Below are 43308 nucleotides of genomic sequence, written 5' to 3' on the forward strand. Positions count from 1 at the left end.
CTACACACTTGCCACAGCAAAAAACACGCACCTTTTTCGTGCAGCCCTTTCTTACACTGCCCTTTCCTGGATCAGAATCCACGGCGATACCACCACCGCCCATAGGCTCGGATCACGTTCAACCAGGTCCAATGCCCGCGTCGCAGACACCTCGCCAAGGCTCCCTGCGGCCAGCCAGGCAGCGACTTTGTCGCGGTTGTCCTCAGCCATTCCCTCGGCAGCCTCGATCAAATCCAGGCCGGCGTCGACCCACAATAGGGCACCCTTGGCAAAGAACGGCTCAAGCTCCTTCCAGGAAATTTCGGCGGTTTCTCCGAGCAGCTTGGCATAGAGGGTGCTAGGTTCTTGCGTCATGGGTGTTCACCTTGGGGAAAAATCGGCGCAATCATAGCGTCACGCCTCAAGCAGAAAAACCCAGTTGCAAATGAGTCATCGAGAGAAAGTGTCAGGAACGCCAAGGATTGCCCGAAACTCTGGCATCACCCCGCCGCAATTCTGTCTTTTTCTTTCATTTAAGCGACACACCCGGCTTTTGCCCCCAGCAGCCAGCTTTTCAACCGATCAACCGGCGCTCTACACTGTACCGGTACAGTTGCCAGGGCACTGCCGGGGGGGATATCCGAGATATCTGATCCGGTTCTGCAGCTCACAAGGCCGCTAGAACTATAAAAAAGACAACAGCAAGAGTGGAGCACTATGAATAAGGCTACTAAGCAGATTTCCAAACTGTTTGCCGCTATGGTCCTGGCTGGGGTTGCCGGCCATTCGTTCGCAGCCGACACCATCAAGATCGGCATCGCCGGGCCTAAGACCGGCCCCGTGACGCAATACGGCGACATGCAATTCATGGGTGCCAAGCAAGCCATCGCCGACATCAACGCCAAGGGCGGCGTCGACGGCAAAATGCTTGAAGCCAAGGAATACGACGACGCTTGCGATCCAAAACAAGCCGTCGCCGTCGCCAACAAAGTGGTCAACGACGGCGTCAAGTTCGTGGTCGGTCACCTGTGCTCCAGCTCCACTCAGCCAGCCTCCGACATCTATGAAGATGAAGGCGTGATCATGATTACCCCGGCGGCTACCAGCCCGGAAATCACCGCCCGTGGCTACAAGCTGATCTTCCGCACCATCGGCCTGGACAGCGCGCAAGGCCCAGCGGCCGGCAACTACATCGCCGACCACGTGAAGCCGAAAATCGTTGCCGTCCTGCACGACAAACAGCAATACGGTGAAGGCATCGCCACTGCCGTCAAACAGACCCTCGAGAAAAAAGGCACCAAGGTTGCCGTCTTCGAAGGCCTGAACGCCGGCGACAAAGACTTCTCCTCGATCATCCAGAAACTCAAGCAAGCCAACGTCGACTTCGTCTACTACGGCGGCTACCACCCTGAGCTGGGCCTGATCCTGCGCCAAGCCAAGGAAAAAGGCCTGAACGCCAAGTTCATGGGCCCAGAAGGTGTCGGTAACGACTCCATCTCGCAAATCGCCCAGGGCGCTTCCGAAGGCCTGCTGGTAACCCTGCCGAAATCCTTCGACACCGACCCGGCCAACAAAGCCATCGTTGAAGAGTTCGCCAAGAACAAGCAGGACCCAACCGGTCCATTCGTGTTCCCAGCCTACTCGGCTGTTGAAGTGATCGCTGCCGGCATCACCGCTGCGAAGAGCGAAGACACCGGCAAAGTGGCAGCCGCCATCCACGCGGGCACCTTCAAGACCCCTACTGGCGACCTGAGCTTCGACGCCAAGGGCGACCTGAAGGACTTCAAATTCGTGGTCTACGAATGGCACTTCGGTAAACCAAAAACCGAAGTTTCCCCTCAGTAAGCCAGGCGTTACTGGTCCAACAAGCCCACTGTGAGAGCAGTGGGCTTTGTTTTACGAGGTTTATGGGCCTGACACCCGCGATCCGGGCGCTGGCTCACCTGAAAATCTTAAAACCGTCACCAGCGGTTCGCTGGCAAACGCTTTGTGCAAATGTGCTCACAGAACACAGCACGGGGCCGGAACATGACTCCACCAGTGAAATGCGTATCGGGTTTTTAGGAGCGCTGTAATGCCTGAGATCTATCATTTTTTCCAACAGCTGGTTAATGGCCTGACCATTGGCAGCACCTATGCCTTGATAGCCATTGGCTACACAATGGTTTACGGCATCATTGGAATGATCAACTTCGCCCATGGCGAGGTGTACATGATTGGTTCCTACGTGGCCTTCATCGCCCTTGCCGGGCTGGCCATGATGGGTATCCACTCCCTGCCGCTGTTGATGACCGCTGCGTTCCTTGCGTCGATCGTCGTAACCAGTGCCTATGGCTACAGTATCGAGCGCGTTGCCTACCGCCCCTTGCGTGGCAGCAACCGTTTGATCCCGCTGATTTCCGCCATCGGCATGTCGATTTTCCTGCAGAACACCGTATTGCTGTCCCAGGACTCCAAGGATAAATCCATCCCCAACCTGATTCCGGGGAGCTTCTCCTTCGGCCCGGGCGGTGCGGAAGAAGTCCTGATTTCCTACATGCAGATCCTGGTCTTCGTCGTCACCCTGGTGGCCATGCTGGGCCTGACCCTGTTCATCTCCCGCTCCCGTCTGGGGCGCGCCTGCCGGGCCTGTGCCGAAGACATAAAGATGGCCAACCTGCTGGGCATCAACACCAACAACATCATCGCCCTGACCTTCGTGATCGGCGCTGCGCTGGCAGCCGTTGCGGCGGTGCTGCTGAGCATGCAGTACGGCGTGATCAACCCCAACGCCGGTTTCCTGGTGGGCCTCAAGGCCTTTACCGCAGCGGTATTGGGCGGCATCGGCAGCATTCCGGGCGCCATGCTCGGTGGCCTGGTGCTGGGTGTGGCCGAAGCCTTTGGTGCCGATATCTTCGGCGACCAGTACAAGGACGTCGTGGCGTTCGGCCTGTTGGTTCTGGTGCTGTTGTTCCGTCCGACCGGCATCCTGGGCCGTCCGGAGGTTGAGAAAGTATGAGCAGATATCTTAAATCGGCGTTTTTCAGCGCCTTGCTGGTCTGGGCCGTGGCGTTCCCGGTACTGGGCCTCAAGCTGAGCATTGTCGGCATCAACCTGGAAGTGCATGGCACCGGTCCCGTGACCCTGACCATCATCGCCCTGTGCTCGGTGTTGATGTTCCTGCGCGTGCTGTTCACCCAGCAGGTCGGTGCACTGTTCAAGTCCAACCGTGGCCCACTGGTGTCGCCCAAGGTCAGCCAATTCCTGACGCTGCCACGCACCCAGCGCTACATCATCATCGGCCTGATCGTCGCCGCGTTGATCTGGCCATTCTTCGGCTCGCGCGGTGCGGTTGATATCGCCACCCTGATCCTGATCTACGTGTTGCTGGGCCTGGGCCTGAACATCGTGGTGGGCCTGGCCGGTCTGCTTGACCTCGGTTATGTCGGCTTCTACGCCGTGGGTGCCTACACCTACGCACTGCTGTCGCACTACCTGGGTTGGAGCTTCTGGATCTGTCTGCCGCTGGCAGGCATGGCGGCGGCCACGTTCGGCTTCCTGCTGGGCTTCCCGGTACTGCGCCTGCGCGGTGACTACCTGGCGATCGTGACCCTGGGCTTCGGTGAAATCATCCGGCTGTTCCTGCGTAACCTCACCGATATCACCGGTGGGCCGAACGGCATCAGCAGCATTCCCAAGCCGACGTTTTTCGGGCTGTCGTTCGACCGTACCGCCGCCGAGGGCATGCAGACGTTCCACGAATATTTCGGGATCGACTACAACCCGGTGAGCAAAGTGGTGTTCCTGTACCTGGTGGCGCTGCTGCTAGCACTGGCGGCACTGTTCGTGATCAACCGCCTGCTGCGCATGCCGATCGGCCGCGCCTGGGAAGCACTGCGCGAAGATGAAATCGCCTGCCGCGCCCTGGGCCTGAACCCGACCATCATCAAGCTCTCCGCCTTTACCCTGGGTGCTGCGTTCGCCGGTTTCGCCGGCAGCTTCTTCGCCGCTCGGCAAGGTCTGGTCACGCCGGAGTCGTTCACCTTTATCGAGTCGGCGATCATCCTCGCCATCGTGGTACTGGGTGGCATGGGCTCGCAACTGGGCGTGATCCTGGCCGCGATCGTGATGATCCTGCTGCCGGAAATGATGCGTGAGTTCAGCGAATACCGCATGTTGATGTTCGGCGCCATGATGGTGCTGATGATGATCTGGCGTCCTCAAGGCCTGCTGCCCATGCAACGTCCACACATGGAGCTGCGCAAATGAGCCGCGAGATCCTGAAAGTCGAAAACTTGAGCATGCGCTTCGGCGGCTTGCTGGCGGTCAATGGCGTGGCCCTGACCGTGAAAGAGAAACAAGTGGTCGCGTTGATCGGCCCGAACGGCGCCGGCAAGACAACGGTGTTCAACTGCCTCACCGGTTTCTACAAGCCGAGCGGTGGCAGCATCCTGCTCGACGGCCAGCCGATCCAGGGCCTGGCCGGTCACGAGATCGCCCGTAAGGGCGTGGTGCGGACCTTCCAGAACGTGCGCTTGTTCAAGGACATGACGGCGGTCGAGAACCTGCTGATCGCCCAGCACCGTCACTTGAACACCAACTTCTTCGCCGGCCTGTTCAAGACCCCCGCGTTCCGCAAAAGCGAGCGCGAGGCCATGGAGTACGCCGAGTACTGGCTGGACAAGGTCAACCTGACCGAGTTTGCCAACCGCCCGGCCGGCACCCTGGCCTACGGTCAGCAACGCCGCTTGGAAATCGCCCGTTGCATGATGACCCGCCCACGGATCCTCATGCTCGACGAACCAGCGGCCGGCCTGAACCCCAAGGAAACCGAAGACCTCAAGGCGCTGATCGGCGTGTTGCGTGAGGAAAACAACGCCACGGTGTTGTTGATCGAACACGACATGAAACTGGTCATGAGCATTTCCGACCACATCGTGGTGATCAACCAGGGCACGCCGCTGGCCGACGGGACGCCGGAGCAGATCCGCGACAATCCTGAAGTGATCAAAGCCTATTTGGGGGAAGCGTAAAATGCTGCAATTCGAAAACGTTTCCACTTTCTACGGCAAGATCCAGGCCCTGCACAGCGTCAACGTGGAAGTGCGCCAAGGTGAAATCGTCACGCTGATCGGTGCCAACGGCGCCGGCAAATCGACCTTGCTGATGACCCTGTGCGGTTCGCCCCAGGCCCACAGCGGCAGCATCCGCTACATGGGTGAAGAACTGGTGGGCCAGCAGTCGTCGCAGATCATGCGCAAGAGCATTGCGGTGGTGCCGGAAGGCCGTCGGGTGTTCTCGCGCCTGACCGTGGAAGAGAACCTGGCCATGGGCGGGTTCTTTACCGACAAGGGCGACTACCAGGAGCAGATGGACAAGGTGCTGCACCTGTTCCCACGCCTCAAGGAACGCTTCAGCCAGCGCGGTGGCACCATGTCCGGCGGCGAGCAGCAAATGCTCGCCATCGGCCGTGCGCTGATGAGCAAGCCCAAGCTGCTGCTGCTGGACGAACCTTCACTGGGCCTGGCGCCGATCATCATCCAGCAGATCTTCGACATCATCGAACAACTGCGCAAGGACGGTGTGACGGTGTTCCTGGTGGAGCAGAACGCCAACCAGGCGCTGAAAATCGCTGACCGTGCCTATGTGCTGGAAAACGGTCGGGTGGTGATGCAGGGTACGGGCGAGCAGTTGCTGACGGATCCGAAAGTGCGTGAGGCGTACCTGGGCGGCTGATAAAGCCGATCGGAAAAAACCATGAGAGGAGCCGGGAAACCCGCTCCTCTTTTTTTTGCGGAAAAACAAAAGATTTTCCCTACAGGCTTGTAACGATTTTCTCCGTACCGTCTCTAGAGGTGTACGCAGGCACCCATGCCTGCCACCTCAACCCACTGCTGGAGATACACCATGACTACCAAACTGTCCGCCGCTACCCTCGTACTGGCACTCGGTTCGGCCTTGAGCCTGTCCGCGCTGACCACCACCGCACACGCAGCCGACGACATGCAGAAATGCTTCGGTGTCGCCGAAGCGGGCAAAAACGATTGCGCCGCAGGCGCCGGCACTTCCTGCGCCGGCACCTCGAAAACCAAAGACCAGGCCAACGCCTGGAAACTGGTCCCAGCCGGCACCTGCCTCAAGACCCCAAGCTCCACCTCGCCGACCGGCTTCGGCCAGGAAGCAGCCTTTACCGCCAAGTCCTGATCCCTCGCGAAACCTGAGTACTGATGATGACTCTTTCATCCCTGCAAGCCGTCTCCCAGGCTCAGGCGCCCGGCCTCCCACGCAGGGCCGGGCTAGGGCTCAAGCACGAGCACTTCGTTGAAGTGCTCGAAACCGCACCCGATATCGGTTTTTTTGAAGTGCATGCCGAAAACTACATGGTGGCCGGCGGCCCGTTTCATCACTACCTGGGGCTGATCCGCGAGCAGTACCCGCTGTCATTGCACGGCGTAGGCCTGTCCATCGGGGGCGAAGGACCGCTGAACCGTGAGCACTTGACGCGGTTGGCCACGCTGATCGAGCGCTATCAACCCCACTCCTTTTCCGAACACCTGGCGTGGTCCAGCCACGGCCCGGTGTTCCTCAATGACCTGTTGCCCCTGGCCTACGACAGCGCCACCCTGCAACGGGTGTGCGAACACGTGGACCAGGTACAGAGCACCCTCAAGCGGCCGATGCTGCTGGAGAACCCGTCGACCTACCTGCAGTTCCAACGCTCAACCCTGGACGAGACCGATTTCATAAGCGAGATCATTCGCCGTACCGGGTGCGGCCTGTTGCTGGATGTGAACAACGTCTACGTGTCGTGCATCAACCACCAGCTCAACCCACTCGCCTACATCGATGCCCTGCCGTTGCACGCCGTGGGTGAAGTTCATCTGGCCGGTTTCGCCGAAGACGCTGACAGCCTGGGCGACCGCCTGTTGATCGATGACCACGGTTCGCCCATCGATAACGCCGTGTGGCAGCTCTACGAACAAGTACTGGCACGCATCGGCCCGATGGCGACGCTGATCGAACGGGACAATCAGTTGCCGGCGTTCAGCGTGCTGCTGACGGAAGCTGAACAGGCCGACTGGCATCTTTCACAGGTGATCCCATGAGCCTTCATGACGACTTCACCGCGGCCTTGCTGGCGCCGGAACAGGCGTGTCCGGATGGTTTGTTCAGCAGTAACGGTGCCGATCCAGCCAGTCGCTTCGCGGTATACCGCAACAATGTGCACAGCGCGTTGATCAACGCATTGGTGACGGCATACCCGGTGACGCTGCAACTGGTGGGCGATGAATTCTTTCGCGCAATGGCGAGCGTCTACGTCCAGGGGCACGCGCCGACCAGCCCATTGATCAGTGAGTACGGCAGCACGCTCGCCGATTTCATCCAGGGCTTCGAACCGGCGGCCAGCGTGCCCTACCTGGCAGATATTGCCCGCCTGGAACGCTTGCGGGTTTGCGCGTATCACGCGAGCGACAGCCCCCCCTTGGATCAACAGGCCGTGCTGCTGGCATTGCAAGATCAAGCAGACCTGGGAGCGCTGCGCCTGCAACTGCACCCGTCCGTGGGCACCCTGGACTCCGCGTATGCGGTCGTGACGGTGTGGGCGGCGCACCAGACCGAGGGCGGCCTGGCGACCCTGGACCCGTGGAACGCCCAGAGTGCGCTGGTATTGCGCCACGGCCTGGAGGTCAAGGTTTTCGCCATCAATCGAAGTTCAGTGGCGTTTATCAACAGCCTGGCCCAAGGCCTGACCTTAGAAAAAGCCGTGGAACACGCGCTCGATGCGTCACCCGACTTCGATCTGCACCGATGCCTCACGCTGCTGATCAGCCACAGCGCCATCACTCATTTGCATCTAAAACACAAGGTATCGCCATGAACACTCACCCTTCATACCTGATCAAACGGGTCATCCAACTCTTCGAACAAATTCCCTACAGCCTGATTGCCTTTGTCGCGCGCTTTTCCATTGCCGCGGTGTTCTGGAAATCCGGGCAAACCAAAGTCGAAGGCTTTGCCATTGATTTGATCAGCGGTACTTTCCAGCTCGGCACACCGAAACTGGCGGCTTCGACACTGCCGCTGTTTCGCAGTGAATACCATGTGCCGCTGCTTTCGCCTGAAGTGGCGGCACCTATGGCTGCGTTTGCCGAGCACTTTTTCCCGGTGCTGATCCTCGTCGGGTTCGCCACGCGCTTTTCGGCCTTGGCCCTGATCGGCATGACCCTGGTGATTCAGCTGTTTGTCTACCCGGACGCCTACCCGACTCATGGCACCTGGATTGCGCTGCTGTTACTGCTGATGGCCAAAGGGCCGGGGCGCGTATCCATCGATCACCTGATCGCCCGTCGCTACGCTTAAAGCCGATCCAACGCCTCGCCACTGCGCTTGAACCAATCCACCAGGTAGTCGGCCAACACCTGGGTGCGACGCGGCAGGCCGCCCTGATAGGGGTGCACCAGGTACATCGGCATGCTCCGCGTCTGATAATCGCGCAGGAGCCAACGCAATCGGCCGTCAGCCAATTCCGCCGGCAGTACATAGGATGGCAGGCGCGCGATACCCGCGCCCACCAGCGCGGCCTTTTTCAACAGGTTGTAGTGATTGGAGGCAAAGGTGCCACTGACCCGCACCCGCAACAATTCGTGCTGCTGGTGGTACAACCACTCCTCGCGACCGCTGTAGTGACTGTTGAGCAGGCAGATATGCGCGGCCAGGTCAGCCGGCGTCTCGGGTTCGCCATAGTGCTCGAGGTAGGCCGGGCTGGCGCAGGTCATCTCATGCCAGGCCAGCAACGGCTTGGCCACCAGGCGCTCGTTTTCAATCGCGCCTGAGCGTACGCCCAGGTCAAAGCCGTCCCGGGCCAGATCACGGTAGCGGTTGTTGAGCTCCAGCTCGATCTGCACCTGCGGATACTGTTTGGAAAACTCCAGTAACAAGCCATCGAAAAAGGTTTCGCCCAGCGACACCGGAACCGTCATACGCACAGGCCCGGCCAGGTCATCCTTAAGCCGAGCCAGTGCCTGGCGGGCGCGATCCACTTGCACCACCAATGCCTGGGCCTGGGGCAGCAATGCCGCACCCGCAGCAGTCAGGCTGAGTTTGCGCGTGGTGCGGTGCAGCAATACCACGGAAAACTGCGCCTCCAACTGGCTGATCCGCTTGGACAGCTGCCCTTTGCTGCAGCCCAGTTGCTCGGCGGCCAGGGTGAAACTACCGGCTTCTATCAGTACGGCAAAGGCCGCCAGATCATCCATCTCGCTCACGGATTGTTTCCATTTGAAAACCAAAGGTTGCCTATTAGCACGTTTATCCATCGAAAAAGCCACTCTAGACTGACCCTTCACTTAACCCCTGGAGGAACAGCACCATGAAAATCCTATTGATTGGCGCCAGCGGCACGATTGGCTCGGCGGTCAAGACCGAACTCTCTCAGCGTCACGAAGTGATCAGCATCGGCCGCAGCGGCGGCGACTTCCGGGTGGATATCAGCGACAGCGCCTCAATCCGTACACTGTTCGAACAGACCGGCAAGTTCGATGCCCTGATCTGCGCAGCCGGCAGCGTGAACTTCGTGCCGCTGGGCGACATGCGCGAAAGCGACTTCGAGCTGGGCCTGCGTGACAAGCTGATGGGCCAAGTCAACCTGCTGCTGATCGGGCGTGAATATGCCAACGACGGCGCCTCGTTTACCTTCACCAGCGGCATTCTCAACCGCGACCCGATCCGCACAGGCGCTTCGGCTTCGTTGGTCAATGGCGCCATTGACGCCTTCGTAAAAGCCGCCGCAATCGAATTGCCGCGCGGCCTGCGCGTCAACTCCGTCAGCCCGACCGTACTGTTGGAAGCCATGGGCAGCTATGCGCCGTACTTTCGTGGCTACAAACCGGCGCCCGGAGCCGAGGTGGCATTGGCCTACGCGAAAAGTGTCGAAGGCTTGCAGACGGGTCAGACCTTTATCGTTGGTTAAATCGGATGCCTGTCGGAATTGACTGAAGCTGGCGACCGGGGTTGTGATGCAACGCAGGTCTGCGTAACGTGGCGGCACTTGTCTGGAGACCCGATAATGCGTGCCGCCCATAGCCTTGCCCTGTTTGCCTTGCTTCCCCTGTTCGCCGCCTGCCAGATGTTCGACAGCGAGCCGGCAAAGCCCTCTCTCGCGGGACTGACCCGTATGCAGGGCGAACTCACGGCGGTCGGCGGCAAACTGTTGTTCCAGCCGTGCAACGACAAACGCAACTACGTGGTCAACGACACCAGCGGCACCAGCGTCCTGCAGGAGGCGGCCTCCTTGGCCGGCCAGCAAGGTGCGCTGTTCGCTGACCTGCGTGGCCAGTTCTCCGGCGTTGCCAGCGGCACCCAGGGCAGCGTGGACCTGCAACAGCTCTACCGCATGGAGCGCTCGACCTCGGCCTGCAACGACCCGGACTTCAAACGCACGATCCTGCGCGCCAATGGCCACAACCCGGCCTGGTCGATGAACGTCACCGCCAAGGGCATGGTGCTGCAGCGCGAAGGCCAGCCGCCACTGGCGGTGCCTTATGTGGAAGAGCAAATCGGCGAAGGCCGCTTCAACCTCATGACCGAAGCCAACAACCAGAAAGTCGAACTGTGGGTAGCCCCGCAGCGTTGCGTCGACCCGGTCAGCGGCAGCCTGCAGCACATGAGCGCCGAGTTGCGCGTCAACGGCCAGGTGCAACGGGGTTGCGCAGCGTTTGGCGGTTCGCGCGACGACTGACTGGGCCCCTGTGCTTTTTTAACCTGACGGGAAACGGCCTTTGGGGCTTATAATCGCCGGTTTGCAAAACAGCCGGCCTCATTGCCCGCCGCCCACCGGATCCTGTCATGTTACGAATCACCGAACTCAAGCTGCCCATCGACCATCCTGAAGAGGACCTGCGGCCTGCCATCGTGCAACGCCTGGGCATCGCCAGCGATGACCTGCTCGACTTCACCCTGTTCAAGCGCAGCTACGACGCCCGCAAGAAGTCGTCGGAGTTGTGCTTCATCTACACCATCGACTTGAACGTGAAAGGCGAAGCCGCCCTGCTGCTCAAGTTCGCCGATGACCGCAACGTCAACACCGCACCGGACGTCAGCTACAAAGTCGTGGGCCATGCGCCGCAAGGCCTGACAGAACGCCCTATCGTCGTCGGCTTCGGCCCCTGCGGGATCTTCGCCGGGCTGTTGCTGGCGCAGATGGGCTTCAAGCCGATCATCCTCGAGCGCGGCAAGGAAGTGCGCCAGCGCACCAAGGACACCTGGGGCCTGTGGCGCAAAAGTGTGCTCAACCCCGAGTCCAACGTGCAGTTCGGTGAAGGCGGCGCCGGGACCTTTTCCGACGGCAAGCTGTACAGCCAGATCAAGGACCCGAAATTCCACGGTCGCAAAGTCCTGCACGAGTTCGTCAAGGCCGGCGCGCCGGAAGAAATCCTTTACGTCAGCAAACCACACATCGGCACGTTCCGCCTGACCGGCGTGGTAGAAAACATGCGCGAGCAAATCATCGCCCTCGGCGGTGAAGTGCGCTTCGAACAGCGGGTGACCGACGTACTGATCGAAGACGGCCAATTGAACGGCGTGGTCGTCGATGGCGACGAGCAAATCCTCTCCAAGCACGTGATCCTGGCCCTGGGCCACAGCGCCCGCGACACCTTCCGCATGCTCCATGGTCGTGGCGTGTACATGGAAGCCAAGCCGTTCTCGGTGGGCTTCCGCATTGAACACCCGCAATCGCTGATCGACGCCGCACGCCTGGGTAAGTATGCCGGGCACCCGAAGCTCGGCGCTGCCGACTACAAGCTGGTGCACCACGCCAAGAACGGCCGCTCGGTCTACAGTTTTTGCATGTGCCCAGGCGGTACCGTGGTGGCAGCCACGTCAGAGCCGAACCGCGTCGTGACCAATGGCATGAGCCAGTACTCGCGTAACGAGCGCAATGCCAACTCCGGCATCGTGGTCGGCATCACGCCTGAGGTGGATTATCCGGGTGGCCCGCTGGCAGGTATCGAATTGCAGGAGCGCCTGGAGTCCCACGCCTACATTCTCGGCGGCAGCACCTATGAGGCTCCCGCGCAGTTGGTCGGTGATTTCATCGCCGGCAAGCCGTCCACGGCGATAGGCAGTGTGGAACCGTCCTACAAACCTGGCGTGTCCCTGGGTGACCTCGCCCTGGCCTTGCCGGACTTCGCCATCGAGGCGATCCGCGAAGCGTTGCCTGCGTTCGAGAAGCAGATCAAGGGCTACTCGCTGCACGATGCGGTGTTGACCGGTATCGAGACGCGTACCTCATCGCCGCTGCGGATTACCCGCAACGAATCGATGCAGAGCTTGAACGTGAAAGGCCTGTTCCCGGCCGGTGAAGGTGCGGGTTATGCCGGTGGGATTCTGTCGGCGGGTGTGGATGGGATTCGGATTGCCGAGGCATTGGCCCGGGATATGTTGGGCATCGAAGCCTAAAACACCGCGATCCAAATGTGGGAGGGGGCAAGCCCCCTCCCACATTTTGCTTTGTGCCGGGTCAGATATTTGCGCGCAAGATCGTGTCGGGCAACGGCTCACCCCGCTCAACACTGGCCGCAACAGCCGCAATCAAACCGTCCAATTCATACCCCTGCCCCGCCAGCCACGCCGGGTCGTAGTAGGTCGTGGCGTAGCGCTCGCCCCCATCACACAAGATCGCCACGATCGAACCCGACTCCCCTGCCGCTTTCATTTGCTGCGCCGCCACCAGCGCGCCAATCAGGTTGGTCCCACTGGAACCGCCGACCCGTCGCCCCAGCCGCTCGGCCAGGTAATGCATGGCCGCCAGCGACAACGCATCCGGCACCTTGACCATCGCATCAATCACCTTGGGCAAAAACGACGCCTCGACCCGTGGCCGGCCAATGCCTTCGATGCGCGAACCGCAGTCCAGGCGCAAGCTCGCATCGCCACTCTGATAAAAATCAAAAAACACCGATCGCTCGGCATCGGCGCACAGCACGCGGGTGCAATGCTGGCGGTAGCGCACGTAGCGACCGAGGGTCGCGGTGGTGCCGCCGGTGCCGGGGCTGGAGATCAACCAGCTCGGTTCCGGATGCTGCTCGAAGCGCATCTGCTGGAAGATCGACTCGGCGATATTGTTGTTCGCTCGCCAGTCGGTGGCGCGCTCGGCGTAGGTGAACTGGTCCATGAAATGCCCGCCGCTTTCCTGGGCCAGGCGTTCGGACTCAGCGTAGATCTGCGTCGGATCCTGCACCAGGTGGCTCTTGCCGCCATAGAAGGCAATCTGCGCGATTTTTTCCTGGGAGGTGGTGGCCGGCATCACCGCAATAAACGGCAAACCCAGCAGGCGCGCAAAGTAGGCTTCGGAAATCGCCGTCGACCCGCTGGACGCCTCAATCACCGGCGCCCCCGGCTTGAGCCAGCCATTGCACAGCGCATACAGGAACAGCGAGCGCGCGAGTCGATGCTTGAGGCTGCCGGTGGGGTGGCTGGACTCGTCCTTGAAATACAACTCGATACCCGGCAATCCCGGCAACGGCAAGGGGATCAGGTGCGTGTCGGCGCTGCGCTGGAAGTCGGCTTCAATGATGCGAATGGCTTCGCGGGCCCAGGGACGGTGGTCGCTCATGGAGGTTTTCTCTAAGGATTTCGGCTTCGATTCTAGGGGGTTTCCTACACGCCACACAGGTACAGTAACGGCACGTTTGGACACACAATTGCTAGGCTTAAGCACAACCTCATCCCAGCGCGCCGCTTATAACAAATAAGAATATAACTTTTGTTTTAACAACTAACGGTACGGGTTAGGGTACCCACCTATTGAATCTGGATTGGAGAGCATCCCTTGGCTCTGCGTAGCACTTTCACCCGTTTCTTCCAGCTGGAAGCCGCCAGTGGCCTGTTATTGATCGCGGCTGCGGCGCTGGCGCTGATTATTAACAACTCGCCTTTGTCACATCTGTACAACGCGTATCTCGATGTACCGGTGGTGGCACAGATTGGCGCGTTGAAAATCGCCAAGCCAGCCCTGCTATGGATCAACGATGGCCTGATGGCCTTGTTTTTCCTGTTGATCGGCCTGGAGGTCAAGCGCGAGTTGCTCGACGGCCACCTGTCGAAACCCTCGCAAGTGGTGTTGCCAGGCGCAGCGGCCATCGGCGGCATGGTCGTGCCGGCCCTGATCTATTGGGCGATCAACAAGGACTACCCGGCTGCGCTTTCCGGCTGGGCGATCCCCATGGCCACCGACATTGCATTCGCCCTCGGCGTCCTCGCCCTGCTGGGCAAGCGCGTGCCGGTGTCGCTGAAACTGTTCCTGATGACCCTGGCGATCATTGACGACCTGGGCGCGATCATCGTGATCGCTATTTTCTATTCCGCCGACCTGTCCGGTGCCGCACTGGCAGGTGCAGGTGCTTGCTTGATTGCCTTGATCGCGATGAACCGCCTGGGTGTGATCAAGCTCGGACCGTACCTGATTATTGGGCTGATCCTGTGGGTGTGCGTACTCAAGAGCGGTGTTCACGCCACACTGGCGGGTGTCACATTGGCGTTCTGCATCCCGATGCGCACCAAGAACGCCGAGCCGTCGCCATTGCTCACGCTGGAGCACGCCCTGCACCCATGGGTGGCCTACGCCATCCTGCCGCTGTTTGCCTTCGCCAACGCCGGGGTGTCCCTGACCGGCGTCAGCCTGGAAAGCTTCACTCACCATGTGCCTATGGGCATCGCCGCGGGCCTGTTGATCGGCAAGACCGTTGGTGTGTTCGGGCTCACTTGGCTGGCCATCAAGACCGGCATCGCCGCCCTGCCCAACGGCGCAAACTGGGGCCAGGTGTTTGGTGTGGCGATCCTGTGCGGTATCGGCTTTACCATGAGCCTGTTTGTGGGTTCGCTGGCATTTGTGCCGGGTGCCAGCGAGTTCGCGGGTGAGGACCGGATGGGAATTTTGACCGGTTCGATACTGGCGGCGTGTATGGGTTATGCGGTGACGGCAATGGCGAGTCGCAAGAAGGCCTGATACGCCCGACGAAGCATACTCACTGTGGCGAGGGAGCTTGCTCCCGCTGGGCTGCGCAGCGGCCCCAGAGCGTTTACCGCGATTGTGGTGCTATATCGCTTACCCAACAGGGGCCGCTTCGCGCCCCAGCGGGAGCAAGCTGCCTCGCCACAGGTCGTGCAAACTTGGACATACTCGGCCCTCCTAACGCTGGGCCTTACCTCCAGCGCACTTACCGAAACACGTGAGCCTTTGGATGCAGGTCAATGCATCTTTGAAGTCGCGGCCCCGTCAATAATGGGGTTCGCAATAAAAAACCGCCTTACCAAGGCGGTTTTTTATTGCCTGCATTTTTTGCAGTTCAACCCGGCCACACCCCATAAAACCAAAAACCCCAACCGGTCACCCGGCTGGGGTTTTGTGTTTCTACAACCAGCGCTTAACGCGTAACGCGGCTGGTACCATCAACGGTCATGATGCGTACGCGGTCGCCGATGCGGAAGATTTCATTCTCCTGCACGGCCTGCACGTAGGCGCGCATGCTGCCATCGTCTTCGCGAACGGTGATTTCCACACCTTGGGTGCGGGTCAGGCCTTCTTCGGTGGCCGAACCCAGCAGGCCGCCGGCGACGGCGCCGATCACGGCGGTCACGATGCTGCCACGGCCACCGCCGATGGCGCTGCCGCCAACGCCGCCGATGACTGCGCCTGCAGCGCCGCCGATTGGGGTCTTGGTGCCTTCGATTTTCACCGGACGCAGGGATTCGATGGTGCCCATGCGCACGGTCTGCACACGACGCGCTTCGTCACGGGAGTACGAGTCGCCGGTCAGACTCGAGGCGCAGCCACCCAGCAGCAACGACAGGGTGGTAAAGCAGGCAACCAGTAAAACGGACTTACGCATAGCATCAACTCCAAAGGACAGGTGTTCATTAGACGCTGCGGCTTGACGCCTGTCACGGCAAGCCCCACAGAAAATTGCTTTCATTCAGCCTTAGTACAGACTGCCCGCACCAGAAAACTCGACGAACGGTAGCACTTCTCTCGTAGCCAGGACCTTCATGGATTACTTCATCATTGTAGTCACAACCCTTGCCGGCCTGTATTTCCACGGCTGGCTGTACCTGCGCATCAAGCGCTGGATGGACCGTGATCTCGCACTGTCCATGGCAGGCAATGATCTACACAAGCGTGCCTTCATGCTCAAGCAGCTGGAGAGGGCCCGCACGTTGAAAATCAAACGGGCAGACTTGCCGCACTGGTTGAAGAATGCCGCACAGCAATACACGCCTGAAGTCTCTGTCCAAGAGACTTCAGGGTGATGGGCAACATTCAAGCGAAGTGACGAAAGGTGCAGCTCAGGGTGCCAGACGCTCGCGCGTCCACTGGGAGTCTTGCAGGCGGTAGTTCAGGCGATCATGCAGGCGGCTGGCGCGGCCTTGCCAGAACTCGATGCGCTCGGGCAACAAACGATAGCCACCCCAATGCTCCGGGCAATCGGGCTGGGTATCGCTGAAACGTTGCTCGGTGGCCTTGAGCAGGTCCTGCAGTTCTTCCCGGTCACGAATGACCTGGCTCTGCGGAGAAGCCCATGCCCCCAGGCGGCTGCCCAGCGGACGGACCTGATAATAAGCGTCCGACTCCTCAGGGGTCACCTTGACCACCCGACCCTCGATGCGCACTTGGCGCTCCAGGGTCGGCCAGAAAAACGTCATGGCCGCAAACGGCCGTGCCGCAAGCTGTTGGCCCTTGGCACTCTGATAGTTGGTGAAGAAGGTAAAGCCCTGCGCGTCCAGGCCCTTGAGCAACAGGATGCGACAGTGCGGGCGACCGTCCTGGTCGACCGTGGCCAAGGTCATGGCATTGGCCTCCACCGGTGGCTGCTCGGTCTTAACCGCGTCAGCAAACCACTGGTGGAATAAGGCAAACGGCTCGTCCGGGGCCTGGGCCTCGCTCAAACCATCCCGTGTGTAGTCACGGCGCATATCGGCCAGTGCCTGGGTCATGCGGCTTTATCCTTGTGGTTCAGCGGCTCAGTTTTTTGCCTGGTCAGTGGCCGGTGCAGCGGCCTTGGCTTTGGCTGGAGCCGGTTTTTTCGCAGCGGGCTTGGCCGGGGCTTTTTTAGCGGCTGGCTTGGCGGCGGCTTTCTTGGCAGGCGCCTTTTTGGCCGGGGCCTTGGCGGCCGGAGCCGGGGCTGGAACGTCCTGCACCGCAACCATTTCGGCGGCAGGCGGGGTCTTGCCCGATTGATACTTGCTCAGCAGCGCCAGCATGGTGGTGCGCTGGGTGAACATGATTTCCATACGACGGTTCAGGGCACGGCCCTGGTTGCTGTCGTTGGCGGCACGTGGCATCAGGTCGCCCATGCCACGCAGCATCAGACGATCCTGCTTCAAGCCGCTGAGGCTGAAGATCGAGGCGATGGATTGCGCACGTTCCTTGGTCAACGCCTGGCTGGCCGGGGCGGTGCCGGTGGCATCGACGTGCCCCAATACCAGTACGGCGGTCTTCGGATCGGCTTCAACGGCCTTGGCGACGCGAGTGAAGGGACCGAGGGTGACCGGCAGCAACATCGCTGGACGTTTCGGGTTGTAGGAACCGTCTACCGGGGCAATCACCACCAGCACGTTGTCGCGACGCTCAAGTTGCAGGTTGCTGTCCTTGATGGCGGCGCGCAGACGCGGCTCATAGTCGTCCAGCCAGGCTTGGGTGATTTTCGGATCGGGCATCGGCACGTTGGTCACATCGACCTTGGCCAGTGGCTTGGGCTTGCTTTCGAACGGCCACCACCAGTGGGTTTCAGTGTCGTTCTTAGCGACCGCAGGGGCAGGTTCCGCGGCCTTGAGGTCGGCTTTCAGGTCGGCCTTGGCATCGGCGGCCTTTTCGTCGGCGGTCTTGGAAGAGAACGGCCACCAGCTGGAGCCGGTATCGGCCTTGGCAGCAGGCGCCGGAGCCGGCGCAGCAGCGGCAGCTGCTACCGGTGCGGCAGGCTTGGCGCCAGCAGCTGGCTTGGCGTCCGGTTTGGCATCCGGCTTGGCGTCGGTTTGGGTCACTGTATCTTTGGTCGCGGCCTTATCAGACCCAAATGACCACCAATGCCCGCCCTCGGCATCATTTTGTGGAGTTTGTGCGCAGCCGGTAATAGTGAGGCATAGCGCCAGTGCCAAGGACTTGTTCGATAACATGAGATATCCACAAAATGAGAAAAGAAACGGGGGTCTGTGTGACCCATTAAACAGACGCTTACAGAACATTAAAGTTACATCATTTCGTTCAGCGCCTTCTTATACTTGCCTTTGTAACAAAAAAACGTGAAACAGCAAGGGGTTTACAGACAACCGGCCAATATTCCGACCAACTTCTGTGCCCGTGGGTCCATAAGTACGTAAGGCCCCAATGTATTAGTCACGAAACCAAATGCTACATCATGCTCAGGGTCGGCAAAGCCGACCGAACCACCGGCACCGGGATGCCCGAAAGCACGCGGGCCAAGGCCGAAGGTGGCGTTGGGCAGTTGCGGTTGGTCCAACATGCAGCCCAGGCCAAAACGGGTCTGGGTCAATAATGTTTTATCCGGCCCGATACTGTGTTCGCGGGTCAATTGTTCAAGCATGTCGGCTTCGAGCAAACTACCGTCCAACAATCCGCTATAAAAACCCGCCAGGCTGCGCGCATTACCGTGACCATTTGCCGCTGGCTGCTGCATGCGACGCCATTCAGGTTTATTAGTGCTGGTCAGAATAGACGGGGGATTGGCAAAAGCACGCGTCGTCATGGACGCAGGTTCACGCATCATTACTTGCAGTAAACGTTGCGCGGCTTCATCGCCCATGTTGCCTTTACTGCGCGCTATATGGGCGACGCGATAAAACTCTTCATCCGCCAGGCCCACATGGAAGTCCAGCCCCAATGGCCGCGCAACCCGCGCGACGATGGACTCTCCCGGCCCGCGCCCATCGGCACGACGCAACAACTCACCAACCAGCCAGCCGTAGGTGATCGCCTCGTAGCCATGGCCTTGACCTGGCGTCCACCACGGGGCTTCGGCCGCCAGGGTATCGACCATCAGTTGCCAGTCGTAGAGCGCTTCGGTGGGCAGCATCTCGCGGATCGCCGGCAACCCGGCCTGGTGGCAGAGCAACTGGCGCAGCGTGATCGCCTCTTTCCCGGCCGCAGCAAATTCCGGCCAGTAGTGGGCGACCGGTGCATCAAGTTGCAATTTGCCTTCGGCCACCAATTGCAGGGCCGTGACGGCGGTGAAGGTCTTGGTGCAGGAGAACAGGTTGACGATGGTATCGCTGTGCCAGGCCTCGGCACCGTCCTTGTCGGCGGTGCCGGCCCACAGGTCGACAACGGTTTCACCGCCGATCTGGATGCAAAGCGCGGCACCACGCTCCTGCGGGTCTTCGAACAACGCGGCGAAAGCTTCACGTACCGCTTCGAACTGGAGTTCGTAATGACCCTGGATCTGCACCTGAACACCCTCGGAAAACACAGCAAAAAGTGGCCGACATTGTTCCAGCCCTGGCGGGTTTTGTGAACCCGTCACCCCTCAATCAATGGCCATTCCCAGCGTGTCCGCCTGCATGTCCGGCGCCCTGCCCCGCGCCTTTGCCGTCGTGCCCGTCCCTGCCGCCTTCGTGTTCACGCACGGCGCCGGCCGCCTTGGCCTTTTCCGCTTCCTTGCCCAGTTGATCAACCGCCGCCAGATTGCTTTTGCGCACACTGTCGACAAACCCCTGGAACGGTACATCGGTGATGCCCACCAGGCCGAAGTGGCCATTTTCGCCGTCGAGCAAACGCCCGGTCACCGGCTGGTCCAGGTACTGGAACCAGTGCACACCGACAATCGAGGGTTCGGCCATGGCCTGCTTGAGGAAATTGCCATAGGCCGCGCCGCGGTCTTCTTCCTTGGCCAACTGCGTCACGCCGCCCCAGAACGGCCCACGGTCGGCCGAGCCGAAGTTGAATTCGGTGATCAGCACGGGTTTGTCCAACGCCCGCAAAGCGGCGAAGTCATAACCGTCCTGGGGTTTGAGGGTGTACATGTTGAAGCTCAACACATCGCAGTACTGCGCGCAGGAGGCCACGGCTTCCGGCGTGCTGACCGCATACCGGCCGCCCAACAGCAGGTGGTTGGGGGCGTGCCATTTCAGCGAGTCGGAGAGGGTCTTGAAGTAAGCATCCGCGAACGTCTTCTGGAAGTACTTGAAGTCAGCTTCGATTTCCGGGTGCTCGGGGTTGGGTACCGGCGGCTCGAAGCCGGGGTCTTCCATCAGCTCCCAGCCCTTCAACTCGATGCCCCAGGCTTTCGACAGGCCTTCTTCGTTGCGGTACTTGTCGCGCAGCTGCTTGAGGAAGGCACGCTTGGCCGGCACATCGGTGGTCATGCGCAGGGTGCCGTAGGCCAAGGCGTAACGGGACTTGGGATCATCACCAGGGCCGGCCCAGGCCAGTTCGTTGTCGGCAAAGAAGCCAATCAACCACGGGTCATCACGATGATCGCGGGCCGCAATGGCCACGGCGCGTTCGGTGGCCATGGCAAAGCGCGGGTCGAACGGGTCGGGCATGCCGCCCCACCAGTCGGTGCCGGTACTGATGCTGGCGTAGTCGCCGACAATCGACAGCGGCAAGGTGTACGGCACACGGTCAGCGCTGGCCAGGCTCTCGTCGCTCCAGTTGCCGACGGTGTTAAAACCCCAGGCTTGCAGGCGGTCGAGGGTGTGCGTCATCCAGCGTTTCTGGTCAAACCCTTCACCGCCATAAGTGCGCTGCAGGTTGGCGCCGTAAAAGTCATACCAACGCCCGGCACCAAAGCTGCGCCCTTCGCCCGCGCCGTTGCCAGTGCGGTTGTCGCTGCTGCCGTAATACTTGTCGAAGGGTTCGCCGCCTTTAGGCAGCGCGCCGAACATCCATTCACGGCCGGCGACGTAGGTCTGGCTGTTGTCCGGGGCCACGGTATTGACGCCCAGGGAGTAGAACGGATGCCCCTCCGGCGTCACCAAGTACCAGCGCCCATCGCGCTTCTCGGTGCGGAAAAACCCGCTGGCGTCGAACGCCGGGCCTTTGCTCCAGCCGCCATATTGGTCCAGGGCGGATTTATCCCGCGTGGCCAGCCAGCCCTGCAGTTGCTGTTGCTCCTTGGCGGCGGCGGCCTTGAGTTGCTCGTCGCTGCTGACTTTTTCCGGCCAGCGCGCACGGGTGGATTGACCGTAGGCATCCACCAGTTCGCTGTAGGCGGCCTTCAGCACCGGCTCGCTGTCCTGCACGCCGAAACGCTCCAGCAGGATGCTTTGGGCGGCGTTGGGCTTGATCATCGACAACGTCACTGAAACCACCTGGCTGCGGTCGATCTCACCCGCGCTGCTGGCGAGCAATACGCGCTGGCCGTCCACGGTGATCGGCATCGGCGGACCGGCCTTCATGCCCTGGCTCAGCGGCGAGTTGGCCTGCAGCGGTACCAACAGCGTCTGCGCCGGGCCGGCGGGCAGGTCGACGCGACTGACCAAGGTACGGCCATCACTGCTCTGCACCTTGACGTAGAGCGTCAGCGCCCAGTCCATCGCACTCTGGATGCGCAGGCTCATGGCCCCCGACTGGGACCAGTCCCAGGTACCGGTTTGCGGGCTGAGGACCAGGCTCGGTTCGGCGGCCGCGTTGAAGGTGATGCGGCGCAGCACTTCGCCTTCGGGCGTTTGTTCGGCGTTGTACTGCGGCAGGCTGGCGTCCTGGGTCGCCACCTTGACCACATCGGCAGGCCGGACGAAGTTGAACAAGGTCTGTTGCCCAGCAGGCGCGGCCATCAAGGGCGCGGCGAACAGCAAGGCAAAAAGGGCGGGCAGCGTGCGAATCATACGAACAAGGTTCTCCCAGACGGCCGGTGAATGGCCTGATGACATAATTGAGATAGACCACGAAGTGGGCGAATCCGCCCACGGTGGCTTAAGAAATTTCGCGCCTGAACGGCGGCAAGGCATTGAGGATAGCCTTGCCATAGCGTTGGGTGACCAGGCGGCGGTCGAGCAAGGTGATGGTGCCCCGGTCTTCTTCGGTACGCAGCAAGCGACCGCAGGCCTGGACCAGCTTCAAGGAAGCATCCGGCACCGAGATTTCCATGAACGGATTACCGCCCCGAGCCTCGATCCACTCGGCCAAGGCCGCCTCGACCGGGTCATCCGGTACCGAGAACGGGATCTTGGCGATCACCACGTGTTCGCAGTAGGCGCCGGGCAAGTCGACACCTTCGGCGAAACTCGCAAGGCCGAACAACACGCTGGAGTCCCCACCGTCCACCCGCGCCTTGTGTTTGTTCAGGGTCTCCTGCTTGGACAGGTTGCCCTGGATAAACACCTGCTTGCGCCAGTCACGGTCAAGGCCGTCGAACACGTCCTGCATCTGTTTGCGTGAAGAGAAGAGCACCAGGGTGCCGCGCGAACCCTCCACCAATCCCGGCAGGTCACGAATGATTGCCGCCGTGTGCGCTGGCGCATCCCGTGGGTCGGCCTTGAGGTCCGGCACCCGCAGCACACCCGCATCAGCGTGATGAAACGGGCTCGGCACCACCGCGGTGACGGCCTTTTTCGGCAGGCCGGCGCGCATGCGGAAACGGTCGAAGGTACCCAGTGCGGTCAGCGTGGCCGAGGTCACCAGGCAGCCGTAGGCTACGTTCCACAGGTTGCGCCGCAGCATTTCGGCCGCGAGGATCGGGCTGGCGTTGACCTCGATGTCGAACAACGCGCCGCTTTCCGACAGGGTCAGCCAGCGCGCCATGGGTGGGTTGTCTTCCGGGTCTTCGACGGTGAAGGCGGTCCACAACTCCCAGTTACCTTGGGAACGCGACAACAGGCTGCCGAACAGCGGATACCATTCTTCGGCCTGGTTGCTGGCGATACCAATGTTGACCTCGCCGTCCATGCCCTCTTTGAGCAGGTCAGTGAGGCGGGTGAACAAGTCGGTCAGGCGTGAAAAGCCCTTCTTCAGCTCAATGCCCATTTCGCGCATGTGCTCGGGGATCAACCCGCCGACGAAACGGTGACGCGGCCGCTCACGGCCCTCGACGTCTTCGCCGGGCTTGAAGTCGGCTACCTGCTCGCAGGCGCTGAACATGAACTGCTGCTGGGTCTTGATCTCCCGCGCCAGTTCCGGGACCTGTTCGATCAGCTTGCCCAGATCGCCGGGCAGCGGGTGCTGGGCCAGCAACTTGGTGAGGTTCTTGGCGGTGGTTTCCAGCCAGTCGGCGGTGGAGCGCAGGCGTGTGTAGTGGGCGAAGTGGCCGATGGCCTTGTCGGGAAGGTGATGCCCTTCGTCGAAGACGTAGAGGGTATCGCGCGGGTCGGGCAGTACAGCGCCGCCGCCCAGGGCCAGGTCGGCCAGGACCATGTCGTGGTTGGTGACGATCACATCGACCTTGCCCATGCCTTCGCGGGCTTTATAAAAAGCGCATTGACCGAAGTTGGGGCAATGGCGGTTGGTGCATTGGCTGTGGTCGGTGGTCAAGCGCGCCCAATCGGCGTCTTCCAGGGCGGTGGGCCAGCTGTCGCGGTCACCGTCCCATTTATTACCGGCCAGTTTCTCGATCATGCTGGTGAACAGCTTCTGGCTGACTTCATCCACCTCGATCTTGAAGCCTTCTTCTTCAAACAGCGACGCCGTAGCGGTTTGCGCGTGGCCTTCCTGCAACAGCACGTCAAGCTTGGACAGACACATGTAGCGCCCACGGCCCTTGGCCAGGGCGAAGGTGAAGTTGAGGCCGCTGTTGCGCATCAGGTCGGGCAAGTCTTTGTAGACAATCTGCTCTTGCAGGGCGACGGTGGCGGTGGCGATCACCAGCCGCTTGCCGGCGGCCTTGGCGGTCGGGATCGCGGCCAGGCTGTAGGCCACGGTCTTGCCGGTACCGGTGCCGGCCTCGACGGCCACGACCGCGGGCTCACCCTCGCGGCGACCTTCGTCGTCGGTGTCGATATCCCCGAGGACCTTGGCCACTTCGGCGATCATCAGGCGTTGGCCATAACGCGGTTTCAAGCTCTTGGCTTCGAGAAAACGCGAATAGGCGCCCTGGATCGTGGTTTTGAGTTCAGTGCTGATCATGGATAGTCGGGCGCAAAAAACGCTGGATAAATTTTCAGTGGTTCGGATCGGCCGCTATCATACCCCGCTAATTAATCCCGCGCAGAACGGAGTACCACAATGACCGCGTTTAGCCTCGCTTACACCCTGCATGTATTGGCCGCCCTGGTGTGGGTCGGCGGTATGTTTTTCGCCTGGATGATCCTGCGCCCCGCCGCAGTGGCGGCACTTGAAGGCCCTGCCCGGCTCAAACTGTGGGCGAATGTGTTTCAACGTTTTTTCGTGTGGGTGTGGGTGGCGGTGCTGGTTTTGCCGATCAGCGGTGTGGGCCTGCTGCAACTGCGTTTCAGCGGTTTTGAGACGGCGCCGCGTTATGTGCAGGTGATGATGGGTTTGTACCTGGTGATGACGGCGCTGTTTATCCGCATTCAGGCCTTGAAATTCCCGGAACTGCGCAAGGCGGTGGCGGCCGAAGATTGGCCGGCGGGTGCAGCTGCGTTGGGTCAGATTCGCAAGCTGGTGGGAATCAATCTGATCGTGGGGTTGTTGGTGGTGGCAATTGCTTCGGCCCGGCCGATGTTCTGAGGCAACCAGTTAGTCCGCTATGGGGCAAGCCCCCTCCCACATTTGGAATGCATTCCAATGTGGGAGGGGGCTTGCTCCCGATAGCGCCAGGCCAGCCGATTTAGAGCCGCTGGATAGTCACAGTGCCCGTTGGCCCAGCAGGCCCCGGCTGCCCTTCCAACCCTGGGCGGCCTTTCTCGCCACCGTCGGCGCGGTACACCAGGCAGCCCTTGGACTCGCCGCCGCGACCCGGTTTACCCGCCGTGCCCGCCAGGCCACCGGGGCCACCGTCCACCCACACCTTGATCTGCTGCGCGGGGAAGTCCTGCGGCAACTCAACCCGCACCTGCGCACCGGCCGCGCCGGGCAAACCATCGCCGCCGTTATCACCATTGGCACCACGACCGGCCGAGCCCCACGTGCAACCCGGATCTTCGCCATTGGCGCCATCCAGACCGGCATAACCTTGGGCACCGGCACCGCCACGGGCGTCTACCGAGAGTTCTTCAGCGGCCAGGGAATTGATGCGCAAGGTCAGGTCACGCCCGGCCTTGGCAGGTTTTTCATGGGTACCGGGAGCGCCGCGTGAGGTGATCTGGCTGCCGTGGTCCAACTGCGCATGGCGCACCTGCAATTGCAGTGCGGTGTTGCCGGGCACAATGGCGATGCGGGCGTCGCGGCCCAAATGCAGCTCATCCACCGTGACCTGGCTGATGGTGGCCGGAATCAGCAAGGTGCCGTAGTCCGCCACGTCCAGGCGCTCCAGCTGCAACACACTGGTGCTGCTGGGCAGGCGCATCAGCGAGTTGGTTTCAACACTGACGCTCTGGGCCAGGGCAACGGGGCTGACCAACAGGGCCAACAGAAAAACCTTACGCATCATGGGGCTCCTGACTTATTTCTGATTTTTTCTTTGGACGCACAGTAACGACTTCCACGGGCGCTTTGCCAGTGAAGGATCAAAAAAGTTAATAAAGGGGGAGGATTGGCAGCAATGCCCCTGTGGATCCCACAGGGGCAAGGGCCGTCAGCGGTTGATCTGGATTTCCGTGCGGCGGTTCAAGGCGCGGCCTTCAGCGGTTTTGTTGTCGGCTACCGGATGGCTCTCGCCCGCGCCGGTCACCGAGACAAAGTTGCTGCGCGGCACACCGGCGCCGATCAGGTAATCGGTGACCGAATGGGCGCGTTTTTCCGAGAGCCTTTGGTTGTAGGCATCTTTGCCGACGCTGTCGGTGTGGCCACTGACCCGCAGTTGGGCGCCAGGGGCTTCCTGTTTCAAGCGCGTGGCGACGGTATCGAGCTTGGTTTTATCCGCTGCCGTCAACTGGGCCGAATCAAACTGGAAGTGCACATCACGAATCACGATGGTTTCCTCCTTGACCACCACGACTTCCTCAACCACCACCGGTGGCGGTGCGGGTGGGCAACCGTCGGCATCTACCTGCACACCTTTCGGCGTGCCCGGGCACTTATCGCGGCTGTCCGGCACGCCGTCGCCGTCCTCGTCGCCATCGCCGTGCACCCAGCAATAGGCACCGGCCATGCCGCCGACCAGCAACGCGCCGTAGCCTGCGTAGGCCGAGCTTTCAGTGGCACCGATCGCCGCGCCGGTCACGCCGCCAACCGCGGCGCAGGTGGGCCAATCGGTTTTTTGCAAGCCTGCGCAACCTGTCAATACTCCGGTTAGCAGAACCAAGGGTAGAGCTGTCCGCATGATGCTCATCTGATTTCTCCTGAGGGGATCGGCGGGGGCCGATGGGTGGAGTAAAGACGGCTCTTTTCATCTGCGCCACTACGCCGCGGCCCCGTATTCATTGAGGCTCGTCGCTTTTGTCGGACTTTTCACTGCCACCCGCTCTAGGCCCACACGCTCAGCCGCGCTAGTCTCTACGGTCCTGATGTGAGGATCTCTGATGACCGCCGGTATTTCTGCCCGTACACCCCAGCAAGCCCTGGCCGCCTTGCTCGACTTGCACCAGCCCAAACGCCTGCTGCTGTTGGGCGCCAGCCAGTTCCCGGCGCTGGAGGCTTTTCAGGCGGCGCACCCCGACACCCAGGTAGCCCTCGCCCCACCCGGGCCACTGCCGGCGGAGCTGGCGGCGCAGCGTTTTGACCTGGCACTGGTGGTCGATTGCCTTGAGCACCTGTCAAAACCGCAAGGCCTGACCCTGCTGGGCGGCATCCGTAACCTCAACGCCAGCCGCATTGCGGTGCTGGTGGACCTGGGCGCCTGCGACTGGAAGGACACCGACTTCTTCTCCCTGGCCCTGCAGGCCGGCGAGCGTTTCCAGCGTGACGAGCAGGTTCTGACGCTGTTTACCTACGATCTGCTTGACTATAAACAGGTGCCGGACTGGCTCAACGCCCGCTTTTGGGCCAACCCGGAAAACTTTGGAAAGTATTGGTGGTAACCCGATGAGTACATCCATTTGCCCCTGCGGCAGTGGCAACCTGCTGGATGCCTGCTGCGGCCATTATCACGCCGGGCACCCGGCGCCCTGCGCCACCGCGTTGATGCGCTCGCGCTACAGCGCCTATGTGCTGGGCCTGGTCGACTATCTAGTGGCTACTACTTTGCCCGCGCAACAGGCGGGCCTGGACCGCCATGCCATCGGTGCCTGGAGTGCCCAGAGCACCTGGCTCGGCCTTGAGGTGGAAAGCTCCGAGGTGTTCGGCGGCCAGCCGGAACACGCGTTCGTGACCTTCACCGCGCGCTGGCATGACAGCACCGGTGAACATAGCCACCGCGAGCAGTCCTCTTTCGTACAGAATGACGGGCGCTGGTACTTCATCGACCCGACGGTGGAAGTGAAGGTCGGGCGCAATGATGCCTGCCTGTGCGGCAGTGGGCAGAAATTCAAGAAGTGCTGCTCCAGCTACCTCTAACCACGACAGGACTCACGCCATGCTTCGAATGTACAGCTTGATGCTGGCGTTAACCCTCACCCTCACCGGCTGCGCGTCGTGGTTCGAAGACGATTCGCCCCCTCCTCACGTCTCCTTGGTGAAAGTCGAGGTGGTGCGCGCCAAGCTGCTGGAGCAGAAGTTCAAGCTGTACTTTCGCGTGGACAACCGCGACGACGCCGACCTGACCGTGCGCGGCCTGATCTACAAGGTCACCCTGGGCGACTTCGTGCTCACCGAGGGCGAGTCCAACGAATGGTTGACCGTACCGCCGCGCAGTCATAAGTTTTTCCGGGTGTCGGTGCGCACTAACCTCTGGCCGCAGATCCGTGATGTGGTGCAGATGTTGAAAAAACCCGACCGGCCCGTGCCCTATCGCCTGGAGGGTGAGCTGAAAACCGGATTATTCATCGGTTATGACGTGCAGGTGAACCACAATGGCGAGATAATCCCCGGCGATTTTATTCCGGAGCGACATCGATGACTCAGCAACCCCATGTCCATGGTCCTGACTGCAACCACGATCACGATCACCATGATCACGACCACGGCCATGTCCACGGCCCGAACTGCGGCCACGCCCACCAGGAGCCGGTGCGCAATGCCTTGAAGGACGTTGGTCGCAACGATCCTTGCCCCTGCGGCAGCGAGAAGAAATTCAAGAAGTGCCACGGGGCTTAATGCCCTGACCCTGTAGGAGCGGGCTTGCTGTGGTGAGCGGGCTTCCTGTGGTGAGCGGGCTTGCCCCGCGCTGGGCTGCGCAGCAGCCCCAACACATTCAACGCGGTCTCTCAGACACAACCCAACCTCAGGTTTTAGGGCCGCTTCGCGCCCCAGCGCGGGGCAAGCCCGCTCACTACAGCAAGCCCGCTCGCCGCAAAAACAACCCCACTTCCCCCCCACTAGCCGAACGTTCAGCCAGCAGTGCGCGGCCTTGCGCGCCGCCCCCAGGTGATGCTGCCGGACCCGGCGCTGTTTGCCGAGGTGTATGGCGTGCAGGTGCGTATCGAGCGGTGCTCGCAGCAGTCGCTGCAGGCGTTGGTGGATGGCGCCGTGTGATTGGCTTCTAAGGGTATGCGCAAATGTTTCATTGAATTTTCGCACACCCAACATTACCTATACCTACAGGCATCCGCTCAAGCATCACCACTTTTGGAGAGCTTCATGATCGACTTGTATTACTGGACCACCCCCAACGGCCACAAAGTATCGTTGTTCCTGGAAGAAGCCGGCCTGCCCTATAAGGTGCACCCGATCAATATTGGCCAGGGCGACCAGTTCAAGCCTGACTTCCTGAAGATCGCTCCCAACAACCGCATTCCCGCCATCGTCGATCAGAACCCGACCGACGGCGGCGCGCCGATTTCGCTGTTTGAATCCGGCGCGATCCTTTTGTACCTCGCGGAAAAAACCGGCCAGTTCATCCCAAAAGACCTGCGCGGTCGCCAGGAAGCGTTGCAATGGCTGTTCTGGCAAATGGGCGGCCTGGGGCCGATGGCGGGCCAGAATCATCACTTCAGCCAGTTCGCGCCGGAGAAAATTCCTTACGCGATCAAGCGCTATGTGGAGGAAACCGCGCGTCTTTACGGCGTGCTGGACCGGCGTCTGGCCGGTCGTGCGTTCGTGGCGGGTGAGGACTACAGCATTGCCGACATGGCGATCTACCCATGGATTGTTTCCCACAAGTGGCAGAGCCAGCGCCTGGAAGATTTCCCACACGTGCAGCGCTGGTTCAACAGCATCAAGGAACGGCCGGCGACGGTTCGGGCATATGAACTGGTGCAGAAAGTGAACCCGCCAAAGGCCTGATCAATTTTTACATTCCACTCGTTCAAATGTGGGAGGAGGCGTGCCCTCTCCCACATTGTTGTGTGTCCGTCTCACGATCTCACGCAATTGCCAAAACTCCCGCTTGCGTCGTCCCGCCGCGCTCACTAACGTAGCGCCTTTACTGACGCTACCCCCGCAGGAGCTTTGCCATGGCCTCGCCAGCCCTCTCACATTTTCTTCCCCGGTTCGGCGTTGCCGCGGCAGTGGCCAGTGCATTAAGCCTGGCCGGTTGCCAGCTCCAGAGCACCCAGGACACCCTGCCCCCTGTTGCCGGCGTACAGCCGATCAAAGGCCTGGCGCAGAACGTATCGGTACGCCGCAATGCCCAAGGCATGCCGCTGATCGAAAGCAACACCTTCCATGACGCGCTGTTCAGCCTCGGTTACGTGCACGCCAGCGACCGCATCACCCAAATGGTCACCCTGCGCCTGTTGGCCCAGGGTCGCCTGGCGGAAATGTCCGGACCCGACGTACTGGATGTCGACCGCTTCATGCGGGCGGTCAACCTTAAGAAAAGCGCCGGCGAGCTGTATAACGCCTCCAGCCCACGCCTCAAGCGCTTCTTTGAAGTGTATGCGCGTGGCGTCAACGCCTACCTGTTCCGCTACCGCGACAAGCTGCCACCGGACCTGGCCCAGACCGGCTACAAGCCCGAGTACTGGAAGCCGGAAGATTCGGCGCTGCTGTTCTGCCTGCTGAATTTCAGCGAGTCGGCCAACCTGCAGGAAGAAATTTCATCGCTGGTGCTGGCGCAGAAAGTCGGCGTCGACAAGCTGGCCTGGCTCACACCAAGCGCGCCGGATGAAGCGATCCCGCTGGCCGAGGCCGAGAAACTCAAGGGCGTCAACCTGGGCCAGGTCACCGGGCTCGCCGGGCTGGACGCGGTTGGCCAGCAACTGAGCAGTCTCAATTCACTGGCGGTCACCACCTCGAGCAACTGGGCGATCGGCCCGCAACGCAGCCGCAGCGGTAAAAGCCTGCTGGCGGGCGACCTCGCCGCCCAGCCGCAAGCGCCGTCGCCCTGGAGCTACGTGCAGATCCGCGCACCCAAGTACCAGGCCGTGGGCGCCTCGATTGCCGGCCTGCCGACGCTGTTGTCCGGCTTCAACGGCAAAGTCGCGTGGAGCATGAGCACCGTCAAGGGCGACACCCAGGACCTGTTCCTGGAAAAAGTCAGACGCCAGGGCAGCGCGTTGTACTACGAGAACAACGGTAAATGGCTACCGGCGGGCGTGCGCAACGAAACCTTCTTCGTCAAAGGCCAACGCTCGATTCGCGAAGTGGTGTACGAAACCCGCCACGGCGCCCTGCTCAACAGCAGCCAGGCGCTGACCACCGGCCTGGGCCTGGCCCTGCAAACCGCCGACTTCAAGGACGACAAGAGCCTGGACGCGTTCTTCGACCTGTCCCGCGCACAAAACGCCGGTAAAGCCTCGGACGCGACCCGCGAGATTCGCGCCATCGCGCTGAACATGGTGTTCGCCGACGCCAGCAACATTGGCTGGCAAGTCACCGGCCGCTTCCCCAACCGCCGCGAAGGCGAAGGCCTGTTGCCGTCGCCGGGCTGGGACACACGCTTCGACTGGGACGGTTACGCCGACGCGATGCTGCACCCCTATGACCAAGACCCGCCGCAAGGCTGGATCGGCACCGCCAACCAGCGCACCGCGCCGCGCGGTTACGGCATGCAGTTATCCAACTCCTGGGACGCCCCGGAGCGCAGCGAGCGCCTGGCGCAACTGGCCAATGCCGGCAAGCATGACAGCCGTAGCATGATCGCCATGCAGTACGACCAGACCACCACGTTCGCCGCCAAGCTCAAGACTATGTTCCAGACGCCCGGCATGGCCCAGCCGCTGAAACAGGCGATTGATGCGCTGCCGGCGGCCGAACAGGCCAAGGCCCGTGAAGCGCTGAGCCGCCTGATGGCTTTTGACGGTCGTCTGGTGGCCACTTCCGCCGACGCCGCGCTCTACGAACTGTTCCTGCAGGAAAGCACCAAGCAGATCTTCCTCGACGAACTCGGCCCGGAAAACAGCGCCAGCTGGAAGGCGTTTGTCAGCAACGCCAGCCTGTCCTACGCCGCCCAGGCCGACCACTTGCTGGGCCGTGAAGACAGCCCGTTCTGGGATGACGTGCGCACCCCGCAGAAAGAAGACAAACCGGCCATTCTAGCCCGCAGCCTCGCCGCCGCGATCAGCGTCGGTGACAGCCAGTTGGGTGCCGACCACAAGGCCTGGCAGTGGGGCAAACTGCACACCACCACCTGGAAAAACATCAATGGCCAGGTGATTCGCGGCCCACTGGCGTCCGGTGGTGACCACAACACCTTGAACCCGGCGCCCTACAGCTGGGGCCAGGACTTCACCACCACCCAAGTGCCGGCGCTGCGCATGATTGTCGACTTCGGCCAGGCGGAACCGATGATGGGCCAGGGCGGCATCGGCCAGTCCGGCAACCCGGCCAGCCCGAACTATGCCACTGGCATCGACCCGTCGCTCAAGGCGCAATACCTGAGCTTCCCGATGCAACCGCAGAACTTCGAGAAGGTGTATGGGAAGGCCAGGCTGACCCTGACGCCCAGTAAATAACCGGGTCAACGTGTGGGGTGGCTTGTTGTGGTGAGCGGGCTTGCCCCGCGCTGGGGCGCGAAGCGGCCCCAACCCAGTTACCACGTGTTTCCAGTCAGAAACAGGTCGCCTGGTTTTAGGGCTGCTTCGCAGCCCAGCGCGGGGCAAGCCCGCTCACCACACAAGCCCGCTCACCCCAAATAGTTAATCGAACTTCTCCTCCTCCGCCCGCCTCCTACCTGATAAGCCCACCTCCCCCGGTCACCCCATGGACCTCGTCATCGCCCGCCCCGAAGGCCTCTACTGCCCCGCCGGAGATTTCTACATCGACCCCTGGCGCCCGGTGGAACGCTCGGTCATCACCCACGCCCACGGCGACCATGCTCGCACCGGCAACCAGCACTATCTGGCGGCCGCTCCCGGCGAAGGCATCCTGCGTTCACGCCTGGGCCAGGACATCAACCTGCAGACCCTGGCCTATGGCGAAAAACTTCTACACCATGGCGTCACCCTAAGTTTCCACCCGGCCGGGCATGTGCTCGGCTCGGCCCAGGTGCGCCTGGAATACCAGGGTGAAGTCTGGGTCGCGTCCGGCGACTACAAGGTCGAGCCCGACGGTACCTGCGCGCCCTTCGAACCGGTGCGTTGCCACACGTTTATCACCGAATCCACCTTCGGCCTGCCGATCTACCGCTGGCAGCCCCAGGCGCAGATCTTCGCCGGGATCAACGACTGGTGGCAGGCGAACATCGCCGCCGGCAAAGCCAGCGTGTTGTTCTGTTATTCCTTCGGCAAGGCCCAGCGCATCCTGCATGGTATCGACGCCAGCATCGGCCCGATCCTCAGCCACGGCGCGGTCGAGCCGTTGAACCGGGTGTACCGCGAGGCTGGCATCTACATCCCTGAAACGCTTTACGCCGGTGACTTCAAGAAGACCGATCCGCTGTTACGCCAGGCCCTGATCATCGCCCCCCCGTCTGCGGGCGGCAGCAGTTGGATCAAGCGCTTCGGCGACTACAGCGACGCCTTCGCCAGCGGCTGGATGCGCTTGCGCGGCACCCGCCGACGACGCGGGGTCGACCGTGGTTTTGTGCTGTCGGACCACGCCGACTGGCCGGGCCTGTTGTGGGCCATCGAGCAAACCGGCGCGGAACGGGTGATGGTGACCCACGGTTCTGTCGGCGTATTGGTACGCCATCTGCGGGAAAAAGGCCTGGATGCCATGGGTTTCACCACTGAATACGGCGATGACGAAGAGGAGGCCAGCGCATGAAGGCCTTCGCCGAGCTGTACGCCAACCTCGACGCCACCACCTCGAGCAACGCCAAGCTGGCGGCGCTGCAGGCGTACTTTCGCCATGCCGCGCCGGAAGATGCAGCCTGGGCCGTGTACTTTCTGTCCGGCGGACGGCCGCGGCAATTGGTACCCACGCGTCTGTTAAGGGACATGGCCACCGAAGCGTCCGGCATCGAGCCGTGGCTGTTTGAAGAGAGCTACCAGTCGGTGGGCGACCTGGCGGAGACCATTTCCCTGCTGCTGCCGGAATCCCCCTACACCTCAGAGGACGGTCTGGCGGTGTGGCTGGAGGAAAAACTCTTGCCTCTGCGTGGCCTGCCTCCGCTGGACTTGGCAGCGCGGCTCCCTGCGTTATGGGCGCAACTGGATCAGCCGAGCCTGATGGTGTGCATCAAGTTGATCACCGGCAGTTTTCGTGTGGGCGTGTCGAAGTTGCTGGTCACCCGCGCCCTTGCCGCGATGGCCGAACTCGACAGCAAGCGCGTGGCCCAGCGGTTGGTGGGCTACACCGATCTGTCCAATCGCCCTACGCCTGAGGGCTACCTCAAGCTGATCGCCCCTGAATCGTCCGACGAACATGCGCAACGGGGCGGGCAGCCTTATCCGTTTTTTCTCGCTCACGGCTTGGCGCAACCGGTGGAGCAGTTCGACACCTTGCTGGGTTCTCCCGCCGATTGGCAGGTCGAGTGGAAGTGGGATGGCATCCGTGCGCAGTTGGTCAAGCGTGACGGCCGTCTGTGGATCTGGTCACGGGGGGAAGAGCTGGTGACCGAGCGCTTCCCCGAACTCCACAGCCTGGTGAGCGGCTTGCCCGACGGCACGGTGATCGACGGCGAGATCGTGGTGTGGAAAGACGCGGTGCAACCCTTCGCTCAGTTGCAACAGCGCATCGGCCGCAAAACCCTGAGCAAAAAGGTACTGGAGGATGCCCCGGTCGCGGTCCTGGCGTACGACCTGCTGGAACATCAGGGTGACGACTGGCGCAACCACACCCAGGCCGAGCGCCGCGCCCAGCTTGAGCAGGTGATTGCCGGGTGCAACCAGCCTGTATTGCTGGCGTCCCCTTTGCTGACGGCAAACAGTTGGCAGGACCTGGCAGAACAGCGCGAAGCCTCCCGCAGCCTCGGCGTGGAAGGCATGATGCTCAAGGCGCGTGATGGCCTGTACGGCGTGGGCCGCACCAAGGACATGGGCGTGTGGTGGAAGTGGAAAGTCGACCCGTTCAGCGTCGACGCGGTGTTGATCTACGCCCAACGTGGCCACGGCCGACGCGCCAGTCTCTACAGCGACTACACCTTCGCGGTGTGGGACGGCCCGTCCGGCAGCGAACGTACGCTGGTGCCCTTTGCCAAGGCCTACTCAGGGCTGACCGACGAAGAGATGCGCAAGGTCGACGCGATTGTGCGCAAGACCACGGTGGAAAAGTTCGGCCCGGTGAGCAGCGTGACGCCGAGCATGGTGTTTGAATTGGGGTTTGAAGGGATTGCCCTGTCCAAGCGGCATAAGAGCGGGATTGCGGTGCGGTTTCCACGGATGTTGCGCTGGCGGCAGGATAAATCCGTGGAAGAAGCTGACAACCTCGCCACCCTGCAAGACCTCCTGACCTGACACCGACCAACATGACCTTAAATGATGCACTGAATTTTCAATGCCCATTTTCGGGCATCACCTACACTCAGAACGCCCTTGTCCCACCTTTTAAAACGATCATTCGGAACTACATTCGGAACTATGGTGCAGAAATTGCTACTTGTGATCCGTCTGACACCGTTCAGTAACAGTCCTAAACGCGCCACAAGCGCTTATCTTGGTTTCCAGGGATTACATAATGAAAAAAGCATTGCTGACCCTTTCTGCACTGGCTCTGTGCATGGCCGCCGGTTCCGCGCTGGCCAAGGAATACAAGGAATTGCGTTTTGGTGTCGATCCGTCTTACGCGCCGTTCGAATCCAAGGCCGCCGACGGCAGCCTGGTAGGCTTCGATATCGACCTGGGCAATGCAATCTGCGCTGAGCTGAAAGTGAAGTGCAAATGGGTCGAAAGTGATTTCGACGGCATGATTCCAGGCCTGAAAGCCAACAAGTTCGACGGTGTGATTTCGTCCATGACCGTGACCCCGGTGCGCGAAAAGGCTATCGACTTCTCCAACGAGCTGTTCTCCGGCCCGACGTCGCTGGTGTTCAAGAAAGGCGCTGGCTACTCGACGCCTGAGTCCCTCAAGGGCAAATCCGTGGGCTACGAGCAAGGCACCATCCAGGAAGCCTACGCCAAGGCCGTACTGGATAAAGCCGGTGTGACCACCAAGGCTTACGCCAACCAGGACCAGGTGTATGCCGACCTGACTTCCGGGCGCCTCGACGCTTCCGTGCAGGACATGCTGCAAGCCGAACTGGGCTTCCTGAAGTCGCCGGCCGGTGCTGGTTATGAAGTCAGCGCAGCCATCGACGACCCACTGCTGCCGTCGAAAACCGCCATCGGTATCAAAAAAGGTAACACTGAACTGAAGGCGCTTTTGGATAAAGGTATCAAAGCGTTACACGATGATGGCACCTACGCCACTATCCAGAAGAAACACTTTGGCGATCTGAACCTGTACAGCGGCAAATAATGCCTGGAGCGCCCTTCCATTGGAGGGGCGCTTTTTTATCGCCATAGGTCCTGATTTATGTTCGAAGAATTGTTGCAAACCCTCGGGTTGAGCGCGCTCAGCTTGAAGGGTTTCGGCCCGCTGTTGCTGCAAGGCACCTGGATGACCATCAAGTTGTCGGTGCTGTCCCTGGCCGTCAGCGTGTTGCTGGGCCTGCTCGGCGCCAGCGCCAAACTGTCCAGCCTGCGCTTGCTGCGTATCCCCGCCCAGCTCTACACCACGTTGATCCGCGGCGTGCCCGACCTGGTGCTGATGCTGCTGATTTTCTACAGCCTGCAAACCTGGCTCACCGGCCTGACTGATTTCATGGAATGGGAATACATCGAGATTGACCCCTTCAGCGCCGGGGTGATCACCCTGGGCTTTATCTACGGTGCGTATTTCACCGAGACCTTCCGTGGCGCCATCCTTGCCGTGCCGCGCGGCCAACTGGAAGCCGCCACGGCCTACGGCCTCAAGCGCGGGCAACGGTTTCGCTACGTGACCTTCCCGCAGATGATGCGCTTTGCCTTGCCGGGTATCGGCAATAACTGGATGGTGATGCTCAAGGCCACGGCACTGGTGTCGATCATCGGCCTGGCCGACCTGGTCAAGGCCGCCCAGGACGCGGGCAAGAGCACTTACCAACTGTTCTATTTCCTGGTGCTCGCTGCACTCATCTATTTGCTGATCACCAGCGCGTCCAACTTTGTCCTGCGCCGTCTTGAACGTCGCTACTCCGCAGGCTCCCGGGAGGCAGTGCGATGATTGAACTCTTGCAGGAATACTGGCGCCCCTTCCTTTATAGCGACGGCCAGCACATCACCGGCCTGGCCATGACGATGTGGTTGCTCACGGCCGCACTCGTCATCGGTTTCGTGGTGTCGATCCCGCTGTCCATCGCCCGGGTATCGCGCAACCCGCTGGTACGTTGGCCGGTGCAGTTCTACACCTACCTGTTCCGGGGCACGCCGCTCTATATCCAGTTGCTGATCTGCTACACCGGCATCTACAGCATCGCCGCCGTGCGGGCGCAACCGGTGTTGGATGCGTTCTTTCGCGATGCGATGAACTGCACCATCCTGGCGTTCGCCCTCAACACATGCGCCTACACCACCGAGATTTTCGCCGGTTCCATACGCAGCATGGCCCACGGTGAAGTCGAAGCGGCCAAGGCCTACGGCTTGAGCGGCTGGAAGTTGTACGCCTACGTGATCATGCCATCGGCGTTGCGCCGCTCGTTGCCGTACTACAGCAACGAAGTGATTCTGATGCTGCACTCGACCACGGTAGCCTTTACCGCGACGATTCCGGACATCCTGAAAGTGGCACGGGATGCCAACTCGGCTACCTTCATGACCTTTCAATCATTCGGTATCGCTGCGCTGATCTACCTGACCGTGACCTTTGCGCTGGTCGGTCTGTTTCGTCTGGCGGAACGCCGCTGGCTGGCTTTCCTCGGGCCGAGCCATTAAGGAGCATTCATGCGGCATCACGTCCATGAGCTGATTGCGCCGGTGCCAGGCACGGCGCGGCAGATTCACAGTTTTCACTTCGGCCCGGAGCAGGCCGAGGGCAAGATCTACATCCAGTCATCGCTGCATGCCGACGAGCTACCGGGCATGCTGGTGGCGTGGCACCTCAAGGTGCAGCTGGCGAAGCTGGCAGCGGCAGGCCGCCTGCGCAGCGAGATCGTGCTGGTGCCCATCGCCAATCCGGTGGGCCTGGAACAGGTGTTGATGGATATCCCGTTGGGTCGCTATGAGCTGGAGAGCGGGCAGAACTTCAATCGCCTGTTTGTCGACCTCAGTGAAGCCGTCGGCAACCAGATCGAAGACTTGCTCGGGGATGATCCCCGGCACAACACCGAACTGATCCGCGCGGCGCTGTCCACCGCGCTCGCCGCGCAAAGTGCCGACACCCAGTTGCAATCCCAACGCCTGGTGCTGCAACGCCTGGCCTGCGACGCCGATATGGTGCTGGACCTGCATTGCGACTTCGAAGCCGTGGCGCACCTGTACACCACGCCCGAGGCGTGGCCGCAGGTGGAGCCGCTGGCGCGGTACATCGGTTCGGAAGCGAATTTGCTCGCGACCGATTCCGGTGGGCAGTCCTTCGATGAGTGTTTCACCTTGGTGTGGTGGCAGTTGCAGCAACGCTTCGGCAAGCGCTTCCCGATCCCCATGGGCAGTTTTTCGGTAACCGTCGAACTGCGCGGCCAGGGCGACGTCAACCACGGCTTGGCGGCGCTCGACTGCCAGGCGATCATCGACTACCTGATTCACTTCGGCGCCATTGCGGGCGATGCAGCACCGCTGCCCGACCTGCCCTACCCGGCCACTCCGCTGGCCGGCGTCGAACCGGTGGCAACGCCGGTGGGCGGCCTGCTGGTGTTCAGCGCCCTGCCCGGTGAATACCTGGAAGCCGGGCAACTGATCGCCGAAATCATCGACCCCATTTCCGACCGCGTAACGCCCGTGCACTGCCGACAGGCCGGCCTGCTTTACGCCCGTTCGTTGCGCCGCATGGCCACTGCCGGGATGATCATCGGCCATGTCGCAGGCGCCGAGGCCTACCGCAGCGGCTACCTACTTTCGCCTTGAGGATGCACGCCCCATGTACAAATTGACCGTTGAAGGCCTGCATAAAAGCTATGGCGACAATGAGGTGCTCAAAGGTGTTTCGCTCAAGGCCAAGACCGGCGACGTGATCAGCCTGATCGGCGCCAGCGGCTCGGGCAAAAGCACTTTTTTGCGCTGTATCAACTTCCTGGAAACCCCCAACGACGGCGCGATGACCCTCGACGGGCAGCCGATCCGCATGGTCAGCGACCGCCACGGCATGCGCGTGGCCGATGACGCCGAATTGCAGCGCCTGCGCACGCGGCTGGCAATGGTGTTCCAGCACTTCAACCTGTGGAGCCACATGAGCGTGCTGGAAAACATCACCATGGCCCCGCGCCGGGTATTGGGTTGCAGTAAGAAGGACGCCGAAGACCGCGCCCGTCGCTACTTGGACAAGGTGGGGTTGCCGGCGCGCGTGGCCGATCAATACCCGGCGTTCCTGTCCGGCGGCCAGCAGCAACGGGTGGCCATCGCCCGGGCGTTGGCGATGGAACCGGAGGTGATGCTGTTCGACGAACCCACGTCGGCCCTCGACCCGGAATTGGTGGGCGAAGTGTTGAAGGTGATCCAGGGACTGGCCGAGGAAGGCCGCACCATGATCATGGTGACCCACGAGATGAGCTTTGCGCGCAAGGTGTCGAGCCAGGTGCTGTTCCTGCACAAGGGCCTGGTGGAAGAGCAAGGCGCGCCGGAAGACGTGCTGGGCAATCCGAAGAGCGAACGCCTGCAGCAGTTCCTGAGTGGCAACTTGAAGTAAACCTTTGCCCGCTCTGGAAGGTCTGTGGAATAGGCCTTCCAGAGTGTCAGCCGCCGTATGGCAAAACCCATCGACTTCGCCAAACAATGGTTTGCCGCCAAAGGCTGGAAGCCGTTCGCCTTTCAAAAAGACGTGTGGGCGGCGGTCAAGGACGGCCGGTCAGGATTGCTGCATGCCAGTACCGGCGCGGGTAAAACCTACGCGCTGTGGTTTGCGGCGCTTAATCGCTTCGCCCTCACTCGCCCGCCGGTGACGGGTAAGCGCAAGCCACCCGCCGAACCGCTGACGGTGCTGTGGATCACGCCCATGCGAGCCCTTGCGGCCGACACTGCGCGCGCCCTCGAAGCACCGCTTGAGGCTTTACAGATCCCCTGGAGCATCGGCCTGCGTACCGGCGATACCAGCAGCAGCGAGCGCGCCCGTCAGACCCGTCGCCAACCCACCGCACTGGTCACCACCCCGGAAAGCCTGACCTTGATGCTCGCCCGCGCCGACAGCGAAGCGAGCCTTGCGCACCTGCGCATGGTGGTCGTGGATGAATGGCATGAATTGATCGGCAACAAGCGCGGCGTGCAGTTGCAACTGGCGCTGGCGCGGCTGCGGCGTTGGCATCCGGAATTGATGGTGTGGGGCATTTCGGCGACCTTGGGCAACCAATCCCACGCCCTGGAAGTTTTGGTCCCACAAGGGGGTGGGATCAATGTGCAGGGGCAAACGGTCAAGCGGCTGGAAGTCGACACCTTGCTGCCGCCCGTCGCCGAGCGCTTTCCCTGGGCTGGGCATATCGGCTTGAAAATGCTGCCCCAAGTGGTGGCCGAGGTCGACGCCAGCCGCAGCTGCCTGGTGTTTACCAATACACGGGCGCAATCGGAAATCTGGTACCAGGCGCTGCTGGACGCCCGCCCCGATTGGGCCGGGGTGATCGCCCTGCACCATGGCTCGCTGTCACGCGAGGCCCGCGACTGGGTGGAGCGGGCGCTCAAAGACGGCCATCTCAAGGCGGTGGTGTGTACGTCCAGCCTGGACCTGGGGGTGGATTTTCTGCCGGTGGAGCGGGTGCTGCAGATTGGCTCGGCCAAGGGTGTGGCGCGCCTGATGCAGCGTGCCGGACGTTCAGGGCATGCACCGGGACGGCCGTCGCGGGTGACGCTGGTGCCGACCCACAGCCTGGAACTGGTGGAAGCCGCCGCCGCCCAGGATGCGATTGCCCAGCGGCGTATCGAAGCACGGGAATCGCCTCACAAACCCTTGGATGTGCTCGTACAACATTTGGTGAGCATGGCCCTGGGCGGTGGCTTTACGCCGGATGCGCTGCTGGCGGAAGTACGTGGCGCTTGGGCGTATCGCGAGCTGACGGATGCAGACTGGGCCTGGGCGCTGGGGTTTGTGCGCCATGGCGGTCTGTCGCTGACCGCTTACCCGGATTACCGCCGCGTGGAGCCGGACGAGCACGGTATCTGGCGCGTACCCGATGCGCGGCTGGCACGCCGTCATCGGATGAGCGTGGGCACTATCGTCAGTGACGCGAGTATCCATTTGAAATACTGGAGCAAGGGCGGTGGTGGCAAGAATCTGGGCAGTGTCGAGGAAGGGTTTATCGCCCGGCTCAAACCCGGCGACGGCTTCCTGTTTGCCGGACGTTTGCTGGAACTGGTGCGCGTGGAAAACATGACCGCTTATGTGCGGCGCAGCACCGCGAAAAAGGCCGCCGTACCGCGCTGGAATGGCGGGCGCATGCCCCTTTCCAATGAGCTGGCCCAGGCGGTGGTGGAACGTTTTGATGCGGCGGCGCATGGGCACTACGACGGCCCGGAGATGCAGGCGGTGCAACCCCTGTTGCAGACGCAGTTGCGCTGGTCCGGCTTGCCGACGCGCAAGCACTTGCTGGCCGAAGCCCTGAAATCGCGGGAGGGGTGGCACCTGTTTCTTTATCCGTTCGCCGGGCGCCAGGTGCACTTGGGGCTGGCGAGCCTGCTGGCGTGGCGGGTCAGCCAGCGGCAGCCTGTGACCTTCTCGATTGCGGTCAACGATTATGGGCTGGAGCTACTGAGTGCCACCGAGGTGGAGTGGCCGGAGTTGCTGGACCCGACACTGCTGGGGCCAGAACATCTGCTGCACGATGTGGCGGCCAGCCTGAATGCCGGAGAGCTGGCCCTGCGGCGTTTTCGTGAAATCGCACGGATCGCCGGGCTGGTGTTTGCCGGCTACCCCGGCGCGCCGAAAAGTACGCGACAGGTACAGGCCTCCAGCGGGTTGTTCTTCGAGGTATTCAAGCAATATGACCCACAGAACCTGCTGCTGACGCAGGCCGGGGAAGAAGTCTTGCGTGATGAACTGGATATTCGTCGGCTGGAGGAGACATTGCTGCACATGGCGGCGCTGCAATTGGACGTGCACGTGATCGAACGGCCTACGCCTTTGGCCTTTCCGCTGCTGGTTGAGCGGATGCGCGAAAGCATGAGCTCGGAAAAACTCTCGGAGCGTATTGCGCGAATGGTCAAGGATTTGGAAAAAGTCGCGGATAACGGGAAACGCTGATGGTGTGTTCGGTGAGGCTTGAGGGAGAAGAATTGTGGTTGCTGGCAGACAAGGCGGTGTATTGGCCGGCGCGCCGCTGCCTGTTGATTGCCGATGCGCATTTCGGCAAGGCATCGGCGTATCGCAGCCTGGGCCAGCCGGTGCCGCAAGGCACCACGAGCGAGAACTTACAGCGTCTGGATCGATTGCTCTCGGCCCTACCGTGCGCGCAGGTGATCTTTCTCGGCGATTTCCTGCACGGCCCAGGGTCTCACGCCAGTGGCACGCTGAGCGCGCTGAGAGCCTGGCGAGCGCTTATCCCTGACCTGCCGATGACGTTGATTCGCGGCAATCACGATAAGCGCGCGGGTGACCCGCCTGTCGACTTGAGGATTGAGGTTGTCCCGGAGCCGCTGCTGATGGGCCCTTTCGCCCTGCAGCATGAACCGCATGCCCATCCCAGCCATCATGTCCTGGCGGGGCATGTGCATCCGGTGTATCGCTTGCGCGGCAAAGGTCGGCAGAGTTTGCGGCTGCCGTGCTTTCAGATCGGTACGCGGGTCAGCTTGCTGCCGGCGTTTGGGGCGTTTACAGGGGGGTATGCGGTGGAACAGCGAGAAGATCACCAACTCTTTGTGATCGGCGATCAGGAAGTATGGCCAGTACGCTGAGGGACTGACCATTTCCCAACCTGCTGCCTGGCATCAAGCAACGGGAGCGGGTGGCGGCTCGTCTGGAAGGGTTGGCACCCCTTGCTCGTCGGGCTGCTCGGGCTGGCCGGGCGCGGGGTCTGGATCCGGTTGTCCAGGGACGCCACCTTCAAATGCAGGGTTTGCCATCAAGGACCAGGCCAGAACGCCAATCTGGTTGGGTTCAAGCCGGGCAAGTTCTGCGCTGATTCGCGGGTCGATCTTCATAAGGTACTCCTCAAGCGTGGCTCGGTGCGTTTTACACGCACCGAGGCAGTACACCTAGATAGAGTCACTTTCCGCAGACTAATTCCCTTTACGCGTAAGACCTTTCGATCAAGCGCGTGGGAGGGTGACGCCGCGCTGGCCCTGGTACTTGCCTGCGCGGTCCTTATAGGACACTTCACAGGCCTCATCGGACTGCAGGAACAGCATCTGCGCCACACCTTCGTTGGCATAGATCTTCGCCGGCAAGGTGGTGGTGTTGGAGAACTCCAGGGTCACATGGCCTTCCCACTCGGGTTCAAGTGGCGTCACGTTGACGATGATGCCGCAACGCGCGTAGGTGCTCTTACCCAGGCAGATGGTCAGCACGTCACGGGGAATACGAAAGAACTCCACGGTGCGCGCCAGGGCGAAGGAGTTGGGCGGAATGATGCACACGTCGCTCTTAACGTCGACGAAGCTCTTCTCGTCGAAGTTCTTCGGATCGACGATCGCCGAGTTGATGTTGGTGAACACCTTGAATTCATCGGCGCAGCGTACGTCGTAGCCGTAGCTGGAAACCCCGTACGAAATCACACGTTCGTCGCCTTCGCCACGAATCTGCCGCTCAACGAACGGTTCGATCATGCCGTGCTCTTGCGCCATGCGGCGAATCCACTTGTCCGATTTGATGCTCATGGCGGGTGTCCTGAATAG

The 43308-nt window shown here is 61.4% G+C and carries 43 protein-coding genes and 1 pseudogene; 31 read left to right on the forward strand and 13 right to left on the reverse strand.

What is annotated here, in order from left to right; genetic code table 11:
• Positions 1 to 51 precede the first annotated feature (51 nt).
• Complete coding sequence (locus AC3ZU9_RS18765; protein ID WP_010212359.1) at positions 52 to 354, reverse strand: DUF2288 domain-containing protein; 303 nt, start codon at positions 352 to 354, stop codon at positions 52 to 54.
• 342 nt (positions 355 to 696) lie between these two features.
• Here AC3ZU9_RS18765 and AC3ZU9_RS18770 point away from each other — a divergent pair, with 342 nt between their 5' ends.
• The 9 genes from AC3ZU9_RS18770 (at position 697) to AC3ZU9_RS18810 (ending at position 8319) form a co-directional block, all read left to right on the forward strand.
• Positions 697 to 1824, forward strand: coding sequence for a branched-chain amino acid ABC transporter substrate-binding protein (locus AC3ZU9_RS18770; RefSeq protein WP_012722654.1), 1128 nt, complete (start codon positions 697 to 699; stop codon positions 1822 to 1824).
• Positions 1825 to 2053: 229 nt separating this feature from the next.
• Positions 2054 to 2977: a high-affinity branched-chain amino acid ABC transporter permease LivH gene (gene livH / locus AC3ZU9_RS18775; RefSeq protein ID WP_003172375.1), complete on the forward strand. Its 924-nt coding sequence runs from the start codon at positions 2054 to 2056 to the stop codon at positions 2975 to 2977.
• Entirely contained in the window at positions 2974 to 4227 is a 1254-nt protein-coding gene (locus AC3ZU9_RS18780) for a high-affinity branched-chain amino acid ABC transporter permease LivM (RefSeq protein ID WP_012722653.1), read from the forward strand. Before livH ends, AC3ZU9_RS18780 begins: the two co-directional genes overlap by 4 nt.
• Positions 4224 to 4991, forward strand: coding sequence for a high-affinity branched-chain amino acid ABC transporter ATP-binding protein LivG (gene livG, locus AC3ZU9_RS18785; RefSeq protein ID WP_012722652.1), 768 nt, complete (start codon positions 4224 to 4226; stop codon positions 4989 to 4991). The genes AC3ZU9_RS18780 and livG overlap by 4 nt, the downstream gene beginning before the upstream one ends.
• A 1-nt stretch (position 4992) precedes the next feature.
• Positions 4993 to 5694, forward strand: a complete 702-nt coding sequence (locus AC3ZU9_RS18790) for an ABC transporter ATP-binding protein (RefSeq protein ID WP_010212366.1) — start codon at positions 4993 to 4995, stop codon at positions 5692 to 5694.
• Between the two features lie 171 nt (positions 5695 to 5865).
• Positions 5866 to 6162: a BufA1 family periplasmic bufferin-type metallophore gene (locus AC3ZU9_RS18795; protein WP_012722651.1), complete on the forward strand. Its 297-nt coding sequence runs from the start codon at positions 5866 to 5868 to the stop codon at positions 6160 to 6162.
• A 23-nt stretch (positions 6163 to 6185) separates the two neighbouring features.
• Positions 6186 to 7064 carry an MNIO family bufferin maturase gene (gene bufB, locus AC3ZU9_RS18800; RefSeq protein WP_490091166.1) on the forward strand — a complete coding sequence of 293 codons (879 nt, stop codon included), beginning with the start codon at positions 6186 to 6188 and terminating at the stop codon, positions 7062 to 7064.
• A complete protein-coding gene (locus AC3ZU9_RS18805) occupies positions 7061 to 7837 on the forward strand; it encodes an HvfC/BufC N-terminal domain-containing protein (protein ID WP_490091167.1) in 777 nt (258 codons plus the stop codon). Before bufB ends, AC3ZU9_RS18805 begins: the two co-directional genes overlap by 4 nt.
• Entirely contained in the window at positions 7834 to 8319 is a 486-nt protein-coding gene (locus AC3ZU9_RS18810; protein WP_093544009.1) for a DoxX family protein, read from the forward strand. Before AC3ZU9_RS18805 ends, AC3ZU9_RS18810 begins: the two co-directional genes overlap by 4 nt.
• Here the strand turns inward: AC3ZU9_RS18810 and AC3ZU9_RS18815 are convergent.
• On the reverse strand, positions 8316 to 9224 hold the full coding sequence (locus AC3ZU9_RS18815; RefSeq protein WP_012722647.1) for a LysR family transcriptional regulator: 909 nt from the start codon (positions 9222 to 9224) through the stop codon (positions 8316 to 8318). The genes AC3ZU9_RS18810 and AC3ZU9_RS18815 overlap by 4 nt on opposite strands.
• Positions 9225 to 9328: 104 nt before the next feature.
• On the opposite strand from AC3ZU9_RS18815, the gene AC3ZU9_RS18820 reads away from it, so the two are divergent.
• The 3 genes from AC3ZU9_RS18820 to AC3ZU9_RS18830 all read left to right on the forward strand — a co-directional run bounded on the left by AC3ZU9_RS18820 (position 9329) and on the right by AC3ZU9_RS18830 (position 12417).
• The gene (locus tag AC3ZU9_RS18820; RefSeq protein WP_012722646.1) at positions 9329 to 9928 is read left to right on the forward strand and encodes a short chain dehydrogenase; all 600 of its coding nucleotides are present in this window, start codon (positions 9329 to 9331) and stop codon (positions 9926 to 9928) included.
• Between the two features lie 96 nt (positions 9929 to 10024).
• Positions 10025 to 10696, forward strand: a complete 672-nt coding sequence (locus AC3ZU9_RS18825; RefSeq protein ID WP_012722645.1) for a COG3650 family protein — start codon at positions 10025 to 10027, stop codon at positions 10694 to 10696.
• 107 nt (positions 10697 to 10803) lie between these two features.
• A complete protein-coding gene (locus AC3ZU9_RS18830; protein ID WP_093544011.1) occupies positions 10804 to 12417 on the forward strand; it encodes an NAD(P)/FAD-dependent oxidoreductase in 1614 nt (537 codons plus the stop codon).
• A 61-nt stretch (positions 12418 to 12478) separates the two neighbouring features.
• Here the strand turns inward: AC3ZU9_RS18830 and AC3ZU9_RS18835 are convergent, their stop codons facing one another.
• Complete coding sequence (locus AC3ZU9_RS18835) at positions 12479 to 13573, reverse strand: PLP-dependent cysteine synthase family protein (RefSeq protein ID WP_046036652.1); 1095 nt, start codon at positions 13571 to 13573, stop codon at positions 12479 to 12481.
• 216 nt (positions 13574 to 13789) lie between these two features.
• Here AC3ZU9_RS18835 and nhaA point away from each other — a divergent pair, with 216 nt between their 5' ends.
• Positions 13790 to 14965 (forward strand): Na+/H+ antiporter NhaA, encoded by a 1176-nt coding sequence (nhaA, locus tag AC3ZU9_RS18840; protein ID WP_490091168.1) that lies wholly within the window; start codon positions 13790 to 13792, stop codon positions 14963 to 14965.
• A gap of 418 nt (positions 14966 to 15383) precedes the next feature.
• On the opposite strand, the gene AC3ZU9_RS18845 is transcribed toward nhaA, so the two are convergent.
• Complete coding sequence (locus AC3ZU9_RS18845; RefSeq protein ID WP_003189251.1) at positions 15384 to 15848, reverse strand: outer membrane lipoprotein; 465 nt, start codon at positions 15846 to 15848, stop codon at positions 15384 to 15386.
• A 157-nt stretch (positions 15849 to 16005) separates the two neighbouring features.
• Here AC3ZU9_RS18845 and AC3ZU9_RS18850 point away from each other — a divergent pair, with 157 nt between their 5' ends.
• Positions 16006 to 16266 (forward strand): hypothetical protein, encoded by a 261-nt coding sequence (locus tag AC3ZU9_RS18850; RefSeq protein WP_012722641.1) that lies wholly within the window; start codon positions 16006 to 16008, stop codon positions 16264 to 16266.
• A gap of 36 nt (positions 16267 to 16302) precedes the next feature.
• On the opposite strand, the gene pdxH is transcribed toward AC3ZU9_RS18850, so the two are convergent.
• The 5 genes from pdxH to dinG form a co-directional block, all read right to left on the reverse strand.
• Positions 16303 to 16950 carry a pyridoxamine 5'-phosphate oxidase gene (gene pdxH / locus AC3ZU9_RS18855; protein WP_012722640.1) on the reverse strand — a complete coding sequence of 216 codons (648 nt, stop codon included), beginning with the start codon at positions 16948 to 16950 and terminating at the stop codon, positions 16303 to 16305.
• Between the two features lie 27 nt (positions 16951 to 16977).
• Positions 16978 to 18129, reverse strand: coding sequence for an OmpA family protein (locus AC3ZU9_RS18860; protein WP_093544019.1), 1152 nt, complete (start codon positions 18127 to 18129; stop codon positions 16978 to 16980).
• 143 nt (positions 18130 to 18272) lie between these two features.
• A complete protein-coding gene (locus AC3ZU9_RS18865; RefSeq protein WP_012722638.1) occupies positions 18273 to 19418 on the reverse strand; it encodes an EstA family serine hydrolase in 1146 nt (381 codons plus the stop codon).
• An 82-nt stretch (positions 19419 to 19500) separates the two neighbouring features.
• Positions 19501 to 21798: a beta-galactosidase gene (locus AC3ZU9_RS18870; RefSeq protein ID WP_490091169.1), complete on the reverse strand. Its 2298-nt coding sequence runs from the start codon at positions 21796 to 21798 to the stop codon at positions 19501 to 19503.
• A gap of 88 nt (positions 21799 to 21886) precedes the next feature.
• The gene (gene dinG, locus AC3ZU9_RS18875) at positions 21887 to 24031 is read right to left on the reverse strand and encodes an ATP-dependent DNA helicase DinG (RefSeq protein ID WP_012722636.1); all 2145 of its coding nucleotides are present in this window, start codon (positions 24029 to 24031) and stop codon (positions 21887 to 21889) included.
• Between the two features lie 99 nt (positions 24032 to 24130).
• Here dinG and AC3ZU9_RS18880 point away from each other — a divergent pair, with 99 nt between their 5' ends.
• A complete protein-coding gene (locus AC3ZU9_RS18880) occupies positions 24131 to 24595 on the forward strand; it encodes a CopD family protein (protein ID WP_046036647.1) in 465 nt (154 codons plus the stop codon).
• Between the two features lie 100 nt (positions 24596 to 24695).
• Here the strand turns inward: AC3ZU9_RS18880 and AC3ZU9_RS18885 are convergent, their stop codons facing one another.
• Positions 24696 to 25454 (reverse strand): collagen-like protein, encoded by a 759-nt coding sequence (locus AC3ZU9_RS18885; RefSeq protein ID WP_490091170.1) that lies wholly within the window; start codon positions 25452 to 25454, stop codon positions 24696 to 24698.
• 147 nt (positions 25455 to 25601) lie between these two features.
• Positions 25602 to 26297, reverse strand: coding sequence for a PA1041 family peptidoglycan-binding anchor lipoprotein (locus AC3ZU9_RS18890; protein ID WP_064054979.1), 696 nt, complete (start codon positions 26295 to 26297; stop codon positions 25602 to 25604).
• Positions 26298 to 26487: 190 nt separating this feature from the next.
• Here AC3ZU9_RS18890 and AC3ZU9_RS18895 point away from each other — a divergent pair, with 190 nt between their 5' ends.
• The 16 genes and pseudogenes from AC3ZU9_RS18895 (at position 26488) to pdeM (ending at position 42369) form a co-directional block, all read left to right on the forward strand.
• Entirely contained in the window at positions 26488 to 26985 is a 498-nt protein-coding gene (locus tag AC3ZU9_RS18895) for a DUF6231 family protein (RefSeq protein ID WP_012722632.1), read from the forward strand.
• A 4-nt stretch (positions 26986 to 26989) separates the two neighbouring features.
• Complete coding sequence (locus tag AC3ZU9_RS18900; protein WP_012722631.1) at positions 26990 to 27460, forward strand: YchJ family protein; 471 nt, start codon at positions 26990 to 26992, stop codon at positions 27458 to 27460.
• 19 nt (positions 27461 to 27479) lie between these two features.
• A complete protein-coding gene (locus AC3ZU9_RS18905) occupies positions 27480 to 27962 on the forward strand; it encodes an LEA/WHy family protein (RefSeq protein WP_012722630.1) in 483 nt (160 codons plus the stop codon).
• The gene (locus tag AC3ZU9_RS18910) at positions 27959 to 28159 is read left to right on the forward strand and encodes an SEC-C metal-binding domain-containing protein (protein WP_003189235.1); all 201 of its coding nucleotides are present in this window, start codon (positions 27959 to 27961) and stop codon (positions 28157 to 28159) included. Before AC3ZU9_RS18905 ends, AC3ZU9_RS18910 begins: the two co-directional genes overlap by 4 nt.
• A 282-nt stretch (positions 28160 to 28441) precedes the next feature.
• A pseudogene (locus AC3ZU9_RS18915) lies at positions 28442 to 28537 on the forward strand (ABC transporter ATP-binding protein); the annotation flags it as partial.
• Positions 28538 to 28642: 105 nt separating this feature from the next.
• Positions 28643 to 29287 (forward strand): glutathione S-transferase N-terminal domain-containing protein, encoded by a 645-nt coding sequence (locus tag AC3ZU9_RS18920; RefSeq protein ID WP_012722629.1) that lies wholly within the window; start codon positions 28643 to 28645, stop codon positions 29285 to 29287.
• Positions 29288 to 29457: 170 nt separating this feature from the next.
• Positions 29458 to 31899, forward strand: coding sequence for a penicillin acylase family protein (locus AC3ZU9_RS18925; protein WP_122809878.1), 2442 nt, complete (start codon positions 29458 to 29460; stop codon positions 31897 to 31899).
• A gap of 247 nt (positions 31900 to 32146) precedes the next feature.
• A complete protein-coding gene (locus AC3ZU9_RS18930; RefSeq protein WP_012722627.1) occupies positions 32147 to 33151 on the forward strand; it encodes a ligase-associated DNA damage response exonuclease in 1005 nt (334 codons plus the stop codon).
• On the forward strand, positions 33148 to 34782 hold the full coding sequence (locus AC3ZU9_RS18935; protein ID WP_093544027.1) for an ATP-dependent DNA ligase: 1635 nt from the start codon (positions 33148 to 33150) through the stop codon (positions 34780 to 34782). Before AC3ZU9_RS18930 ends, AC3ZU9_RS18935 begins: the two co-directional genes overlap by 4 nt.
• Positions 34783 to 35002: 220 nt before the next feature.
• Positions 35003 to 35782, forward strand: a complete 780-nt coding sequence (locus AC3ZU9_RS18940) for a transporter substrate-binding domain-containing protein (RefSeq protein ID WP_012722625.1) — start codon at positions 35003 to 35005, stop codon at positions 35780 to 35782.
• A 57-nt stretch (positions 35783 to 35839) separates the two neighbouring features.
• Positions 35840 to 36568 carry an ABC transporter permease gene (locus tag AC3ZU9_RS18945; RefSeq protein WP_012722624.1) on the forward strand — a complete coding sequence of 243 codons (729 nt, stop codon included), beginning with the start codon at positions 35840 to 35842 and terminating at the stop codon, positions 36566 to 36568.
• A complete protein-coding gene (locus AC3ZU9_RS18950) occupies positions 36565 to 37275 on the forward strand; it encodes an ABC transporter permease (RefSeq protein WP_046036646.1) in 711 nt (236 codons plus the stop codon). Before AC3ZU9_RS18945 ends, AC3ZU9_RS18950 begins: the two co-directional genes overlap by 4 nt.
• Before the next feature lie 9 nt (positions 37276 to 37284).
• Positions 37285 to 38403, forward strand: coding sequence for a succinylglutamate desuccinylase/aspartoacylase family protein (locus AC3ZU9_RS18955; RefSeq protein ID WP_490091171.1), 1119 nt, complete (start codon positions 37285 to 37287; stop codon positions 38401 to 38403).
• A gap of 13 nt (positions 38404 to 38416) precedes the next feature.
• Positions 38417 to 39181 (forward strand): ABC transporter ATP-binding protein, encoded by a 765-nt coding sequence (locus tag AC3ZU9_RS18960; protein WP_012722621.1) that lies wholly within the window; start codon positions 38417 to 38419, stop codon positions 39179 to 39181.
• A 57-nt stretch (positions 39182 to 39238) separates the two neighbouring features.
• Positions 39239 to 41719: a ligase-associated DNA damage response DEXH box helicase gene (locus AC3ZU9_RS18965; protein WP_490091172.1), complete on the forward strand. Its 2481-nt coding sequence runs from the start codon at positions 39239 to 39241 to the stop codon at positions 41717 to 41719.
• Positions 41719 to 42369 carry a ligase-associated DNA damage response endonuclease PdeM gene (gene pdeM, locus AC3ZU9_RS18970; RefSeq protein ID WP_012722619.1) on the forward strand — a complete coding sequence of 217 codons (651 nt, stop codon included), beginning with the start codon at positions 41719 to 41721 and terminating at the stop codon, positions 42367 to 42369. The genes AC3ZU9_RS18965 and pdeM overlap by 1 nt, the downstream gene beginning before the upstream one ends.
• 33 nt (positions 42370 to 42402) lie before the next feature.
• On the opposite strand, the gene AC3ZU9_RS18975 is transcribed toward pdeM, so the two are convergent.
• Together AC3ZU9_RS18975 and dcd are read right to left on the reverse strand one after the other, a co-directional pair.
• Entirely contained in the window at positions 42403 to 42615 is a 213-nt protein-coding gene (locus AC3ZU9_RS18975; RefSeq protein ID WP_043204916.1) for a hypothetical protein, read from the reverse strand.
• 108 nt (positions 42616 to 42723) lie between these two features.
• Complete coding sequence (gene dcd, locus AC3ZU9_RS18980) at positions 42724 to 43290, reverse strand: dCTP deaminase (protein ID WP_003189215.1); 567 nt, start codon at positions 43288 to 43290, stop codon at positions 42724 to 42726.
• Between the last annotated feature and the right edge of the window lie 18 nt (positions 43291 to 43308).

This window comes from Pseudomonas sp. A39 (genome assembly GCF_058145955.1).

Excerpts from the sequence above, each read along its gene's own strand:
- AC3ZU9_RS18765 (WP_010212359.1), bottom strand. The coding sequence starts at position 354 with ATGACGCAAGAACCTAGCACCCTCTATGCCAAGCTGCTCGGAGAAACC.
- AC3ZU9_RS18770 (WP_012722654.1), top strand. The coding sequence starts at position 697 with ATGAATAAGGCTACTAAGCAGATTTCCAAACTGTTTGCCGCTATGGTC.
- livH (WP_003172375.1), top strand. The coding sequence starts at position 2,054 with ATGCCTGAGATCTATCATTTTTTCCAACAGCTGGTTAATGGCCTGACC.
- AC3ZU9_RS18780 (WP_012722653.1), top strand. The coding sequence starts at position 2,974 with ATGAGCAGATATCTTAAATCGGCGTTTTTCAGCGCCTTGCTGGTCTGG.
- livG (WP_012722652.1), top strand. The coding sequence starts at position 4,224 with ATGAGCCGCGAGATCCTGAAAGTCGAAAACTTGAGCATGCGCTTCGGC.
- AC3ZU9_RS18790 (WP_010212366.1), top strand. The coding sequence starts at position 4,993 with ATGCTGCAATTCGAAAACGTTTCCACTTTCTACGGCAAGATCCAGGCC.
- AC3ZU9_RS18795 (WP_012722651.1), top strand. The coding sequence starts at position 5,866 with ATGACTACCAAACTGTCCGCCGCTACCCTCGTACTGGCACTCGGTTCG.
- bufB (WP_490091166.1), top strand. The coding sequence starts at position 6,186 with ATGATGACTCTTTCATCCCTGCAAGCCGTCTCCCAGGCTCAGGCGCCC.
- AC3ZU9_RS18805 (WP_490091167.1), top strand. The coding sequence starts at position 7,061 with ATGAGCCTTCATGACGACTTCACCGCGGCCTTGCTGGCGCCGGAACAG.
- AC3ZU9_RS18810 (WP_093544009.1), top strand. The coding sequence starts at position 7,834 with ATGAACACTCACCCTTCATACCTGATCAAACGGGTCATCCAACTCTTC.
- AC3ZU9_RS18820 (WP_012722646.1), top strand. The coding sequence starts at position 9,329 with ATGAAAATCCTATTGATTGGCGCCAGCGGCACGATTGGCTCGGCGGTC.
- AC3ZU9_RS18825 (WP_012722645.1), top strand. The coding sequence starts at position 10,025 with ATGCGTGCCGCCCATAGCCTTGCCCTGTTTGCCTTGCTTCCCCTGTTC.
- AC3ZU9_RS18830 (WP_093544011.1), top strand. The coding sequence starts at position 10,804 with ATGTTACGAATCACCGAACTCAAGCTGCCCATCGACCATCCTGAAGAG.
- AC3ZU9_RS18835 (WP_046036652.1), bottom strand. The coding sequence starts at position 13,573 with ATGAGCGACCACCGTCCCTGGGCCCGCGAAGCCATTCGCATCATTGAA.
- AC3ZU9_RS18845 (WP_003189251.1), bottom strand. The coding sequence starts at position 15,848 with ATGCGTAAGTCCGTTTTACTGGTTGCCTGCTTTACCACCCTGTCGTTG.
- AC3ZU9_RS18850 (WP_012722641.1), top strand. The coding sequence starts at position 16,006 with ATGGATTACTTCATCATTGTAGTCACAACCCTTGCCGGCCTGTATTTC.
- pdxH (WP_012722640.1), bottom strand. The coding sequence starts at position 16,950 with ATGACCCAGGCACTGGCCGATATGCGCCGTGACTACACACGGGATGGT.
- AC3ZU9_RS18860 (WP_093544019.1), bottom strand. The coding sequence starts at position 18,129 with ATGTTATCGAACAAGTCCTTGGCACTGGCGCTATGCCTCACTATTACC.
- AC3ZU9_RS18870 (WP_490091169.1), bottom strand. The coding sequence starts at position 21,798 with ATGATTCGCACGCTGCCCGCCCTTTTTGCCTTGCTGTTCGCCGCGCCC.
- dinG (WP_012722636.1), bottom strand. The coding sequence starts at position 24,031 with ATGATCAGCACTGAACTCAAAACCACGATCCAGGGCGCCTATTCGCGT.
- AC3ZU9_RS18880 (WP_046036647.1), top strand. The coding sequence starts at position 24,131 with ATGACCGCGTTTAGCCTCGCTTACACCCTGCATGTATTGGCCGCCCTG.
- AC3ZU9_RS18885 (WP_490091170.1), bottom strand. The coding sequence starts at position 25,454 with ATGCGTAAGGTTTTTCTGTTGGCCCTGTTGGTCAGCCCCGTTGCCCTG.
- AC3ZU9_RS18890 (WP_064054979.1), bottom strand. The coding sequence starts at position 26,297 with ATGAGCATCATGCGGACAGCTCTACCCTTGGTTCTGCTAACCGGAGTA.
- AC3ZU9_RS18895 (WP_012722632.1), top strand. The coding sequence starts at position 26,488 with ATGACCGCCGGTATTTCTGCCCGTACACCCCAGCAAGCCCTGGCCGCC.
- AC3ZU9_RS18900 (WP_012722631.1), top strand. The coding sequence starts at position 26,990 with ATGAGTACATCCATTTGCCCCTGCGGCAGTGGCAACCTGCTGGATGCC.
- AC3ZU9_RS18905 (WP_012722630.1), top strand. The coding sequence starts at position 27,480 with ATGCTTCGAATGTACAGCTTGATGCTGGCGTTAACCCTCACCCTCACC.
- AC3ZU9_RS18910 (WP_003189235.1), top strand. The coding sequence starts at position 27,959 with ATGACTCAGCAACCCCATGTCCATGGTCCTGACTGCAACCACGATCAC.
- AC3ZU9_RS18920 (WP_012722629.1), top strand. The coding sequence starts at position 28,643 with ATGATCGACTTGTATTACTGGACCACCCCCAACGGCCACAAAGTATCG.
- AC3ZU9_RS18925 (WP_122809878.1), top strand. The coding sequence starts at position 29,458 with ATGGCCTCGCCAGCCCTCTCACATTTTCTTCCCCGGTTCGGCGTTGCC.
- AC3ZU9_RS18930 (WP_012722627.1), top strand. The coding sequence starts at position 32,147 with ATGGACCTCGTCATCGCCCGCCCCGAAGGCCTCTACTGCCCCGCCGGA.
- AC3ZU9_RS18935 (WP_093544027.1), top strand. The coding sequence starts at position 33,148 with ATGAAGGCCTTCGCCGAGCTGTACGCCAACCTCGACGCCACCACCTCG.
- AC3ZU9_RS18940 (WP_012722625.1), top strand. The coding sequence starts at position 35,003 with ATGAAAAAAGCATTGCTGACCCTTTCTGCACTGGCTCTGTGCATGGCC.
- AC3ZU9_RS18945 (WP_012722624.1), top strand. The coding sequence starts at position 35,840 with ATGTTCGAAGAATTGTTGCAAACCCTCGGGTTGAGCGCGCTCAGCTTG.
- AC3ZU9_RS18950 (WP_046036646.1), top strand. The coding sequence starts at position 36,565 with ATGATTGAACTCTTGCAGGAATACTGGCGCCCCTTCCTTTATAGCGAC.
- AC3ZU9_RS18955 (WP_490091171.1), top strand. The coding sequence starts at position 37,285 with ATGCGGCATCACGTCCATGAGCTGATTGCGCCGGTGCCAGGCACGGCG.
- AC3ZU9_RS18960 (WP_012722621.1), top strand. The coding sequence starts at position 38,417 with ATGTACAAATTGACCGTTGAAGGCCTGCATAAAAGCTATGGCGACAAT.
- AC3ZU9_RS18965 (WP_490091172.1), top strand. The coding sequence starts at position 39,239 with ATGGCAAAACCCATCGACTTCGCCAAACAATGGTTTGCCGCCAAAGGC.
- pdeM (WP_012722619.1), top strand. The coding sequence starts at position 41,719 with ATGGTGTGTTCGGTGAGGCTTGAGGGAGAAGAATTGTGGTTGCTGGCA.
- AC3ZU9_RS18975 (WP_043204916.1), bottom strand. The coding sequence starts at position 42,615 with ATGAAGATCGACCCGCGAATCAGCGCAGAACTTGCCCGGCTTGAACCC.
- dcd (WP_003189215.1), bottom strand. The coding sequence starts at position 43,290 with ATGAGCATCAAATCGGACAAGTGGATTCGCCGCATGGCGCAAGAGCAC.